48 protein-coding genes and 2 pseudogenes (1 of these 50 running past the window's edge) are annotated in these 57,671 nt (G+C 40.3%); 31 read left to right on the top strand and 19 right to left on the bottom strand.

The features are described 5' to 3' along the window. From RMY63_RS21655 to RMY63_RS21645, 3 genes are all read right to left on the bottom strand, one after another. A protein-coding gene (locus RMY63_RS21655) for a hypothetical protein (RefSeq protein ID WP_322730683.1) crosses the window boundary here: on the bottom strand, nt 1-788 show its 5' portion. It extends 412 nt beyond the left edge of the window; 788 of the gene's 1,200 nt are visible here — the first part of the coding sequence; it begins with the start codon at nt 786-788; its stop codon lies beyond the left edge, outside the window. A 133-nt stretch (nt 789-921) separates the two neighbouring features. After that, a complete protein-coding gene (locus RMY63_RS21650) occupies nt 922-2,925 on the bottom strand; it encodes a DMT family transporter (RefSeq protein ID WP_322730682.1) in 2,004 nt (667 codons plus the stop codon). Between the two features lie 157 nt (nt 2,926-3,082). Beyond that, a complete protein-coding gene (locus tag RMY63_RS21645; RefSeq protein ID WP_322730681.1) occupies nt 3,083-4,390 on the bottom strand; it encodes a mannosyltransferase family protein in 1,308 nt (435 codons plus the stop codon). Nucleotides 4,391-4,939: 549 nt separating this feature from the next. On the opposite strand from RMY63_RS21645, the gene dxr reads away from it, so the two are divergent. Next, entirely contained in the window at nt 4,940-6,136 is a 1,197-nt protein-coding gene (gene dxr, locus RMY63_RS21640) for a 1-deoxy-D-xylulose-5-phosphate reductoisomerase (RefSeq protein ID WP_322730680.1), read from the top strand. A 560-nt stretch (nt 6,137-6,696) separates the two neighbouring features. On the opposite strand, the gene RMY63_RS21635 is transcribed toward dxr, so the two are convergent. Both RMY63_RS21635 and RMY63_RS21630 read right to left on the bottom strand, forming a co-directional pair. Then, nucleotides 6,697-8,022, bottom strand: coding sequence for a TIGR03279 family radical SAM protein (locus tag RMY63_RS21635; RefSeq protein ID WP_322730679.1), 1,326 nt, complete (start codon nt 8,020-8,022; stop codon nt 6,697-6,699). Nucleotides 8,023-8,229: 207 nt separating this feature from the next. Next, the gene (locus RMY63_RS21630) at nt 8,230-9,054 is read right to left on the bottom strand and encodes an undecaprenyl-diphosphate phosphatase (RefSeq protein ID WP_322730678.1); all 825 of its coding nucleotides are present in this window, start codon (nt 9,052-9,054) and stop codon (nt 8,230-8,232) included. A gap of 597 nt (nt 9,055-9,651) precedes the next feature. Between RMY63_RS21630 and RMY63_RS21625 the strand changes: the two genes are divergently transcribed. The 3 genes from RMY63_RS21625 (at nt 9,652) to nadB (ending at nt 13,288) form a co-directional block, all read left to right on the top strand. Next, entirely contained in the window at nt 9,652-10,431 is a 780-nt protein-coding gene (locus RMY63_RS21625; RefSeq protein ID WP_322730677.1) for a DUF3120 domain-containing protein, read from the top strand. A 602-nt stretch (nt 10,432-11,033) separates the two neighbouring features. Further along, nucleotides 11,034-11,462 carry a photosystem II complex extrinsic protein PsbU gene (gene psbU, locus RMY63_RS21620; protein ID WP_322730676.1) on the top strand — a complete coding sequence of 143 codons (429 nt, stop codon included), beginning with the start codon at nt 11,034-11,036 and terminating at the stop codon, nt 11,460-11,462. 149 nt (nt 11,463-11,611) lie between these two features. Continuing rightward, nucleotides 11,612-13,288 carry an L-aspartate oxidase gene (gene nadB / locus RMY63_RS21615; protein ID WP_322730675.1) on the top strand — a complete coding sequence of 559 codons (1,677 nt, stop codon included), beginning with the start codon at nt 11,612-11,614 and terminating at the stop codon, nt 13,286-13,288. A 150-nt stretch (nt 13,289-13,438) separates the two neighbouring features. On the opposite strand, the gene RMY63_RS21610 is transcribed toward nadB, so the two are convergent. The 4 genes from RMY63_RS21610 to btpA form a co-directional block, all read right to left on the bottom strand. Further along, complete coding sequence (locus tag RMY63_RS21610; protein ID WP_292777396.1) at nt 13,439-13,645, bottom strand: hypothetical protein; 207 nt, start codon at nt 13,643-13,645, stop codon at nt 13,439-13,441. 772 nt (nt 13,646-14,417) lie between these two features. Further along, on the bottom strand, nt 14,418-16,622 hold the full coding sequence (locus RMY63_RS21605) for a CHASE2 domain-containing protein (protein WP_322730674.1): 2,205 nt from the start codon (nt 16,620-16,622) through the stop codon (nt 14,418-14,420). 627 nt (nt 16,623-17,249) lie between these two features. After that, the gene (locus tag RMY63_RS21600) at nt 17,250-18,233 is read right to left on the bottom strand and encodes a vitamin K epoxide reductase family protein (RefSeq protein WP_322730673.1); all 984 of its coding nucleotides are present in this window, start codon (nt 18,231-18,233) and stop codon (nt 17,250-17,252) included. A gap of 137 nt (nt 18,234-18,370) precedes the next feature. Beyond that, nucleotides 18,371-19,219, bottom strand: coding sequence for a photosystem I biogenesis protein BtpA (gene btpA / locus RMY63_RS21595; protein WP_322730672.1), 849 nt, complete (start codon nt 19,217-19,219; stop codon nt 18,371-18,373). A gap of 753 nt (nt 19,220-19,972) precedes the next feature. On the opposite strand from btpA, the gene rimO reads away from it, so the two are divergent. Both rimO and RMY63_RS21585 read left to right on the top strand, forming a co-directional pair. Then, a complete protein-coding gene (gene rimO, locus RMY63_RS21590) occupies nt 19,973-21,292 on the top strand; it encodes a 30S ribosomal protein S12 methylthiotransferase RimO (protein WP_322730671.1) in 1,320 nt (439 codons plus the stop codon). A 281-nt stretch (nt 21,293-21,573) separates the two neighbouring features. Beyond that, nucleotides 21,574-23,103, top strand: coding sequence for a DEAD/DEAH box helicase (locus RMY63_RS21585; RefSeq protein WP_322730670.1), 1,530 nt, complete (start codon nt 21,574-21,576; stop codon nt 23,101-23,103). Between the two features lie 311 nt (nt 23,104-23,414). Here the strand turns inward: RMY63_RS21585 and RMY63_RS21580 are convergent, their stop codons facing one another. The 6 genes and pseudogenes from RMY63_RS21580 to RMY63_RS21555 all read right to left on the bottom strand — a co-directional run bounded on the left by RMY63_RS21580 (nt 23,415) and on the right by RMY63_RS21555 (nt 26,785). After that, complete coding sequence (locus tag RMY63_RS21580; RefSeq protein ID WP_322730710.1) at nt 23,415-24,362, bottom strand: aldo/keto reductase; 948 nt, start codon at nt 24,360-24,362, stop codon at nt 23,415-23,417. 229 nt (nt 24,363-24,591) lie between these two features. After that, nucleotides 24,592-24,816: a hypothetical protein gene (locus RMY63_RS21575; RefSeq protein WP_322730669.1), complete on the bottom strand. Its 225-nt coding sequence runs from the start codon at nt 24,814-24,816 to the stop codon at nt 24,592-24,594. Between the two features lie 136 nt (nt 24,817-24,952). After that, nucleotides 24,953-25,174, bottom strand: a complete 222-nt coding sequence (locus tag RMY63_RS21570; protein ID WP_322730668.1) for a hypothetical protein — start codon at nt 25,172-25,174, stop codon at nt 24,953-24,955. A 183-nt stretch (nt 25,175-25,357) separates the two neighbouring features. Next, a complete protein-coding gene (locus RMY63_RS21565; protein WP_322730667.1) occupies nt 25,358-25,573 on the bottom strand; it encodes a hypothetical protein in 216 nt (71 codons plus the stop codon). A gap of 153 nt (nt 25,574-25,726) precedes the next feature. Continuing rightward, nucleotides 25,727-25,948, bottom strand: a pseudogene (locus tag RMY63_RS21560) (hypothetical protein); the annotation flags it as partial. Nucleotides 25,949-25,951: 3 nt separating this feature from the next. Further along, nucleotides 25,952-26,785: an Rpn family recombination-promoting nuclease/putative transposase gene (locus RMY63_RS21555; RefSeq protein ID WP_322730665.1), complete on the bottom strand. Its 834-nt coding sequence runs from the start codon at nt 26,783-26,785 to the stop codon at nt 25,952-25,954. Between the two features lie 51 nt (nt 26,786-26,836). On the opposite strand from RMY63_RS21555, the gene RMY63_RS41865 reads away from it, so the two are divergent. The 5 genes from RMY63_RS41865 to RMY63_RS21535 all read left to right on the top strand — a co-directional run bounded on the left by RMY63_RS41865 (nt 26,837) and on the right by RMY63_RS21535 (nt 31,288). Then, on the top strand, nt 26,837-26,908 hold the full coding sequence (locus RMY63_RS41865; RefSeq protein ID WP_416212539.1) for a tetratricopeptide repeat protein: 72 nt from the start codon (nt 26,837-26,839) through the stop codon (nt 26,906-26,908). 181 nt (nt 26,909-27,089) lie between these two features. Further along, entirely contained in the window at nt 27,090-28,574 is a 1,485-nt protein-coding gene (locus RMY63_RS21550) for a BCD family MFS transporter (protein WP_322730664.1), read from the top strand. 69 nt (nt 28,575-28,643) lie between these two features. Next, entirely contained in the window at nt 28,644-29,450 is an 807-nt protein-coding gene (locus tag RMY63_RS21545) for an inositol monophosphatase family protein (RefSeq protein ID WP_322730663.1), read from the top strand. A gap of 217 nt (nt 29,451-29,667) precedes the next feature. Further along, a complete protein-coding gene (locus RMY63_RS21540; RefSeq protein ID WP_322730662.1) occupies nt 29,668-30,240 on the top strand; it encodes a hypothetical protein in 573 nt (190 codons plus the stop codon). A 94-nt stretch (nt 30,241-30,334) separates the two neighbouring features. After that, nucleotides 30,335-31,288, top strand: a complete 954-nt coding sequence (locus RMY63_RS21535) for an MDR/zinc-dependent alcohol dehydrogenase-like family protein (RefSeq protein WP_322730661.1) — start codon at nt 30,335-30,337, stop codon at nt 31,286-31,288. 134 nt (nt 31,289-31,422) lie between these two features. Here RMY63_RS21535 and RMY63_RS21530 read toward each other — a convergent pair whose 3' ends face one another. From RMY63_RS21530 to RMY63_RS21515, 4 genes are all read right to left on the bottom strand, one after another. After that, entirely contained in the window at nt 31,423-31,710 is a 288-nt protein-coding gene (locus RMY63_RS21530; RefSeq protein ID WP_322730660.1) for a hypothetical protein, read from the bottom strand. An 83-nt stretch (nt 31,711-31,793) separates the two neighbouring features. Further along, nucleotides 31,794-32,840, bottom strand: coding sequence for a chlorophyll synthase ChlG (gene chlG, locus RMY63_RS21525; RefSeq protein WP_322730659.1), 1,047 nt, complete (start codon nt 32,838-32,840; stop codon nt 31,794-31,796). Nucleotides 32,841-33,098: 258 nt separating this feature from the next. Next, nucleotides 33,099-34,199: an ArsA family ATPase gene (locus RMY63_RS21520; protein ID WP_322730658.1), complete on the bottom strand. Its 1,101-nt coding sequence runs from the start codon at nt 34,197-34,199 to the stop codon at nt 33,099-33,101. Nucleotides 34,200-34,319: 120 nt separating this feature from the next. Continuing rightward, nucleotides 34,320-34,508 (bottom strand): DUF2862 domain-containing protein, encoded by a 189-nt coding sequence (locus tag RMY63_RS21515; RefSeq protein ID WP_322730657.1) that lies wholly within the window; start codon nt 34,506-34,508, stop codon nt 34,320-34,322. Nucleotides 34,509-35,180: 672 nt separating this feature from the next. Here RMY63_RS21515 and RMY63_RS21510 point away from each other — a divergent pair. The 20 genes and pseudogenes from RMY63_RS21510 to rfbC form a co-directional block, all read left to right on the top strand. Beyond that, nucleotides 35,181-35,540, top strand: a pseudogene (locus RMY63_RS21510) (reverse transcriptase N-terminal domain-containing protein); the annotation flags it as partial. 262 nt (nt 35,541-35,802) lie between these two features. Then, complete coding sequence (locus tag RMY63_RS21505) at nt 35,803-36,537, top strand: Uma2 family endonuclease (RefSeq protein WP_322730656.1); 735 nt, start codon at nt 35,803-35,805, stop codon at nt 36,535-36,537. Nucleotides 36,538-36,569: 32 nt separating this feature from the next. Continuing rightward, nucleotides 36,570-37,544 (top strand): GDP-mannose 4,6-dehydratase, encoded by a 975-nt coding sequence (locus tag RMY63_RS21500; protein ID WP_322730709.1) that lies wholly within the window; start codon nt 36,570-36,572, stop codon nt 37,542-37,544. 145 nt (nt 37,545-37,689) lie between these two features. Further along, nucleotides 37,690-38,496: an ABC transporter permease gene (locus RMY63_RS21495; RefSeq protein WP_322730655.1), complete on the top strand. Its 807-nt coding sequence runs from the start codon at nt 37,690-37,692 to the stop codon at nt 38,494-38,496. Nucleotides 38,497-38,498: 2 nt separating this feature from the next. Next, the gene (locus RMY63_RS21490) at nt 38,499-39,242 is read left to right on the top strand and encodes an ABC transporter ATP-binding protein (protein WP_322730708.1); all 744 of its coding nucleotides are present in this window, start codon (nt 38,499-38,501) and stop codon (nt 39,240-39,242) included. Nucleotides 39,243-39,309: 67 nt separating this feature from the next. Then, complete coding sequence (locus RMY63_RS21485) at nt 39,310-40,242, top strand: NAD-dependent epimerase/dehydratase (RefSeq protein WP_322730654.1); 933 nt, start codon at nt 39,310-39,312, stop codon at nt 40,240-40,242. Nucleotides 40,243-40,254: 12 nt separating this feature from the next. Continuing rightward, on the top strand, nt 40,255-40,995 hold the full coding sequence (locus tag RMY63_RS21480) for a sugar phosphate nucleotidyltransferase (protein WP_322730653.1): 741 nt from the start codon (nt 40,255-40,257) through the stop codon (nt 40,993-40,995). Between the two features lie 4 nt (nt 40,996-40,999). Beyond that, complete coding sequence (locus RMY63_RS21475; RefSeq protein ID WP_322730652.1) at nt 41,000-42,304, top strand: hypothetical protein; 1,305 nt, start codon at nt 41,000-41,002, stop codon at nt 42,302-42,304. Nucleotides 42,305-42,382: 78 nt separating this feature from the next. Beyond that, a complete protein-coding gene (locus RMY63_RS21470; RefSeq protein ID WP_322730651.1) occupies nt 42,383-43,363 on the top strand; it encodes a hypothetical protein in 981 nt (326 codons plus the stop codon). A gap of 12 nt (nt 43,364-43,375) precedes the next feature. After that, complete coding sequence (locus tag RMY63_RS21465) at nt 43,376-44,617, top strand: FkbM family methyltransferase (RefSeq protein WP_322730650.1); 1,242 nt, start codon at nt 43,376-43,378, stop codon at nt 44,615-44,617. Between the two features lie 83 nt (nt 44,618-44,700). Further along, nucleotides 44,701-48,951 (top strand): glycosyltransferase, encoded by a 4,251-nt coding sequence (locus RMY63_RS21460; RefSeq protein WP_322730649.1) that lies wholly within the window; start codon nt 44,701-44,703, stop codon nt 48,949-48,951. A 20-nt stretch (nt 48,952-48,971) separates the two neighbouring features. Next, a complete protein-coding gene (locus RMY63_RS21455; protein ID WP_322730648.1) occupies nt 48,972-50,174 on the top strand; it encodes a class I SAM-dependent methyltransferase in 1,203 nt (400 codons plus the stop codon). A gap of 2 nt (nt 50,175-50,176) precedes the next feature. Further along, entirely contained in the window at nt 50,177-51,106 is a 930-nt protein-coding gene (locus RMY63_RS21450; RefSeq protein ID WP_322730647.1) for an NAD-dependent epimerase/dehydratase family protein, read from the top strand. A 9-nt stretch (nt 51,107-51,115) separates the two neighbouring features. After that, nucleotides 51,116-51,688, top strand: coding sequence for a D-sedoheptulose 7-phosphate isomerase (gene gmhA, locus RMY63_RS21445; protein WP_322730646.1), 573 nt, complete (start codon nt 51,116-51,118; stop codon nt 51,686-51,688). Nucleotides 51,689-51,774: 86 nt separating this feature from the next. Beyond that, on the top strand, nt 51,775-52,323 hold the full coding sequence (locus RMY63_RS21440; RefSeq protein ID WP_322730645.1) for an HAD family hydrolase: 549 nt from the start codon (nt 51,775-51,777) through the stop codon (nt 52,321-52,323). A gap of 17 nt (nt 52,324-52,340) precedes the next feature. Continuing rightward, on the top strand, nt 52,341-53,522 hold the full coding sequence (locus RMY63_RS21435) for a hypothetical protein (RefSeq protein ID WP_322730644.1): 1,182 nt from the start codon (nt 52,341-52,343) through the stop codon (nt 53,520-53,522). A 38-nt stretch (nt 53,523-53,560) separates the two neighbouring features. Then, a complete protein-coding gene (locus RMY63_RS21430; RefSeq protein WP_322730643.1) occupies nt 53,561-54,718 on the top strand; it encodes a glycosyltransferase family 1 protein in 1,158 nt (385 codons plus the stop codon). Continuing rightward, the gene (locus RMY63_RS21425; protein ID WP_322730642.1) at nt 54,718-55,788 is read left to right on the top strand and encodes a glycosyltransferase family 1 protein; all 1,071 of its coding nucleotides are present in this window, start codon (nt 54,718-54,720) and stop codon (nt 55,786-55,788) included. Before RMY63_RS21430 ends, RMY63_RS21425 begins: the two co-directional genes overlap by 1 nt. A gap of 90 nt (nt 55,789-55,878) precedes the next feature. Continuing rightward, the gene (locus tag RMY63_RS21420; RefSeq protein WP_322730641.1) at nt 55,879-56,955 is read left to right on the top strand and encodes a glucose-1-phosphate thymidylyltransferase; all 1,077 of its coding nucleotides are present in this window, start codon (nt 55,879-55,881) and stop codon (nt 56,953-56,955) included. Between the two features lie 114 nt (nt 56,956-57,069). Beyond that, nucleotides 57,070-57,615 (top strand): dTDP-4-dehydrorhamnose 3,5-epimerase, encoded by a 546-nt coding sequence (gene rfbC / locus RMY63_RS21415; RefSeq protein WP_322730640.1) that lies wholly within the window; start codon nt 57,070-57,072, stop codon nt 57,613-57,615. Nucleotides 57,616-57,671 lie beyond the last annotated feature (56 nt).

Below are 57,671 nucleotides of genomic sequence, written 5' to 3'. Positions count from 1 at the left end.
CATTGAAAAATATTAGGCGCACCTTTCGCCAATTGTTTATATTTATTAGCTTGGTTAAAGTATACTAAGAGCAATTCTTGTATCGGTCTTCCCATCAACCACGATGGCAAAACTAAAATTATATATACCGTCGGGATTAATGGTAAATAATACCAATGAATTCTCTTTTTGACTAAAAAAATTAATAATAAAGGTGCTAAAAACATCGCTTGCAACTTAAAAGAAAGTGCCACACCAAAACTGAGTAAGGCAGGAATTTCTTTTTGAATAGATAAAAAGTAAATACAGGCAATCATCCCTGTTGTATAGATGCTGTCACATTGACCCCAGAGGGCACTATTATATATAACAGTCGGACTCAAAATAACTGCCAAAAAAGCAAAGATTGGTTTATTCCCCTCTGGGTATTTTAGTCTGATAATTTTGTAAGTTAAAAAACCACAAAGAAAATCAACAGTCATCGCAAAAAGCTTGATTGTGAAAATTTTGGGCAATCCAGAAAGCAGGGTGGCAGCAATTACAATCCAATAAAGGTAGGAAGGTGTGTAATCAGCAAAACTATATTTAAGAGCGCTCAACCCGCCATGAGATGCAATGAAATCATACCAACGCGCTAAAAAAAACTTGTAATCCACCGATTTATTTGGAACACAAAGCAATCGAATCACTACTGCTAATATAATGCCAATAAGCAAGTATCCACGAATCGGCAATGGGAGAGAGTTTAAGAACCTATTAAACGGAGATTTCACTAATCTTAATAATGTTTTTTCGGAAGCTTTTGTCATAAATTGTATCAGTCTCGTTGGCAGTGTCCAAATACTACAGCAGATTTTAAGTTGCTGAACCCTTACAAATGACCAAGGACAAATGACAAAGGACAACCCTCACTAGTTAGCTTTATTTGCGCGGACTTACTTACTATCCTTCGTTTGTTACTTGAACAATCGATTGACTAGATTGGGCTAGATAGATACCCGCTAAAACTACGGCAAAAGTAGCCCAGTCAAACAAACCTACTTGTTCTGAAAAGATGAACCAAGCAAAAATCGAAGCTAGAACTGGTTCTAGAAGAAGTGTGACGGCGACAACGCCTGAAGAGATTCTACTGAGGCTATAAGCTAAAAGTCCCTGACCCAGCACTTGACAGAAGAGAGCTTGGAAAATGATGAAAAACCAACCGGTCCAGGAATAGGGCAATAGTCTATCTTCAAGGAATGGCAGGACGGGTAGTAGAAACATTGTTGTCACTCCACAGCGCCACAACATGATAGTTGCAGTGCTAAATCTGGTTCGGAGTCTTTCTATTAGCAGCATACATGTAGCCATGAAAACCGCAGTTAGCAATGCTAATGCATCACCTAATATTTGATCGGTTGCAAATTGCACCTTATTGAGTTCAAATGCGATCGCTCCTGCCAAAGCGGTGACTAGACCAATCACGAATCTGTTGTCGAAACGTCGACCAAATAACAGATACCCAGCCAAAGCAACAAATAAGGAGTTCAAATTAGACAGTAAAGCCACGTTGGCAACACTAGTTTGACTCAGCGACCAGGCCCACAATAAAAGATAGGTTCCAGCAGAGGTTCCCATTGCCAACAATAGCCAGACTTCTTGACTTGTAAAAGGCTTCTGTTTTATGGATTGGTTATCAAGCAAGGCAGAAGTAATATTGCCCTCTGCCTCCTGCCCCCTGCCCCCTGCCTCCTGCCTCCTGCCTCCTTCAATAGATTGTTGGTAGCGGAAAGCCTCAAGTCCATTCCACAGCCCAAAGACAACTGTCGCAATCCAACTGCGATGAAATACTACAGCATTTGCACCAATTTCTTGTTGACACAATTTGGTCAAAGATGGTGCTAAAGATATGGGAATTAGAGCAAACAATAATGAGACAGTTCCTAATAAAGCTGGTGTTTCGGAGAATTGTTGCTTTAGTAATGACAGTTTGAGCGTCATACTTTGAACGAAAGTGTTAATTATATTTTTGACTGATTCTTGAAACGGCAAATTAACAGCCTCTTGGCTAGATACGGCTAAGTATAAACCTATTAAAACTACAGCGAAACCTACCCAATTTGAGAAAGTTAATGTTTCCGAAAAAATTACCAGAGCGAAAAGGCCGCTAAATACTGGCTCTAACAGATGTACCAAGGAGACAACCACAGAGGAAAACTTGGCAAGGCTATAGGTCAAAAGCCCATGACCTAAAACTTGGCAAATCAGCGCCAAAAAAATTACCCAAAGCCACCCACTGACTGTAGAAGGAAAAAGCTGATCTTGAGTAAACAAAAGTATAGGGAAAATCGCTAAAGCCGCGATCGCACAGACCCACAGCTGAATTGTGGCCAGAGAAAATTTGGTTCGTAATTTTTCTACGATCAGCAGGTATGCACTCAAGGAGATTGCCGAAACGATCGCAGCCAAGCTTCCTTGAACCTCATCTGTGGCAATTTGCAACTCCTCAAATTCAATAGCGATCGCTCCGCCAAGGGCGATGATCATCCCAATCAGGAATTGGTTCTCAAAACCCTGACGAAATAATAGCCACACCCCTAAGCTAGTAAATATGGGAGCGAGGTTATGTAACACACTAGAAATCGCAACGCTAGTTTGAGTCAACGACCAAGCCAACAAAACTAAAGTGGCAGCCCAAAGAATACCAGCACCTAGCAATAGCAAAAGATCCTGGTTGGTGTAGGACTGCTGTTCTACAGGTTTGTCTAAGGAAAATCGCTGCCGTATTGCCTTGTATCCATGCCAGAGCAAGAAGACCACACTAGCAAGCCAAAAGCGATTAAATACAGTGGCACTGGGGCTGAGTTCCATTTCGCTCAATTTCATAAAAATAGAGCCAAAAGATATGGCACCTACACCTAGAAATAATGAAGCGATCGCTATCTTCGTTTGATTGGATACATTCATTAGGAAATTTAAATTCAATTTTTTAGCAATAATGGATTGAACCCTCTAACCCAATACGGTTCAGATAAGGTTTTTTTCTCCCCCTGCTCCCCCTGCATCCCCTGCTCCCCCTGCCTGCCTCAACGGATAAATTTCCTTAACTCAACCGTATTGCCCTCTAACCAACCCAATGCTCTTGGGCAAATCCTACAGCTATTTTGGCTAGTAGTGTCACAAAAGCGCCCAATATTAAATATCCCTGACGAGGATGGCGAGATAGCAGCACACCAATTGCTATGTTTAAAGGCACAATACCGTAGGCGAGACGGCTTAATGAGATAGTGCCTCCAGAAGCTAGCAGCAAACCAATACCACAAAAGCCATAAATAACTGTAACTGGGGTCAGTTGTGTGTGTAAGCGCCACAACACACAGCCACCACCTAAGACCATGAACAAGTTGAGGAAGTTATTGATCCACTGTTCGCTTGCCAGAATCAACAAAAATAAGACTAAACCATAAAAGCCATAAAATAATTTTACAGAACTAAAACGTTGACGGAAATGCCATAAAAGATAGCCACTGACAACAATCGCGCCAAATAACAAGAGATACCAAGGGTCTTGAATCCCGCCAGAGGAGTTTTGCACCCAACCAAATTGCCAATTTTTACTGCCAACGGCAATTTGCATGAACATATTTAACCAACCCTGCCAATCAAACCCAAGGGAAGGTCGCCATCCCCGCTGTGCTTCGATAAAAGCTAAAGGGTCGCCAAAATAAATCGCACAATACAAACTGAATAAAAGTATGCCAATAGCAGTAGTGAAACTAGCTATATAGGCAATGGGTGGTCGGCGTTCTTTCCAGGTTGCGATCGCTAATGCTGGAATTAGTGCCATACCTGTAGGACGTGTTGCTGTCGCCATCGCGCCCCAAAAAGCAGTCCAGGCATACTGCTTTTGCTCGAACGCCCGCAAAGTCGCCGTACTCAAAAACAAATACAGCCCCTCTGTGTAAATCACTCCCGTAAACATCGAAGCTGGATACAAAGAAAGTACAGCAGTTACCCACTGCGCTGTATTGATGCCATAATGATCCTTGACCCAAAAGTACAAACAGTAAAGTGCTGCAAAAAATGCCAAGTTGTTGATGAATGTGCCTGCCAATTCAAACGGTAAGCCCAACTTCATCAAAACCCAGATGCTTAAGGGAAACAGAGGAAAGAAGGCCAGATTATGTTGCTTGCCGTCATTCACAAATTCATAACCAGAAGTTGCGATCGCTCGATAATGGATACTATCCCAGGCATCAAAAACCCCCCAGCTAAAACGCGGTAAAAATTCTTCTGCTGGTAATGGTAGTTTTGGCGCAATCACCAACATAGCTGTCCAGATGAATATTCGACTGGCAAGCCATATTGCTGCTGGAAACAGTAAATCATTTTTCCATAAAACTTTTTTTATAACTATTTGAACTTTGACCATAGGGTTGAGTGCTTCAACAAACTCCTTTGTGCATCCTTTTACCTATGGCTGTAACACAGCAATTTATGAGTAATATTTTGCATATTAAATCCTCCACCAACACAATTGACAAACTGGACAGATTAAAAATTACTTAAAAGTGTTCCATGCTTGGTTACTTTTGCCAATTTTTTCATAATTTATCTTTAGAAATATAGTATTTATAAATACAAATTTTGTCTAGTTATACGAAAATTTGTCATTTGTCATTTGTCAAGAGTCATTAGTCATTGGGCATTGGGGAAAAGGCAGGAAGCAGGTGGTAACAGAGCGTAGTCGTAAAGCCTGCGGCATAGCTACGCTTAGGGCGCAGCCTCTCGTAGAGAAGTGAGGCAGAAGGCAGAAGTTCTTTAATGCGTGAATTTTGAATTGATTTCTTCCTCATCTCCCTCATCCCCCTCATCTCCCCACTCCCTCTTTTGGCATCAGTGTATCGATTATGATGATTGCTGTGATTAAAGAGTCCCAAGCAATTTATAGTGAGAGTTGTCTGTAAATCCTTAAGCAATTGTGAAAGCGATTACTCTTGTTGGTTCCACTGGTTCTATTGGTACTCAGACTTTAGATATTGTCACTCAGTACCCAGATCAGTTTCGGATTGTGGGATTGGCATCTGGGAACAATGTAGAGATGTTGGCTGCTCAAATTCGGCAGTTTCGACCAGAAATAGCAGCCATTTGCTCAGAAGATAAATTACCAGCGCTCAAAGAAGCTATCATTGACCTCGATCCTCAACCGATTCTACTGGCAGGTGACGCCGGAGTGATAGAAGTAGCCCGTTACGGTGATTCCCAAACCGTTGTCACTGGGATCGTTGGTTGTGCTGGTTTGCTACCCACGATCGCAGCTATTGAAGCTGGTAAAGATATTGCCTTAGCGAATAAAGAAACCCTGATTGCTGGGGCCCCTGTGGTTCTACCCCTAGTTGAAAAACACGGTGTAAAATTACTCCCAGCTGATTCCGAACATTCCGCAATCTTTCAATGCCTCCAAGGTGTGCCCAAGGGAGGCTTGCGGAAAATTTTGCTCACTGCATCTGGTGGAGCTTTCCGCGACTGGGATGTAGAAAAGTTAGCAGATGTAACCGTTGCTGATGCTCTCAAGCATCCTAATTGGTCAATGGGACGGAAAATCACAGTAGACTCTGCTACCTTGATGAATAAAGGACTGGAAGTAATTGAGGCTCACTTTCTGTTTGGCTTGGATTATGACGATATCGAAATTGTCATTCATCCCCAGAGCATTATTCACTCGCTGATTGAACTGCAAGATACTTCAGTTTTAGCCCAACTCGGTTGGCCAGATATGCGCTTACCTTTACTGTATGCCTTATCTTGGCCCGATCGCATCTACACTAACTGGGAACGACTAGATTTAGTCAAAGCTGGAAATTTCACCTTCCGTGAACCAGATCACCAGAAGTATCCTTGTATGCAGTTGGCTTATGCTGTGGGTAAAGCTGGTGGTTCAATGCCAGCAGTGTTGAATGCCGCCAATGAGCAAGCTGTAGCTTTATTTTTAGATGAAAAAATTCGGTTTTTAGATATTCCTCGGTGTATCGAATGGGTGTGCGATCGCCATCAAAATGATAACCGTGCAAATCCCTCTTTAGATGACATTTTGGCAGCAGATAAATGGGCAAGACAAGAAGTTTTAACAGCGACTGAAAAGTTAGAAACTCACTCGCGGATAATTTCTCTGCGATAAAAACCTTCAGTTCAGATTGGACTGAGGATTAGAAATTGATGCCTAGTCCCCAATCTCTAATCCCCAGCCTCTAATCTAATTAATATGGAAATCATTTCACTTGATGGCAACAAAAAAGTTAACAAATATGATAGATAACCCCACACTCAAACCCTTTTATTGCTAAGAAGACGGGTTGGGGGTGAATCAATTTTGGATTTTGGATTTTGGATTTTGGATTTTGGATTGATCCCATGCACGCCACATGCTCTACTTGGGGAGACTCCTTCTCTACGAGACACTCCGCGTTCGCGTAGCGTTCCGAAGGAAAGGCGCTAGCCTCTCCCTTTGGGAGAAGACTGCAGTGGCTCATGAATGCTTTTTCTTCAATTAAAAATTTTCGATTTTGGATTTTGGATTTATTCTCGCGTTTAAATTCGGGGGCTTCAAACTAATTTAAATTCTAAATTTTGAATTTTTAATCCAAAATTTAAAATTTAAAATCTAAAATTCGGTGAGGTTTTGATATTTACTTCATCCATTTGGGAACTGGTATAGACTAAAGAGCTAATAAAAACAGCTTAAAGAATACAGGTATTGATTAAATCTTCAACTCCTCCTACTGGTAAAACTTTTGTCTCTAATTTACAAGCTAATTCTTCAATCCTCATATCATCTAAAAATACTAATTCACCATGTTTGAGCATTACATTTGGCAGTAAAATTCCGTCTCCCAAATCTTGCCCTTGTAAGTTCAACAGCAAATCATGACCCGTTAGTAATCCCGTGACCGTGATACTCTGTCCCCAATAATCACTACATAAAGCACGCATATTTACTTTTAATCCTTCAACAGAATTTAACCGTTTCAAGATAGGTTCAAAGGCGTTTTCTACTGCGTTGCCTACTACCCAAGTTAATTTTCTCTGAGGATAAACTTTTGGCGGTAGTAATTCTGTTGCAGCGGCTGCAAATTGCTTGATAAACAACTGAATTGAACCAACACCATTATCAATTTGGGGATACTCTTCATATTCAGATTCGCTCGGTAATTCCTCACCTGCAATCAAAAACCACTCATCAGCTAACCAAGCGACGCTAGAGGAAAACTTTTGGCGAAATTGTTGCGAGAGTATTCGCACTTGAGAAATCACTTCTTTTGCTTTTTCTCTGGTTACGGGTGTAAGTTCGTCTTCTGAAGGACGAAACCGTGTCAACCCAACTGGCACAACTGCCACCGATGCCACCGTAGGCACTTCACCAGTATGAAAGGATGCTAAGTCTTTTAGGGTTTGCTCCAAGTGTTCGCCATCATTTATACCAGGACAAACAACTACTTGAGCATGAATTTGTAGCCGTCTTTTTTGAAACCACTTGAGTTGTTGCAAGATTTGTCCCGCACGGGGATTTTTCAACAGTCTAATTCTAACTTCCGGCTCCGTGGCATGAACAGAAACATACAACGGAGACAAGCGCATTTGTTCAATTCGCTGCCATTCTCTTTCTGGCAAATTGGTCAGGGTAAGATAAGAGCCGTACAAAAAGCTTAAGCGGTAATCGTCGTCTTTAAAGTACAAGCTGGTACGCTTACCTGGTGGCTGTTGGTCGATAAAGCAAAATGGACAGCGATTATTGCACTGAATTAAGCCATCAAATAGGGCAGTTTCAAATTCTAGCCCCAAGTCTTGGTCGTAATCTTTTTCGATTTCCAGGCTATGAGTTTTACCAGCAGCGTCTAAAACTTCTAATTCCAAGACTTCATCAGCACACAAAAATTGATAATCAATTAAATCGCGGGGACGTATACCATTGATTGCAACGATCGCATCCCCAGCTTCAAAGCCAATCTCTGCGGCTATTGAGTCTGGAAGAACCTTGGTAATTCGAGCAGGATGAATGGTAGTCATGGGGAAGGTGGGGCCCCTGAAGGGGATAAGGGGTAATGGGGCATTGGGCATTGGGCATTATAGCGTTTCTTAGTTGAGTCTAATACAGACTTAACCCCCACCCATAACGATCACTCTTCTCTAGTCTAAAGTCCAGTCGTAAGACATCGCTATAGTCATTTTCTTTGGACAAAGGACAAATGACTAATAACAAATGACTAATGACTATTATCCTTTCCAACCTGCTGCGATCGCTAGTAAAATCGCACTACCAAATGCTAATCTATACCATACAAAAATCAAAGTGTTTTTGGTTGCTAAGTATTTGATCAAAAATGCAATTGATAGGTAGGAAAAAATAAAGGTTGAAATAATTCCTACAATTAACAGCGCAACAATGTTATCTGGCAACTGGTGAGCTTGAAACAACTTGAATATTTTCAAGCTTTTATACAGCGTCGCAATGGTAAGAGTTGGAAACCCTAACAAAAATGAGAATTTCGCTGCTGTAGAGCGTTCTAATCCTAAAAATAAGGCAGTCGTTAAAGTCGAGCCAGAACGAGAAACACCCGGAATCAAAGCAAGTGTTTGTCCCAATCCAACCAAAATACCATCCCGAATCTGCAATGACTCAAAACCTCGCTTACGAGTGCCAATTTTTTCTGCCAGAGCTAGTAAAAGTGCCATGATAATTGACATGATGCCAATAATTAATGCACTCTCAGGTAAAATATCTTTTAAAAGGAAGCCGAAAATTAAAGCTGGCAGTGTTCCAACTACAATACCTACAAGAATCTTCCATTCTTCGCGTTGCCAGTCTTTGGCTTTTAGTGCTTCGATTCCACCTTTGACAATACTATAAATCAGCGACCAAAAATACCCCACAATTGCGATAACACTGCCAAATTGAATCGCATCAACAAAATCTTTAGAACCTAGTTCTTTCCAACCAAACACTTTTGTCACAATCAGAAGATGTGCAGTGCTGCTGATTGGCAAAAATTCTGTAATACCTTGAACAATACCTAAAATAAAAGCTTGAATAAACTCCATCTGCAATTAATACCTTTTTCGTGTTTGAGACATTATTCTTAGGATGATGATGTTGTTTTATATACTCTTTATTGCACCTAATTTTGTAGAAAATTCAATTTTACCGATCAATAAAATCATCGAAGACGCTGACTATGTTCTTACACCCACCTCAATAAGTCAACGGAATTTTGTCAATTCATCAAACTTTAATATTTAGCAGACTGATGTCAGTTCACTTTTAACTGTTAAATTTTACCTCTCACTTCTTTGTAGTCCCCTATTTACAATGAACTACAGAGCAGTTATGTACATAATGCAACTTTAACAAAGTGTAGGGTTTAAGTCCCCGGCTTCTATCAAGCCGCAAGTGTTGGGCTGCTTGTCTTTATCCCCGTTACAACACGTAATTGCGAATTGCGTTAGCGCAGCGTTAGCGAGTCCGCAAGCGTCATTGCGAATTGCGAATCGGTTTAATGGATTCCTTTGGCAGAAAATGTTTTGTTTGGTTTGCGCCAAGGCTCCTGAAAATTTCAGTATAATTACAATGCCCCAGGGGGGGATTTCAAAGTGTGATATATTAAATAAGATAAAGTTTAGTAACAAATATTAAAAACTTTGATTAATAATACACTATCCTCCTACAGCGTTTCTACCCCTTCTATTGATACCGAGTTGGATTTAGCTGATACTGGGCTGAAGGGTATCAGGCAATTGGAATCTACATTCTCCTTTTCTCCCTCTCTTCCCTTATCTATTTCTGCCCGACAAAGTTGGTTAGTGTTTGCAGCGGCGGTGTTTTTGGTATCAGTGCCAGTATTTGTAGAAGCGCCAATAGTGCGATCGCTACCAAGTCTGAGTTTAGCCCTGACAGGATTTTGGGTGTGGCTAAGTTTTACCTTAATGTCACGTCCTGCAACTTATGTCTGGGGGGATTTGCTCTTAGGATTTAGCTGGAGTTGGTTAGCAGGAGCGATTTACTGGGGCTGGTTACGTTGGGAACCTTTATGGCATCTGCCAGTGGAGTTTATCGGTTTACCGTTTGCTTGTTGGTGTCTAGCGAAGAATTGGGGCAAGGTAGGTAACTGGTTTTATTTAGGTTCTTTACTCGGTACAGTTTTAACAGATGTATATTTTTATATTGTGGATTTAATGCCCTATTGGCGGCAAATCATGAACGCAGATGCAGACAGCACGTCAAAAATTTTACAAAACGCTTTAATACAAGTACAAACACCTTGGGGACAAGCTTGGGCAATAATTCTCGCTCTAGTGCTGTTAACAGTGGGAATTTTATCCTTAGGTCGAACCCAAAAACACTGGTATGCCTTTGGTGGCGCAGTTTTAAGCACAATTTTGGTAGACAGCCTATTTTTGTTAGCTGCGATCGCAGCGTGAAGAAGGCAGGAGACACTATATGTTGCAATGAGCGTGTAGGCTTCTGTTTTTGAAACTTTTCCCAGCCCAATCTACGACACATCAAAAATGATGCTGTAGATGATTAATTAGTTAAGAAATATTACATAAAATCCATCAGCATCAACTCTCTTTTGGTAAAGTTTTCGATCTTAGAAATCATGCAGTTTGGTGTCTGCTTGAGAGGTAGAATCAGCCACCCCGAAAAGATTTCGTCTAGCTGGAAATGCTGCTGGGATGTCGATGCAACGCTATCGCAGCTATGCAAGCACTCTTTCCCCGATGAAAATTTTTGGCAAAAGTATAGTCAAACCCAGTAACAGTAAATATTGTGGATATTAATACGCTGTATATTAGTTTCTGATGACTGCTGTGTTGACTAAGCTATCAGCTTTTGTCCTTTGTCCTTTGTCCTTCGTCCCTTGTCAGTTGTCAGTTGTCCTTTGTCCCTTGTCAGTTGTCCTTTACAAATGACCAATGACCAATGACTAATGACCAATGACCAATGACCAATGACTAATGACTAATAACTGTTGTTAGCTTAAAACTTTTATTTCTGTTTGATGGAAAGAGGTAGAAAAATCGTGAAAGGATTGGCGCGTTTATTAACAGTGTTTAGCTTGTTACTTAGTTGCTGGGGATGGTTGGGAACAACTCAGATAGCCCAAGCTGCTAGTTTCAACAGTTTTGCTTTTCCCCAAGTCCCAGTTCTGGCAATTGAGCGGCAGAATCGGGCAGACGCTAAACTAGGAACGGAATTTGGTAAAAAAATTGATTTGAATAATACCAACGTCCGAGCTTTTCAACAGTTTCCAGGGCTTTATCCCACTTTGGCTAAAAAAATCATCACCAATGCTCCCTACCAAAATGTAGAGGATGTATTGGATCTTCCAGGATTAAGCGATCGCCAAAAACAAACCCTGCAAGCCAACCTCGAAAAATTTACCGTGACAGAACAAGAGCCTGCCTTTAATGAAGGAGACGATCGCTTTAACAACGGTATCTACAGATAACTGAATTGCAGTTAATGTAGCAAATAGCAGCCCACTCCTGATTCTAAGGAGTGGGAGATGATATGAGTTAGGAGTTATGAGTTATGAGTTAAAAATTCAAAACTCCTAACTTCTAACTTCTAACTCCTCACTTCCCCCTACCCATTACCTTGTCTCAGATAGATATTCCCAGCCAATTTGATGTCTTAGTAGTCGGCGCTGGTGCAGCTGGACTATACACAGCGCTGTGTCTGCCAGAATCCTTGCGAGTCGGCTTGATTACCAAAGAAACCGTTGCTTTGTCCGCCAGCGATTGGGCACAAGGTGGCATTGCCGCAGCGATCGCCCCAGAAGATTCTCCAACACTGCACATTGAAGATACGATCCAGGCGGGTGCAGGTTTATGCGATCGCACCTCTGTCGAATTTCTCGCCCAACACGCCCCTAGCTGCATTCAATCCCTAGTTAACTTGGGGGTCGCTTTTGACCGTCATGGTCAAGCCTTAGCTTTAACTTTGGAAGCCGCCCATTCTCGCCGCCGTGTTCTCCATGCTGCGGACACTACAGGGAGGGAAGTTACTACTACCCTGACAGCTCAAGTATTACGTCGCCAAAATATTCAAGTCATTCAGCAAGCTTTGGCTTTGAGTTTGTGGATTGAACCCGAAACTGCTTGCTGTCAGGGAATTAGCCTGTTTTATCAAGGTAAAATCACCTGGATAAGAGCTGGTGCTGTAGTACTAGCAACTGGCGGTGGTGGTCAGATATTTGCCCAAACCACTAACCCGGCTGTGAGTACGGGTGATGGGGTAGCGATCGCAGCTCGCGCTGGGGCTATCCTCCGCGATTTAGAATTTGTCCAATTTCACCCCACCGCCCTGACTAAACCTGGTGCCGATCGCTTCTTGATCAGCGAAGCTGTACGCGGCGAGGGGGCACATCTCATCGATAATGAAGGGCGACGTTTTGCCTTTGACTACCACCCTGCGGGTGAACTTGCACCTAGAGATGTGGTCAGTAGAGCAATTTTCAGCCATTTACAACGTACCGCCCTTGATTTGGCTACTGCTCATGTGTGGTTGGATATGCGCCCCATCCCTGCTGACAAGATTCGTCACCGGTTTCCTAATATCATCAAAGTTTGTCAGCATTGGGGCGTTGATGTCTTCCACGAACCAATTCCTGTAGCGCCAGCTGCCCATTACTGGATGGGTGGAATTGTTGCGGATCTGATGAATCGCACAAATATCCCCGGTTTGTACGCAGTGGGTGAAACCGCTAGTACTGGTGTGCATGGGGCCAATCGCCTTGCTAGTAATTCCCTGTTGGAATGTATTGTGTTTGGGGCCCAGATGGCTAATATTAAGTTAGAAAATATCGGGCTGCCCTCAGAAACACCAGTGCTACCATTACGGAAATTTAATGCTGATGCTAGTGAGTGGCACATCCAACAAGCACAGCTAGAAGCACTCAGGGAGAAGTTACCGCGTCTAGTCTGGGAAAGTGCTGGTATTTGTCGGGAGCAATCAAGGCTGGAAAGTGCGATCGCTACTATTGAATCTTGGCAGCAAGATTTCGCTGCTTTGCCTTTAAGTCAATTCTTGCTTGCTTTACGTCCAGTAGAACCCGTTAGTTTTGACCTACCAGATGTTGAACGGCAATTGGGACTTTGGGCAGAAACCCGCAATTTATTAGATGTAGCTGATTTAATTCTCAAAAGTGCTGCTTTTAGAACCGAAAGCCGAGGCGGACACTTCCGTTTAGATTATCCTCAACCAGACTCAAATTGGCAAGTCCACACACTTATACAAACAAATCATTGGTGGAAATCTCCACTATTGGCTTGAATAAACTACCTTAAAGAGCCTGACGGTTTTCGCAACCCTAAGCACAACATCTTGCAATGAGCCGCCAAGTAAAAGATGTGGTGTACAAGACGGTAGCAAACTCATTGCGCTACTCGACCACAATCTAAAATCTAAAATTCAAAATTGCTATCAGCGGGTGCCGCTACCATTATGACTGTCGGGACCACCATAATTTGGTGGAATGTATATGTCTTGTAAATTTTGAGAATTGACCTTGCGGGCGATTAAGGTGTTACTGCTAGTAGGGCCAAAAGAATTAGCACTTGCAGTACTAAATATACCTGTGCAAGCAGCAATTTTTGGGATCAGTATATAAGCACCTATGCAGAATATCATAAACTTTGTGATTCGGAAGTTAGTCTTCATGTCTTTCAGTAAATTTACTATTTTTTTATTCCCAAGTGGATTTTTTTAGTTACTACCGTATATTTACTGTAGTTTTTGAAAAAAGCTTTTTAACTTTATGAAATCATTGCTAGTAGTGTACAAATCATTGTGGTATTCGCTTGTCGATTAACCTTAATTTGCCGATATCAAATAGTCTTTATACTTAAGTCGTATTCTTAACAAGCGGTTTTTACATCAGTCTCAGGTTAGATATGTCAATAATTTATTGCGAACATTTTGTTTACTTCATTATTTATTAATAATATCTTAACACTTTTAAGTATAAACACTATGTTTACTAAATCAGGAGTTCAAAAAAATATGAAATAATACTGATTTAATTGTATAGTTTAGATTTGATGAGTAAGTATCTGTAAAGATAAAACAACATATTTATCCTATTAAAAGGATTTTTAAACTTATAAAACAGCGTCAGAAGCGAGTAAATACAAGTATACTTTTAGAAGTAAATAAAATTACATACAATTTTATTTTCCTAATTATCTCTGATGACTAATGCTTTCTGACATCAGTTATGAGATTTAGTATTAAAGCCAAAAATCCTTGCTAGGTCTACATCTTGGCGAAAAATTTACCTCGCAGAAGATCCGCTGTATTTTTTCAAGACAGTGCCTTAGACGTATCTCCAGTCTAAATTCCTCATTTAGAGGTAAAAATTGTAACTAGAGTGAGAAAACCTGGAGACTTGACTCTTGACTAATTAAGCAAACTCGTAGCGATTTTTACCCAGGCGCTTTGCATGGTACATTGCTGTATCAGCTTGTTTCATCAAAGTTTCACTATCTTGACTGTTGTACGGGTAAACACTAATGCCAATACTGGCAGAGACTCGGATTGTATAGCCGTCCAAAACAATTGGCTTGGTAATACTGCTTAAAATTTTTTCGGCGACTTTAGCAGCTATTTGGACATCAGGAATTGCCCGTAAAATCACAGTAAATTCATCGCCACCCAAACGAGAAACTGTATCACTAGCGCGTAAAGAGTTGCTGAGTCTTTCAGCAATAGTCATTAGCAAGCGATCGCCCGTCTCATGTCCCAAAGTATCATTGACTTGCTTAAACCCATCTAGATCAATAAATAGCAGTCCCAGCAACAAGTTATTGTGTTGTGCCCAATCTAAAGACTCGTAAAGTTGTTCGGCAAAAAATTTGCGATTGGATAAACCGGTGAGGGGGTCGTGATACGCTAAATAACGTAAGTGGTCTTCTTTGAGTTTTAATTCATTGTTAGAGCGGAATAGTTCAGCAGCAGTACGCTTGAGCTGTTCTTCCATCTGCTTGCGCTGAGTAATATCTCGGATGACTCCAACTAAAAAGAAATTGCCAGCTGAATCTTTGTGAAGCGATCGCTTAGTAGCAATTTGATGAGTCTGGCCAGCGGCATTTGTAAATTCTTCTTCATGTTCTTGGGGTTGCTGAGTCCGAAAAACAAGATCGTCCTGTCGTCGAAACACATCAGCTTCATGTTTTGGGAAAAAGTCATAGTCTGACTTTTCAATTAAAAACTTATTTGGATAACCGATAAATCGACAATACGCCTCATTTAAAACAATCCACTGATGTTGTTCATTTTTGACAAAAATTGGATCGGGGATCGTGTTGATAACGTGATGCAAAAATTCTTTGGAACGTTTCCACTCTCCCTGCATGTGAGCAATATGACTAGTCATCCAAATAGCTGAAGTGCCAAAGCAAACCAGTGAAGGAATGAGTGGTATCCACCAACCGTACAAGAAAGCCAGGTATGCACTCACGGTCAATACAAAGCAAGAAGCTAGGATACAGTAGAGACTCTTAGTTGCGTGTCGTATCCGCCATATCGTCACGGCTCCTAGATAAGACCAGATGAAAATCCACAAGTATTCCACCAAGTCAGGCCAAACTTTCAGTAATGGTCTTCCATCAATAGCAGCAGAGATTAATTCACTAATAAAATAAGCCTGCAATTGAATACCAGGTACAGGCTTTGCTATACCCATTACACTGCTAGAGTAGGGAATAAATACAAAATCTTGGAGGCTAGGTGCAGTGGAGCCAATAAGTATAATCCGATCTTTGATTAAGTTTGCTTTGACTTTATCTGCCAGTACATCTCTTATCGATACCTGGCGAAAACTACAAAATTCTCCAGACGAACTTTGACATTTGGGTTTGGGAAAATTGCTTAAAATTTGGTAGCCTCTATCATCAGCTCCCACATAAGCACCATCATTAGCCTCAAAACGAGTAAATGTTGCCTTACCCAATTGCAAATATTCAGGGTTGCTTTTTGCTTTGGTCGGAGTAATCTCCTTTGACTTTAAATACAATAAAGCCAACTTCAAGGCAAAACTTTCATGTACTTCACTTTTAACGTGCCAATACAACAAACTGCGACGCACTTTACCATCAAGATCGTACAGCACGTTATTAAAGCCCACTTGATCCTGATTTAGTCCCAATGGAGGCGAAACACTAAAGTTTTTGTTTTTGTCATTTGCTAGTAGTTCAATACCAATTAAGTTGGGTATTGACTTATAAGTATTACGCAATTCTTGATTACCAGGTTCTACTGGTAAATTTCTGTAGAAATCTAAGCCAATAGCACGGGGTTTATGGACATTTAATTTTTGCAACAACAAGGCAATCTTCGCATCTGGAATTGGCCACGAACGTACTTCGTTTAAATATGTCTCATCAATCACTACGATCGTAATCCGGTCTTCTGTCGGTTCATTTGGACGTAAGCGAAAAAATTGATCCAAAGCTGCCAACTCCAAAGATTGCAATAATCCAATGGAGTGCAAAAGCAGGACGCAGACTGCAACGCTGGCCGCAGTAATCAATTCTCTGTGTCCTCGACTAAGCGATTGTTTCAGTCCAAAGATTAACTTCACAAAACGCTTGCCTAGCTGCTGATTCATTTCCATTACCTAGTAGGCAGAAATATTCTCTATTTCCTATAGCTATTAACTATCGGACTAAACATAGCTCAAGTAGGAGCTAAATAGAGTTTCTAAAAATTTTTTCAACTCAGCAAGGTTCTTTAAGACATCGTGGTATTTGTCATGTATTACCATATATTCAGGCCAATTATCTGACCAAAGGGCAACTGGGACTCCTGTGGCTATCAGTACAGATTAATAAATATTGTTGAAAGTGAGTTCAGTAAATTTAACTCTCAAAGCCTTCTCTAGTAGAGCTTACTCAATTAAATTCACATTTGCGATCGATTAGGTATTTTACTGAGAATTACGTTTACTTTCAACAGATACACCTCTCGGTTCGAGCCTGACATGATTACATCCCAAGGTGGCTCTCAAGTGTTAGAAAAAGAAATTAAAATATACATTAATTTCAAGTAAATGTACTTAGCTAATTTCCTTGAGCTTAAGTATTTGCAGATAAAAGCCGCAGGAAAATTGGTAATTGGGCATTGGATAAGACCTATTATCTGTTACCAAAAACAAAAAAGCCAACTGGAAACAGATTTTACTGTATTCATCCAGTTGACTATGGAGTGGGAACTACTGAAGGTCAGTATAGGTACTTTACTTAAAATACTTGAAGTTACGAGGCCCTGTGTAACCAGAAACTTTCGCTAGTTCCTCTAAGTTTTGGACTCCGCTATAGCTTTTACCATTAACGATCCAAGTGGGGAATCCTTCAATTTTTGCAGCTTTACACAGTTCTGGTTGAGCTTTGAGTCCATCGGGAGCGCATTCTACCTTAACATCATTGTTAATTACTTCCTCGGCCTGTTTACCAAAAAGCAGCTTTTGTTCATGACAGTGAGGACACCAGTAAGCGCTGTATTCCTTTGCACCTACCTTCGCCAGATGCCGTGCTAAGGCTATTTCTGCTTCACCAGAAGTAGTGGTAACTTCCCAACCGAACGCTGGGTTAGGGTCTTCCTTGGGAGTAAAGGTAATTTTTGTGGGTTGTCCAGGAGTTCCAGGTGTAACATCTGATTGATTCACGCCAGCATAGACGCCTAAAGTACCAATCAGCGTTACCATCCCGACAATCAACGCGGTAAACAAGATTTGTCCAATATCCTCCCAAGTCCGACCGATAATCGTTATTACCAAAAGACTGAGGGAAAACAAAGCTGAACCGATACAGTAAGGACAAATAGCTTTGATTTGAGATGTCAGCACATACATTAAGTAGCCGCTAAAGACAGACATAGCGATCGCACCTACCAGCAGCAACCACCACGTCCAATTTTCCAATTGTTTGCGGTTATTGTTTTCCCCTGAGTTGAATACTAAGGGAGCCAAAGCCAATATCACCATACTGGTGTATGCCAAAAACCCAAACAAAGCTAATGGCTGACCAAAAACCGTTGCCCAAGGACTGGAAAGCACATCATTACAGCCCTTAGCACCAGCCTGTGCCACACAAGCGGCACTGCCTCCGGTTAACTTTTCTATAGTTAGATAACCTGTTATCAGGGCACCACATCCAGCGATCGCGGCAATCAATGGACGTGACCATTTATGAATCCAAGGAGTAGAACGGCGGCGAATCATAAATATTAGGGAATGGGGAGTGGTAAAAGTTAGGAGTTAAGAGTGAGGAGTGAGGAGTTAAGAGTGAGGAGTTAGGAACAATTAATTTAAAACTCATAACTCATAACTCCTAACTCCTAACTATCTTTCCCCACTTTCTAAGAATGTAACTTCACTTGTTCTGCTGATTTACTTTCACCTTTGGAGTTCCAATTGCGACGGGCAGCTTCCACAAATTGACTGACGCGAATTGGGTCAATTGGTTGCTCTATGCGTCCATGACGTTTCAGGGAACTGGAAACTATTACACCATCTGCTGCTTGCATCAATGTATCAATATTTTCCCAATTAGCTCCACTCCCGATGAACACTGGCGTGCCAGCTGCTGCGCCACAAGCTAGTTCCAAATCTTCTAAGTTAGGAGGACTACCAGTAGCCCAACCAGATAAAATCACTCCGTCTGCTAAACCCCTTTCAATGGTATCTTTCACGGCGACTGTGAGATTTGGAGAACTCAAAGGACGGGCGTGTTTCACCAACACATCGGCCAGGATTTTAACATCACAACCCAACTCCCGTCGATAGCGGAGTAATTGATGGGCTTCTCCCTCAATTAATCCTTGGTCAGTTGCCATCACCCCTGTGAGGACGTTGACGCGGATAAATTGCGCCTGTACACAGCTAGCGATCGCTATTGCACTTTTGGCATCGTTTCGCAATACATTTAAGCCTATGGGTAAAGTCACCAAATTTTGTATCCGCTGCACCACAATGGTCATGGCACTCACAACCACTGGATCGACTTGGTTTTTGGTAAACGGCGCGTCGAAAAAATTCTCGACAATTAGACCGTCAACCCCTCCACTTGCCAGGGCTGCGGCTTCTTGTTCGGCACGGTCAATCACCGCTTTTAGGCTACCTCCCCAACGGGGTGAGGTAGGCAGTGGTAGCAGGTGAACCACGCCAATAATTGGTGAGCGAGTTTTAAATATCTGATATAAATCCACGTCTTTAATCCGCCTCGCACAGTCCAGAGTCCAGAATTTTTTGACTATTGAACGCCAGCTCAACCACTCCCCTGAAGGACAGGAACCTCTATATAAGGGTGGCTCTTCAACGGGGGAAACCCCGCACGTGACTGGCTCCTTTTCACCCTTGACTCTTGACTTTTCATTAACTAGTCAAATGTGTTTTATGATAGTCGGTTTATTGCCTCTTTCCTCAGATGGAAATTGGCGTCAAACCTCCCATAAGATATGTTAAGATAAAACCTGGCTACAAGAGGAGTTTGCCACTCACTAGACGCAAGGCAGCTTTCCGTGGTTTAGGCGTCTTGTCCGCGCACTGTCGTAGGACTTGCCAATCGCCAGGGTAGCATTACTGCTTTATAGGCGTAGTCGCTTTCGTCGATTTCCCTGAGGGTAGCGACTTCTCACAACAAGCCCTTTGGGCGGCTTCCCGATGGGTAGGTTAACAACGCATACGCTGTGGTAATGTAAAATACCAATAGGCTAATTGTTAAAAAACATTACAAGTGTCAAATGTACCCAAAGACACTTCAATTACCCTGGGGAACAGATTGATAAAAATATCATAACATGACCTCTATTTTTATTATTGATAGGGTCATAACTCTACGAACAGTTGCTGACAGTGAAAATCTGCCGTCGTACTGTTATTAGAAGGATAGCGATTTCAAACAAGCGAAATTAGCGCCAGAATGTTGACTACAAGAAAAAAAATGAAGATATTTTCAAAATATGGGTGACAAGCCAACGATTGCCATTTCTCACCTGGGCTGCGAGAAAAATCGAATTGATACAGAACACATGCTGGGAATGCTGGTAGAAGCAGGCTACGGTGTAGATACAAATGAAGAATTAGCAGATTACGTTATTGTTAATACTTGTAGTTTTATTGAAGCGGCCCGGCAAGAATCTGTCAGAACTTTAGTAGAACTGGCAGAGGCAAATAAAAAAATCGTAATCACTGGCTGTATGGCGCAACACTTCCAAGAACAACTTTTGGAGGAGTTGCCCGAAGCAGTAGCAGTGGTGGGTACAGGCGATTATCACAAAATTGTAAATGTAATTGAGCGTGTTGAACTTGGCGAACGGGTCAAACAGGTTAGTATTGAGCCAACCTACATTGCCGACGAAACTACACCGCGCTATCGCACTACAACGGAGGGCGTAGCTTATCTCCGGGTTGCGGAAGGATGTGATTATCGTTGTGCATTTTGTATCATTCCTCATCTTCGAGGGAACCAGCGATCGCGTACTATTGAATCTATCGTCGCCGAAGCGGAGCAATTAGTTAGTCAAGGGGTAAAGGAAATTATTTTAATTTCCCAAATCACCACTAATTACGGTCTAGATATTTACGGTCAGCCAAAATTAGCCGAATTACTTCGCGCTTTGGGGAAAGTAGATATACCGTGGATCAGAATGCATTACGCTTATCCCACGGGACTGACCCCAGATGTGATCGCGGCCATCCAAGAAACACCCAACGTCCTGCCTTATCTGGATTTGCCCTTGCAGCATTCTCATCCAGAGATTCTCCGCGCCATGAACCGCCCTTGGCAAGGGCGCGTAAATGATGGGATTATAGATCGCATCAAAACGGCGCTACCAACAGCCGTACTGCGGACAACATTTATTGTTGGTTTTCCAGGAGAAACAAGCGAGCATTTTGAGCATCTATTAGAGTTCGTCCAGCGGCATGAATTCGATCATGTTGGTGTGTTCACCTTTTCCTCTGAGGAAGGAACTCCAGCTTACAAGTTGCCAAATCAGTTGCCCCAATTGGAGATGGATGAGCGTCGATACCAACTGATGGAACTCCAGCAACCGATTTCTCAAAAGAAAAATCAACAGGAAGTAGGCAAAATAGTTGATGTCCTGATTGAGCAAGAAAATCCTGAAAGTGGTGAATTAATCGGTCGTTCAGGTAGATTTTCCCCAGAGGTTGATGGTCTGGTGTATGTCAAAGGCCAGGCAAAATTAGGAACCATCGTGCCAATAGCGATTCACCACGCTGATACATACGACCTCTATGGTCAAGTAGTCAATAACTAAATTGTCCTTTGTCTTTTGTCCTTTGTCTTTTGTTAAATGACCCTTACAGATTCACCCTTATCCCAAGATCAACGCTGCATTAATGGCAGTTTTCATGAGGGTTTACCTGAAATTCGGGGACTCACTCGTAGGCATAGCTTCTCCAAGATTTGAGGCTTTGCTATCGCCCTTGGCTGACTAACTAGCCAATAACTAATGACTAATGACTAATGACTAATGACTAATAACTAATGACTAAATGACTAATCCAAAAATCCTTACATAAAATTTAGGACGAATTAATGACTCTTTCATTTCAAGAATTAGGCATTTCTCAAGAACGTGTCGAACAACTAGAAAAAATTGGTTTTACCGAACCAACCAACATTCAAGTGCAAGCAATTCCCCAATTGCTAGCCGGTCGTGATGTGGTAGGTCAATCTCAAACTGGAACAGGCAAAACGGCGGCATTTTCACTGCCAATTTTAGAGCGGCTGGATATTAATCAGAAAGCCGTGCAAGCCATAGTTTTAACACCAACTCGTGAATTAGCAATGCAAGTTCACGATGCGATCGCCCAATTCATCGGTAATGAAGGATTGCGGGTGTTAGCAATCTACGGTGGTCAATCAATTGACCGTCAAATGTTACAACTCAAACGTGGTGTTCACATGGTTGTGGGCACTCCCGGACGGGTGATCGATTTGCTCGATCGCGGCTGTTTAAAGCTCGATCAAGTGAAGTGGTTTGTGTTAGATGAAGCTGATGAAATGTTGAGCATGGGCTTTATTGATGATGTGGTTAAAATCCTCTCGCAAGCGCCCGTAGAACGCCAAACAGCTTTATTCTCGGCAACAATGCCACCATCGATTCGGATGTTGGTGAACAAGTTCTTGCGATCGCCGGCGACTGTCACCGTTGAGCAACCAAAAGCCGCTCCCAATAAAATTAATCAAGTAGCTTACTTGATCCCCCGCCACTGGACAAAAGCCAAAGCATTACAGCCGATTCTGGAAATGGAAGATCCAGAAACAGCTTTAATCTTTGTTCGCACCAGACGCACAGCCGCAGAACTCACCAGTCAGTTGCAAGGAGCTGGTCACAGTGTCGATGAATACCACGGTGACTTGTCCCAACAAGCACGGGAGAGGTTATTGAGCCGATTCCGTAACCGTCAAGTCCGCTGGGTGGTAGCAACTGATATTGCAGCACGAGGATTAGATGTCGATCAACTCTCCCATGTGATCAACTACGACTTACCCGATAGCGTAGAAACTTATGTCCATCGCATTGGTCGTACTGGTCGTGCTGGTAAAGAAGGAACAGCAATTTCTTTAGTACAACCATTTGAGCGGCGCAAGCAGCAAACATTTGAACGTCATAACCGCCAAAGTTGGCAATTGTTGTCGATTCCGACACGTGCCCAGATTGAAGCGCGACACATCCTGAAATTGCAAGAACAGGTGCGAGAAGCTTTGACAGGTGAGCGTTTGGCTTCATTCTTACCGATTGTTAGCGAACTAATTGAAGAATACGATGCTCAAGCGATCGCCGCAGCTGCACTGCAAATCGCTTACGATCAAACTCGTCCCGCTTGGTTGAGTTCAGACGTAGAAATTCCCCAGGAGGAATCCTCAACTCCCAAACCAAGACTTGGTAAGCGTCGTGAATCTTCCAGCGACCGCCCCCGTTCTGCTTGGAAATCAGATAACAGCAATGGTGAAGAAGAAAGACATTCTTCTCCCAAGCCCAAACTGCGGACAAGTCGTGAGTCTTCTGCATCTCCTAGTAAAAAGCTAGGTTCACCTACAGCTAGGGAATCAGCTTCTTAGTCAAGAGTTAGAAGTTAATCGATTTTGGATTTTAGATTTTAGATTTTTTCTTCAATCCAAAATCCAAATCTAAAATTGGCAAAGTGAAAAGTTGAGAGTTAAGGTCAAGAGAGTTAAGATTTTGACTTTAGACTCTTGACTTTTTGGCTTTTTGGGTAACTTTTTCTACCAGTTTCTAGGAAGATAAATTAAAGATGCATTCTTCGTGGTCTTATGTTCACTATTCCAGACTTAGTACCAGGTTGGGAGCTAGTAGTGTCAGAACTCTGGCCCCCTGTGTTTTAGTAGAGAGATGTTTGATTGCAACGTCTCTACAGCCAAGAACGACTAACTTGTTCTAGCTCTCCAATTTCATCGTCGCTCAATTCCCAGCCTAAAGCGCCAGCATTTTGCCGCACTTGTTCGGCTGTCTTCACCCCAGCAATAGGAATAACGTTCCCCTGAGCAATTAACCAGTTAAGAGCAACTTGAGCAGGAGTGCGATCGTATTTTTCCCCGAAGTTGCGTAGCAAAGATATGACTGGGGCAATTTTTTGCAAACCTTCTTTCTTGAATCGTGGGTCTATTTTCCTCGCACCAGTGGGCGTTTGTGCACTATCAATAGTGTACTTGCCTGTAAGTAATCCCTGAGCTAAAGGACTATAAGCCAAAATAGTCACACCCAACTCACGTGCAGTTGCGATAATACCTTTGCTTTCAATTTGGCGACTGAGTAAAGAATAACGTACTTGGTTCACAGCCAAAGGCACTCCACGGGCCGCCAATATTTGATGTGCGTCTCGCATTTGCTCTGCTGAGTAATTACTCACACCAACTGCGGCAATCCTACCCCGCTTCACTTCATCTGCTAAGGCATTCATCAAACTTTCTTGACTTAAAAAGAAAGCAAAAGGCCAATGCACTTGGTACAGGGCGATTCGCTCTAATTGTAAGCGTTTGAGGCTGGCTGTTAAAGCATCAGAGACGGATTGGGCTGTAAATCGCCACGGTAGGGGGCCAAATTTTGTGGCGATTTGTACAGGCTGTTGTGTCTGTTGCAGAAATTGTCCCAAAAATTTCTCGCTCTTTCCCATTCCGTAGACTTCGGCAGTATCAAAGAAGGTAATACCGGCTTCTAAGGCTGCGGTAAAGGCTTCTTGTAACTGTTCTGGGCCATAGCGATCGCCATAATTCCAAAATAGTTTATCACCCCAAGCCCAAGTGCCTATGCACAAGGGTGTAACAACTGGGCCATTTTGCCCCAATGTGATGGTTTCCACCATTGCAAAATTTAATTTCTTTACATTTCTTTACTTTTATAGTGTATCGTTATAGACAAAATTGGGCATGGGGGTTGACGCAGTATTTTCAAAGTGCGTAGGCGTAGCCCGTCGTAGACATCGCAGCTTGCATAAAGATTTTTAAATTACACCTGAGAATCTACTATTCTCAAAATTAAGGGAGGCTAATAACCTCCCTTTTCTAATAATTGAGTGTATTTACTTGTATTTATGAATTAGATGATTTATCCTGCTTGGCTTTTTTGATTAATTCCATGTAGACATTAATCTCACTAATTTCGATATCATGCTCAACTCTGGTTACTTTCCATTTCTCCTTTTTTAAATAAACTTCTTCTCCTACTCTGGGAGTAAATTGGAGATCATAGAATTTTTTTAGAAAATCTCTTTGGTTTTCTTCCCATAATATGACTTTGACTGGTTCTTTACTCATTGCTTATGCCTTTTTGGTTACTAGATGAAGATAAGTAGTTTGATGACATACATAGGGCAAGTTTATCTTACTAATTCAATGGAATGGCGTAGTTAAAACCACATTTTCATAATGTTGAAACTTACCTGTGTAATGATCATAAAGACCACAATTCTAGACTTTTGAACCAACTAAAATCTCTGTAATCTAATGTCCAAACACTAGCGTCATAAAGTTGAGCTACCGCTACAACAGACGCATCCTCTAAAGTTCCTTGCCATTCTGGTATCTGGCGAACCATGCTATAAATCTCCTGAAACATTTCCATGCTCACTGGTACAATGATTGTGTTCTCACTAATGACGCTTAGTGCAGTCATTGCAGCACAGCTCGATTGTTCTCGCAGCACAAACTTGTAAACTTCAAACAAGCACTGGTAGAGGGGTTAGAACCTCACCAAACAACGTTGGTAACTTACTAAAACCCGCTTTGCATTCCTGATGGTAGTCATCTCGGACAGAAACCAAGGCAATCAGGGGGCCTGCATCCAAAACGAGACGCTTCATCCCTGTATCAAATAGTCTTCATTAACTGAAGCGTCTGTAGGAGCATTTTCCACGATTCCTGCCAGCGATAGTAGCCTTGAACCATTTTTGGTGCGTAACTTTTCCGCTAGTGCTGCCTGTACAATACTTGATGGGTTTTGCTCTGGGTGATCTTTTAAGTATTGGTCAAGTTGTGTCCACAACTCATCAGGAATATATAGTGTGCGTTTCATTTTATTAGCCTTTGGAGGTACAACACTAGTTGTACTCTGATTGTAGTTGCTGGAGTGCGATCGCTCTGAAAACCATAAAAAGGCAATTGAGGATTTTAATCAAGCTCCTGATTTTGCAAAAATATGACAACAGACAGACATGAAATGACCATTCTATGTGTTTTGCTGTGCGGCAAGCTGGACAGCTTCTATATCAACATTGAGGTGTTGAGCAATCTGCTCCACACTCATCCCTGTTTTTAGTAACAGAGGCACGGTAAGTTTCAACATTTCAGCTTCCCGTTCTTCTCGACCTTCTTCTCGACCCTCGGCTTTCGCTTCTTGATAAACCTTTGTTTGTTCCAAAGTTAGTCCCAGCATAGCTTCAACTTCCTCATTCTATGTGCTTGACTGTGCAGCAATCTGGACAGCTTCTATATCAACATTGAGGTGTTGAGCAATCTGCTCCACACTCATCCCTGTTTTTAGTAACAGAGGCACGGTAAGTTTCAACATTTCAGCTTCCCGTTCTTCTCGACCTTCTTCTCGACCTTCTTCTCGACCTTCTTCTCGACCCTCAGCTTTCGCTTCCTGATAAACCCTTGTTTGCTCCAAAGTCAGTCCCAGCATAGCTTCAACTTCCTCTCTACTCAACGAAGAAAACTTATAAACGGCGATTGTGGTTATGATGTCTAGTATTTCGTTTTTCGGCAGTGTGTCCGTTTCTTCTAATTTTACTCGCTCAATTAATTGCTTTGCTTGCTGTGCCATCACTTCATCCGATGCTAGAGTCAACTGCATCAAGTTGATACCTATTGGCTGCTGATTAGTCGCGCCTAACTCATCTAAATAGATTCGCTGTACTTGGTCGCTGTTGAGAAATATTCGATGAGTTTTTTGATCGCTTGGTTCCAGAGAGCGTGATGAAAAAATTACCACACAGAACCAGTCATCGTACTGAGAACGATTCCGGTACAGGTACATCATCGACTCGGTAAAGAACCGATGGTAAAGGGCTTCATCCTTTTGGAATTGAACTTCAGCAAAAAAGATCACCTTCGATGTTGCATCCTCTGGAGGTAAAAACACACCATCGATGCGAAAAACGGTTTCTTTAACTTCAACTGATTCAAATCGATAATTTTGCCCTTGAAAAAGGGGATTATCAACTAGTTCAAAGAGTAACCCAGGAAAGCGCTTAAAAATTTGATAGTAAATGGAATCTCGTTTCACTATTTCATCCTAAAATTCTCTCATTATGCGTAGGCGTAGCCCGTCGTAGACATCGCGGATTACGACCAAGCCATAAAGATTAATCCTAACTTGGCTGAAGTCTATGCTAATCGAGGTGTATAACTGCTTGCCAAATAAGTGTGATACCTTCTCTACGAGACGCTACACGTAGCTTGCTTCCCCATAGGGGTACGGTGAGCTACGCTAACGCAACTTTCACTTTTCCTTCGCTGATTTGCAGCGGGTAGGGTTTATCTTTATTTAAAGAGAGATTAAATCCTATAAACCATACGAAAAAGTAGCTATGGCCACCAGCGATGTTTCACCCAATCCTGAATCAAATAGTTCGGTACGTTTGGAATCATTGCCGAGAATTAATTTACTGACAATGTTCCGACTGGGTTTATTTCAGATGGGATTAGGCATCATGTCGCTTCTCACTTTGGGTGTGCTGAATCGAGTGATGATTGACGAGTTGAAAGTCTTGCCATTAATTACGGCTGCTGCTATTGCCATGCACCAATTTGTTAGCCCTGCACGAATTTGGTTTGGGCAGATGTCTGATGCCAAGCCATTGCTGGGCTATCATCGCACTAGCTATGTCTGGATTGGTGCAATATTATTTACAACTGTATCTTTCTTGGCTCTGCAAGTAGTCTGGCAACTAGGTAGTAGTTTGCAAACCACTGGCTGGAGTTTGCAAACCTATGGCTGGGCGGGAGTGCTGGGATTAACTTTTGCAGGTTATGGTTTAGCCTTGAGTGCTAGTTCCACACCTTTTACTGCTCTTTTGGTAGATGTTACTGATGAAGATAACCGCTCTAGATTGATTGGGATTGTCTGGTCAATGCTGATGATTGGCATTGTCATTGGAGCAGTAGTTAGCTCCAAGTTGCTAGAAAGACCAGAAATTTGTGGGACGGCTCTTTTAGCCTATAACCCTTCTCAGACAAACAAAGTCGTTGACATAGCCAAACTCCAATCTACAATCAACCCCGTTTTTATAATTATGCCTGCGATCGTCTTTGGACTATCAATGCTGGCAACTTTCGGCGTGGAAAAGAAGTATTCCCGTTACACTTCCCGTTCTTCTTTGGTAGGTAGAGAAGACCAAATAACTTTGGGTACAGCCTTACGAGTCCTGACTGCTAATCGCCAAACAGGAGTATTTTTTGGCTTCCTGTTGGTGTTGACTATTAGTATTTTTATGCAGGATGCAGTTTTAGAACCCTATGGTGGAGAAGTTTTCGGGATGTGTATTTCCCAAACCACTAGACTAAACATTCCTTTTGGGATTGGCACTCTCATAGGAATTAGCTCTACTGGTTTTTTGCTTTTGCCTTGGTTAGGGAAGAAACAGACTACTAAAATTGGGTGTATCAGCGCAGCCGTGAGCTTTAGCTTCATCATTATGTCAGGGTTTAGCGCCAACCCAGCTTTATTGATGGGTAGCCTGCTTTTTTTCGGTCTGTCATCTGGAGTCATTACAGCTGGTGCGACTAGTTTGATGTTGGATTTGACGGCTGCTGAAACGGCGGGTACATTTATTGGAGCTTGGGGATTATCTCAAGCAATGGCTAGGGGATTGGCTACAATACTTGGTGGAGCAGTATTAAATTTAGGTAAAATGCTGTTTCCGTTACCAGTGTTAGCATACAGCATGGTATTTGCGGTGCAAGCAATAGGGATGCTTGTTGCTGTTTGGTTACTGTGGCGGGTGAATGTCAAAGAATTTCAGATGAATGCCAAGACTGCGATCGCATCTATTTTGTCAAGGGAACTGGATTGAACTTCACACTCCCAAGCAAAGATGCCCAAAATCCTTTGCTTATTTGCACCTTTGCGCGAGAATTAACCAATGAATGATTTTTGGACAACAATTCTTGATTTTGCCCAAACTACCACTACCAGAGTGGGCAAGCAACTAATGCAAGATTTTGGGCAAGTACAGGCTTCTCAAAAAGCTGATGGTAGTTTGGTGACGCAAGCAGATAAATGGGCAGATCAGGAAATTCGGGATGCGATCGCTTCTAGTTTCCTTGGCTACGGCATTTTGAGCGAAGAGAGTGATAAGTCATTTCCTGGTACGGAGTGGTGCTGGGTAATTGACCCTCTAGATGGTACAACCAACTTTACACGCGGCATTCCCATCTGGACAATATCTCTGGGTTTACTGTATCGAGGTACACCCATTTTTGGTTATGTTTACGCACCAACCTTGAATCAAGCTTTTCATGGTTTCTGGGCAGGTTCATCTGGTTTAGCAACACCAACAGGAGCATTTCTCAACAACCACCCCATCCACGCTAGTATAGATAGTCCTAGCAACAATCACTTTTTTAACCTCTGTTCCCGCAGCACCGCAGTTATCCAGAACGGCTTTCCCTGCAAAATTCGCATGTTGGGTGTAGCTAGCTATAACTTTTTGACAGTTGCCACTGGGGCTACTCTCGGTGGTATTGAAGCGACACCAAAAGTTTGGGACTTAGCCGGGGCTTGGGTAATTGTCCAAGCTGCTGGTGGGGTCTGGGCATCGCTTAAATCAGAGCCGTTTCCCTTGTCACCCAAAGAAGATTATAGCGATCGCTCTTTTCCTACCCTTGTAGTTAGTCGTCACGAATTAGTTTCGGTATTTCAACCTTTTCTTGAAGGCATAAAAATTTAATTTGTGGGGAAAATACCTGAAAATAGTTATTTTGTCAATTAGCCCAGCGGACAATTCCATACCCAACATTAAACTTAACAAAACCCTAGTTAAACTAAAGAATTGAGTATAAATAAAGCTGGTTAGAATCCTGATTTAAGCGCCAGACCAGTGTAGTTATTAATTTAAGTAGTGTTGTGGCTTTCATCACACTGGTTAATTTAGTATAAAAAATTTTATGTTGTCTAATCTAGATTTAATTCGAGAGTTTGTGCAAAACTCTATCCAGAAAAAAGACATTTTGTTGTCAAATCCTGTTTTGACAGCGCAAACAGTATATAAAACCAACCAACTGACAGCAAAATCTGAAGGCGTAATTGCCACTGCTCAAATATCTCACACCTTATGTGAGTTCTCGATTTCTTCAAAATCAACCCAGTGGGAATTGATAAATCAGGCATTAGCAGAATATAGTTATATGCTCAAAGGAGAAGTAGATAGTCGGGGTTTCTATCAGTATCAATACTGCGAAGTTCCCAAAGGCTATCAAATGCACTGTACTAAATGTGTCATTCTATGGCGAGCTTGGTGGAAATATCGCAAGTATACTTCAAGACCAGGGATTCCGTTGGAACTTCTGATTAGAACACGAGATTCATGGTATCCAATTAGAGATTTAATTATCAGTGATGGACTTCTGTATATCAAAACCTTGGGAAGTGAGATTGCACTAGGTTCAGATGACTTAGTTACTTGGTTAAGCAAAGTTGATGTAACCAAAATTAAAGAAATACCTTCTACAGAGACATAAGTGTGGGCATGGAGGTACAGATGTATGCCTCTATATTTGTAAACATTTTTCAAAGTGGTATGACAACATAATTCGGTAAAGGATATGAAGAGAAATGAAAGGACTTTGGCTTGAAAACAACCAGTTGCAATTACGCACAGATATTCCCGTTCCTGAACCGCTACCAGGAGAAGCCTTAGTACGCGTCTTGCGTGCAGGTATCTGTAATACTGATCTAGAACTACTCAGAGGCTACTATCCCTACACTGGTATTTTGGGGCATGAATTTGTCGGCATTGTTGAACGAGGGCCAGAACACTTAGTTAACCAACGTGTAGTTGGAGAAATCAATGCTGTGTGTGGGCATTGTCGGTTTTGTCGTAGTGGACAACCAACTCACTGCGAAAATCGTACAGTTCTGGGTATTGTCAACCGCAACGGAGCCTTTGGTGAATATCTCTGTTTGCCGGTGGAGAACCTGCATCCCGTACCTGATAATGTGTCGACAGAAGTAGCAACATTTACTGAACCTTTAGCAGCAGCTTTGGAAATTCAGCAGCAAGTGCCATTACATCCAAACGATCGGGTGCTAGTGGTTGGAGATGGCAAACTAGGGCAGTTAGTAGCTCAGACACTAGCTTTAACTAGCTGTGAACTCGTAGCTGTGGGGCGTCATCGAGACAAACTGGCTAACTTAGAAGCACGGGGGATAAAAACGAGTCTAGCCGACACTGTTACAGATGGATATTTCGATATCTCAGTAGAATGTACTGGCAACCCAGAAGGATTTGCGATCGCCCGTCGCGCCCTACGTCCCCGTGGTACTCTTGTACTGAAAAGTACTTATGCTGGCAACCTCAGCCTAGATGCTTCTTCTTTAGTAGTGGATGAAATCACCCTCATTGGCTCCCGTTGTGGCCCCTTTACTCCAGCCCTCCAGCTACTAGCCACAGGAAAAGTTGACGTGCAACCCCTGATTCATGCCACCTACCCTCTGATTGAAGGGCTTGCAGCTTTTGAACATGCTCAGAGTCGGGGTGTTTTAAAGATATTATTAGAGATTAGTTAATTGTCATTTGTCATTTGTCATTTGTCATTTGTCATTTGTCATTGGGCATGGGTTATTCCTCTAATCTCTCTAGTCTCCCTCATCTCCACCAGTCCCCAGTCCCCACTCCCCACTCCCCACTCCCCACTCCCCAACTAATATAGATAAGGATTCGTCTTCGGTTGATAGTCACAACAATCGATCGCTTCTTCTGTATTGGCAATAGATGGGCGTACAGTACATTTAAGACGGTAATTGTCAGTAAAAAATTGGCAACCAGTACAGGGGATTTGATGCATTTGCTTGGCTGTAGTTACACTATCTCGTGCCGCTGCCCAGAGACTTAAAACAACGATAATAGTTAGAGTCCAAGCACCGATAAAACAAATCGGGATTAACAAAGATTGAATCCCATGAATGAGGAAAGATATCAATTTAAACACGTTATGTCCTGATACAAATTAGGAGTTAAAAGTATATTACCTCTTAACTCCTAATTCCTAACTTCTCACTATAGACGTATAAGTTAAACGCCAGCATGACCCAGTGCTAAACCTGTTACCAGCATTCCCAGAACCAGGAAAGGTTGGGCGCTGGCTTGGTACTTAACATCATTCTTCACAGGGTCGCGCAGGAAATACATATCCTGCAAGGTGATTTGTGGAATGATTAAGAGTATTAGTATTGTTGCATACAAATTCTCATGGATGCTGACGAGATAAGCTGCTATTAATCCCTGAAATACATCAATCGTTACTACACAAATCCATGCCGCAGTAGTGATGCCAAACATTACGGGTAATGAATTTAATCCTAACTGGCGATCGCCTTCTACACTCTTAAAATCATTGACAATAGCAATACCCAATCCAGCCAAGCTGTAAAACATTGTCAAAATCACAATTGTGGAATTCAGTTCCCCAAACAAAGCGTGTCCTGTAGACCAAGGTAGGGTAATGTAGCTTGCACCCAAGGCGTAGCTACCTAGCCAGCCGTTTTGCTTGAGTTTTAGGGGAGGTGCAGAATAAATGTAGGCGATGAAAGAACCGATAATCGCGATCGCTGTAATTGTTGGGAATTCATGACCAGACCACACATCCAGCACAAACGCTAAACCAATGCCAGCAATCAGTAATACCCAAATCTGAATAATTACCTGGGGTAGAGGAATTGCCCCAGAGGGAATCGGGCGATAAGGTTCATTGATGGCATCGATTTCGCGATCATAGTAATCATTGAGAATTTGGGTATAACCTGTCATCAATGGCCCAGCCAGTAACATACAGGCTGCTACCTTCAACACATTTTCCAGCGTCCAAGTATAGTTACCAGAAGAAGCCGCACCACAGACTACGCCCCAAATTAGGGGAATCCAGGTAATGGGCTTCATGAGCTGCAAACGAATTTTCCAAATTGAGGTTTCCCCAGACGCTGCACCTTTCATCCCCAACATCTGCCTAGTTTTTGCACTGCGATCGGCAGATGCGTTCGCTTGCTCATTGGCATTATTTGCCACTAAGTCTAGTGCTTCAGATGGGTTAGGGTCTGGGGGAATGGGAGTTGATTCTGACATAAGGCGTATTTTTTTAGAGTGAGGAGTTAGGAGTTAGAAGTTATGAATTATTAGTTAGGAGTTATGAATTACGTCTAATGTGAATTAAGTCTAGAAACCCTTGTAATTTCGTCGGTAGTCCCAAAACTACGATTTTGGGCGAGTCTAGAAACCCTTATGCGATAAGAGGCTTTTCTAATTCACATCAGGCGTGAATTATTATTTTTATTCCTAACTCCTCACTCTTAACTCCTAACTTTGTTCCTACTCCTAACTAAATTAAAACGAAATTATCAAATAATTATTCTGAAACTTTGCTCCAGCAACAGGTCTGCCACTCAGAGCCGGGGGTAAGGGAATATTGCGCCGCTGATCTCCTGCTTCTACCGTGACTTCTGGCCCATATTGGGTGAGCTTGACTTGCTTTTTGTCAAATCCCGGCAAGAATAAGCGTACTTGACGATTGTGGATGTCTATTTCAATAGGTTTGGGAGCCTGTAAAGCTTGTGCTTCAAAGTTGGGTAGAGCATCTATCAGTGGTTGCCAATCACCCGTAGGCGAGTCGGGAATGACGCTCACTCTTAGGGGTATAAATTCCTCTGACAGATTGACATTTGTCTCGGTAGACACAAGTAAAACACCACCGACAGTTAAACCGATTTGTTGAGCGCTACCCCATAAATAACGAGCATTTGCTACCTCAATCGGATCTCCCGTAGTCACTAAGAAAGCAGCGAGACGCTTGGGATCGGCAAGAGCGGCTCTCCCTTTTTCTAAGAAATTATTGACTTGGTTAGTGGGGCCTGCAAAGTTATCTGCTGTCCAGTTGATATTGAAAAAACTGCTAATCAGCGGTTGAATCAAGGGCGATTCAGTAATCGTCTTCCCCAAGTCTGAGTTGACAAATAATTGCCGAAATCGCCGGACATACCAACTCAGAGATTCTGGCAAACCCAACGTTCGCAGCGTTAAGGAGTCGCCCGTGCCATCATAGACGATCGCATCATATTTGCCACTGGCATCATATTCACGGATAGCATTCAGTGCCAGGGCGTTGTCCATCCCCGGCAATACTACCAGTTCTTGACCAAAAACGTCTTTGAAGATGGGCGTGCGGAGATATTGCGCCTCAAGTTTCTTCACTTCGTCCCAGTTGCGTTCTAGAAGTACAGATGCTTGAAACTGGACTGCTTGCAAATTGGGAGCGATTTCCTGGGGATTGGCAGTAACGGGAATACCCAGCAAGATTTGCAATGTTGGTTCTGCTTGTCCTGCTAAGAGTACGCGCTTGCCTTGACTTGCCAATAATTTGGCGGCGGCGATCGCAATTTTGGTACGAGCGGTGCCGCCTTTGCCCAAAAATGTCAAAATTAGAGCCATTAGTTGATTCCTATTTTCACCGCCGAGCTTTTCAACTCCAACTTAGCACTCAACAAAGACTCTGGGCCTGTGCTTTCAACTTCAGATACCAAGAAAAACTCGGATCAGAGTTCTTTTCTACTACACAGGTTTGATTTCATCTTCAAAAAACCAAGTGGAAGTATTGTCGTCAAACATTACCACTACACCGATCCCAGCATCAATGACTTTGTACCCTTGAATGATACCCACTTGTCCTAGTTTTTTCACAATTGGGGGAGAAACGCGATCGCGCAAACGAAAAACTTTAACCTTTTGTCCGATTTCCATGCCTGATTACAATTCAGATAAACCAAGTCTCAGTGTAGCGGAATCCGTGACTCTGCTCTCACAAATTCAGAGAGAAGTGAGGGGATGAGGGGGATGGGGAAGAAGAGGGGGGTGCGATTCGTTGATTAGTGAATCACGGCAATCAATCCGTAAATAACTAATCCAGCCCGACAGCAGATTACTGTCACTAAAGGCTGAACTCTCGGTCAGATGCAAGTGCAAGCCTTGCCATTCAGACTCAGAATTGACTCCTTATCTGCCCACACCGAACAAGCTCGGTTCTTGTAGAGTGAAGCTGGGAACAGGGCGCAATCAGACAGCCGTTGCGGGTTGACACTGGCGCTAACAGGGAGTTCCTACGGCGAAACCGGGTCTAGAAAAGCAACTTATTCTTGAGCAGGGCGTAACACAAAATCCCTGACTTCACTGGAGAAATAATTCCCGCCGCATATCGCCTTTAATAACGGTAAGAGTCAAGGGAATCCAGTAGTTGAATTGACCACGCCTAACGGAACTATCAATCTCTCCGAGGGAACGAATAAAAACGAGTTGTGGGTCTAGGGGCAGTCGAACCCCAAGTAGCCCAGACGAGCGGAGGAATCCCCACAATTCGGGTAGGACGAACCGTAATTGGTTCGAGGTGTTCAGAATACACAAACTCCAGAAGAGAAAATGATTAGACACAGTGTAAAAACTAGTGAATCTTGGAAAGCTTTACCGTGGAATAAATTCCGCCGAAATCTTTTCCGCCTTCAAAAGCGCGTGTATAAAGCGGTTCAAGTTGGAGACAAGCGGAAAGCTAGGTTACTCCAAAAGCTTATTCTCAAATCTACCTCGGCTCGATTTCTTGCAATAAGACAAGTATCTCAGCTAAACGCTGGTAAAAAGACGGCTGGTATTGATGGTAAGAAATCCCTCTCATTTGAAGAACGCTTCAAACTTGAAGAACTACTGAAAATGAACAGTGGAAATTGGAAGCATCAAGGATTACGGGAAATCCCCATCCCTAAGAAAGACGGGACTACCAGAATGGAAACCAAACAAACACGCTACTCTAGTAAAACGTTATTAGATAAAGCATTCCCATCAGTTCCTTACTCCGAAGGAAGTCACGTCATGGTTAAAGGAATAAAATCCCCCGATGACGGAGATACAGCCTACTGGAGCGAACGTAATAGTAAGCTCTATGACGGCACGACCTCTAAAGCTCTCAAAAAGCAAAGCCATAAATGAACATTTGCGATCGCTAGGAGTTAATCCAGATAGCTTGAGTTAAGCAACCAAGGTAGCAGTCATGTATCAAACAGATCCCCCCCGTCCACCACAAGAAACCATGCCTACGATGTATGATTTACCTAGTGAATTAATAGGGGAATCAGGTTTGCCAGATGAATTTCACTGCATTCAGGCGGATTTGCTTCGTGAGACTTGTCAACCTCTAACCTATCCATCTGAGGAAATTTTGCTTGCTAGCGATTTGAATCTTTACTACGACCCCCGCCATCCTCTGTGGTACAAGCGTCCTGATTGGTATGTGGTTTTAGGAGTACCTAGTGCTAGCCAACAGCAAGACCTACGCTTAAGTTACGTCATTTGGCAAGAGGGAGTTGTGCCGTTTTTAGTCGTGGAATTACTCTCACCTGGTACAGAACAAGAAGACTTAGGAAAAACACTGCATGAGGTGAACCAGCCCCCAACGAAATGGGAAGTATATGAACGCATTTTGCGGGTTCCCTACTACGTTACCTACGATCGCTATGAAAATCATTTGCGTATCTTTAAACTCATAGGCACTCGCTACGAGGCAATATCCTTACCAGAGAATCGCTTTTGGTTGGAAGAGTTAGAACTAGGATTGGGTCTTTGGCAAGGTTCTTATCAGCAGACAGCAGGTTTGTGGTTGCGCTGGTATAATTCAGCAGGTTGGGTGCCAACGCGAAAAGAGCAAGTTGAACAAGAACGCCAACGGGCTGATAAATTAGCAGAGTATTTGCGATCGCAGGGAGTTGATCCAGATAACTTGATTTAGTTTATAACTTTTATATTAATTAAGTAGAAAATATTGTTGTGAAAAAAGCTCTTATTACAGGACTAACTGGACAAGACGGTTCTTATCTTGCCGAACTGCTCATAGCCAAAGGATACCAAGTCTTTGGCTTAGTCCGTCGCTCTAGTTCTAGCAACCTAGATCGCATCAGCCACCTTTCAGGCAACGTCCAAATCCTTTCTGGCGATCTCCTAGATCAATCTTCGTTGATGGATGCGATCGCTCAATCACAACCTGACGAAATCTATAACCTTGCCTCTCAAAGCTACGTTCCCCTATCTTGGACACAACCAGCCCTAACAGCTGAATACACAGCCCTCGGTGTCTCTCGTCTTCTAGAATCAATTCGTCGCTGCAAACTGGATGCCAAATTCTATCAAGCCTCCAGCAGTGAAGTCTTTGGTCAACCCGACGAATCACCCCAAACTGAACTCACTGCCTTCCGTCCCCGTAACCCCTACGGCGCTGCCAAAGCTTATGCCCACTGGATGACTGTCAATTATCGGCAAAAATATAACCTCTACACTTGCTGCGGCATCACCTACACTCACGAATCCCCTAGACGTGGGACAGAATTTGTATTTCGCAAAATCACATCTACAGTTGCTCAAATCAAATTTGGTCTGGCTAATGAACTCAAATTAGGGAATTTAGATGCCCAACGTGACTGGTGCTACGCCAAAGATGCCGTTTATGCCATGTGGTTGATGTTGCAGCAAGAACAACCAGACGACTACATCATTGCCAGTGGTGAAACTCATTCTGTTAAAGAAGTTGTGGAATGTGCTTTCAATTACGTTGATTTAAACTGGCAAGATTATGTCTCAATTGACCCTGCCTTTTATCGCCCTGACGAATCCGTACAGTTGATTGGCTGCATCGATAAAATCAAGACCAGCATAAGCTGGCAGCCTCAGTACACCTTTAATCAATTAGTCGAGTTAATGGTTGATTACGATCTGAAAAAATTGAGTACTCAAATTCGCTAACTTTCTCATGAAAGTGATAGCTCATCATTGTTTTTATTTAACAGTGCTTTTTAAAATCAAGTATGGTTGGTTAATACGGCAAAGTGTACTGAAATAGTATAAAATTCGCGAATAAAGTGCCTGTGAGGTGTGGTAGTTTTTAAAGATGATAATTTTGCTTAAAGATAATTCAACTTGGTTGCAAGCGCGGCGCTATTGGGAATTGCTGCACGTTTTGGTAGCGCGAAATCTTAAAGTACGTTATCGAGGTTCATTCCTGGGGGTTTATTGGTCGCTATTGAACCCATTGATTATGACAGGTTTATACTCTGCAATTTTTGGCGCAACTTTTGCACCATATTATGACAACTCAATACTAAACTATGTCTTAGCAGCATTTACGGGGCTGGTGGTAATCAACTTTTTCTCAGCGTCCACATCTCAGGCGTTGAACAGTGTAGTCAGCAATGGCTCACTTTTAAATAAAATTCATCTGCCAGTCAGCGTTTTTCCGGTATCAATGATTGCCGCAAACGTATTTCAGCTTTTGTTGGGGACATTTCCCTTGCTGGCATTGATAACTCTGATAAATTCCAAAAGTTTAGTCAATGTGTTGGCATTAGTATTTCCATTTCTAGCCCTAGTTTTAGTTTCTACAGGAGTTGGTTTTTTAGTAAGTGGTTTATATGTATTTTTTAGAGACTTGCCTTACTTTTATGAGTTAATTGTATTTGTAATTTGGCTGAGTAGTCCTATATTTTATCCAGCAGCTATAGTTCCACAGCAGGTAAGGCAGTTTTTAGGTTTAAATCCATTAGCACCAATTATTGAAAGTCTGCGTCAAATTACATTATCAGGTTCTCTAGCAGATTTGGGCTTAATTTGGGGAGCTTTGCTCAGTGGGGTAATTATTTTAGCTCTGGGATGGACTTGTTTTCACTTGTGGCGACATCAATTTATGGATTTGCTGTAAATATGGAAGTAATTCGCCTAGATAATGTTTCCCTGTTGCGACGCACACAAGAAGAGTTTTCTTACGATCTGAAGAAAACAATGCTATCTATTTTAGAGGGTAAATATCGTCAGCCAATAAAAAAATTGGTACTAGATAAAATTAATTTCGTAGTTCAAGAAGGCGAAAAAATCGGTATTATTGGTGCGAATGGCTCCGGTAAATCCACTCTTCTAAAGGTCATTTCTGGAATTTTGCAACCTACCAGTGGAACAGTACGGGTACGAGGTAGAATTGCGCCTTTAATTGAATTAGGAGCGGGTTTTGACTCAGAAATTTCCGTAATGGATAATATTCTGCTGTATGGTGTACTGCTGGGGTATTCTAGATTAGAAATGCGAAATAGAGTACCTTCAATTTTGGAGTTTGCAGAATTGCAAGATTATGCTTTAGTTCCAGTGAAGGGTTTGTCTTCGGGTATGGCAGCACGGCTAGGATTTGCTATTGCTACCGATGTGCAGCCAGATATTTTGATATTAGATGAAGTTTTCTCTGTAGGAGATGAGAGGTTTAAAAATAAGAGTAGGCAAAGAATTGATAGTTTCTGGGATGGCAAGGCAACAATTTTGGTAGTTTCCCATGATTTGAAATTTATCAAACAATCCTGCAAACAAGCAATTTGGTTAAACAAAGGACAGGTGAAGTTTGCTGGTAAATCTGAAGAAACAGTGGATTTTTACCTGAAAGAAGTGCAGTTAAGTTCTTAGATAAGATTCTTACTAAAAACAAAATCTTGAACCTTAAAAATTAAGTCAGACAATTTGTGGAGTCTCAATGAAAATACTTTTGACTGGAGGAGCTGGTTATATCGGTTCGGTACTAACACCGACTCTATTAGCTAATGGTTATGAGGTGACTATATTAGATAACTTCATGTTTCACCAGAATAGTTTAGCTGATTGCTGTCAATATGATGGCTTTCAAGTTGTGAGAGGTGATTGCAGAGATGAAGAGACTGTTAAATATCTCCTCAAAGATGCTGATGTCATTATTCCCCTAGCCGCATTAGTAGGTGCACCTCTGTGCAAGAATGATAAAATTGCCACTCAAACTATTAACTTTGATGCCGTCAACATGCTCTGCCGTCTAGCTAGCAAAGAGCAGAAAATTCTCATGCCAGTAACAAATAGTGGTTATGGCATTGGTGAGTCTGGAAAGTTTTGCACTGAAGATACACCTCTGCGCCCAATTTCCCTCTATGGCGTCACAAAAGTAGAGGCTGAAAAGGCAGTATTAGCCAGAGAAAATAGCATTACCTTCAGGCTGGCAACGGTTTTTGGTATGTCTCCTCGGATGAGAGTTGATTTACTCGTCAATGACTTTGTTTACCGGGCTGTACACGACCGAGCCGTGGTAGTTTTTGAGGGTAATTTTAAAAGAAATTATATTCATATCCGTGACGTAGCCAAGGTTTTTCTGCATGGTATTAACAATTTTGAACAAATGAAGGGCAAGCCCTACAATGTGGGACTAGATGATGCTAATCTATCAAAATTAGAATTATGCGCTGAAATTAAACAGCACTTGCCTAATTTTGTCTATCTTGAAGCCCCCATTGGAGAAGATCCAGACAAACGTGACTATATAGTTTCTAATGCTCGAATTTTGAACACAGGTTTTGAGCCTGATTGGTCTCTCAGTCGCGGAATTAAAGAACTGATTAAGGGGTATACAATCTTGCGTAACAGCCTGTACTCTAACATCTAATTGAGGAAGCCAATGCCATCTACCCTGAATGATGTCGTAGCTGTAATTTTAGCTGGTGGCTATGGCACAAGAATTAAACACTTCCTGGATGGTGTGCCTAAACCTATGGCATCAGTTGCAGGTAAACCCTTTGTGGAATGGGTTGTACGTTATTTAAGAACACAAGGAATCACAAAAGCTATTCTTTCCACAGGTTATCTATCAGAGGTAGTGGAACAACATTTTCAAAATCATCCTGTTGATGGAATAGAGACTATTTGCTGCCAAGAAAAAAGTCCTTTGGGAACAGCTGGGGGTTTCTTAAATGCTGTGCATCAAACTAGAGAATCGCCATTCGCCTGGTTAGTAGTAAATGGTGATTCTTTAGTTTTTACCAACCTAGTCTCACTGACAACTCATTTATTAGACTCTACAGTTAGTGGCGTAATTGTTGGTTTATCAGTTAATGATACCTCACGATATGGTTCTCTAGTTTGTAATCAACTTCATAACCTAGAGAAATTTGCAGAAAAAAGCCCAGGAACTGGTATCATTAGCGCTGGAGTATACTTATTACGAAATTCTCTACTAAAAGAATTTTCTGCGAACTTGCCTTTGAGTTTTGAAAATGAAGTCTTCCCATCTTTACTTGCCAGGGATGTTTGCTTGCGAGTACATACTGTACAAGCACCTTTTCTGGATATTGGTACTCCTGATTCCTTTGTTCAGGCTGAAGGATTTATCTGGCAAAATTATGCTAAATTGATAGGCTAAATTTATGGCATATTCGGGTTTGAAACTATTACTTCCTCATTTTTTACGCACTTTCATACGGGATTTAGATAGTGCTTATCAGGAAAGACTGAAGGAAATTGATCTTAAAAATCAGCAGATTAAAGAATTACAAGATATATTACAAGAATCACAGAACCATTTAGTGAAGAAAATTGATCTTAAAAATCAGCAGATTAAAGAATTACAAGATACATTACAAGAATCACAGAACCATCTAGTGAAGGAAATTGATCTTAAAAATCAGCAGATTAAAGAATTACAAGATACATTACAAGAATCACAGAACCATCTAGTGAAGAAAATTGATCTTAAAAATCAGGAGTTTCTTGAATTAGAAAGCACTTATCAAAAAATCTTAAAAGGGCTGGAATCACAAAATCGCCGCCGCCGCATTCAAGAATCCAATATGTCTGATGAAGATTACGAAAAGCTGAGTAAAGCAGGACTTTTCATTATTGGTAGTGCCAGATCTGGAACATCTATATTATGTGATTGTTTAAATCTTTCCCCAGATGTATTTTTACTAGGGGAAGCCAATTTATACATACATCATAATCTGGATAATTTTGTCGAGTTTTTTAATAACCAGCATATACAATTTAACAACCGTAGGAGCAAAGGAACATTCGCTCCTCCTTCTAGGCTGTCAGAGAGCGGGGGGATTAATTTTTTATCAAGGATGAAAAAAAACTACAATTTTGTAGGTGAAAAAATAGCGTTTGGGCCTAATGGCAAAATTGATAATCAATCATTTCAAGAAGTGTTTTTTAATTTTAATGCAATATATTTCTATTTTTCAAATTACATACTTATTATACGTAGACCTGCTGAGGTAGTATTGTCGATGCTAAAAATTTTTCCCGAAACAAGCTTAGATTTAATTTTTGATTGTTGGTTGAGAACACTTCAGATTCAAATTGATGTTTTTCAGTCATTCCCTTACTCCTATGTAATATTTTTTGAAAATCTTAGCAATGAAACAGTTATGAATCTATGTTCGCTAATAGGCATTAATATTCATATACCTAAAGGTATCTTCAGAGAAGAAAACAAGTATTCTCTTTTAGCTGAAGATGAGATACCTGATGAATTGGAATTGTCAAAATACCAAAAAATTTGTCTATTTTGTGAAGAAGTTTATAAAAAAGTTAAAAATGAATTCGATCTAGAAACTTTTAAATTCAAAGAGACAACAGCTAATTATGGAGCTGCTCGTTACGGTTTTAGTTACAATATTCAGAAACAAATAGATGATATTATTCATGAACTAGCTAGTTTTCAAGCCTGAAAGTTAATTGTTGAATTGGGTGATACTTAAAACATTATTGTTTTAATTGCAGCAACTTTCTATAAAATAATAAATATTATGCTAATATCTCGCGCTCCTGTTCGTATTAGTTTTTTTGGCGGTGGAACTGACTATCCTGAATATTTTCTTGAACATGGAGGCGCTGTATTAGCTACAGCAATCGATAAATTCTCTTATGTTACAGTTAGTCCTTTTCTCAGCCATTTGTTTGACTATTCAATTCGAGTTTCTTACCGCCAGGTCGAATTAGTGAAAACAGTAGAAGAAATAGAACATAAAGTTTATCGAGAATGCCTGAAATTTTGTGAACTAGATAAAGATATTGAACTTCATAATGTAGCTGACTTGCCTGCATTTACAGGCTTAGGCTCTTCTTCAGCATTTACAGTATCTCTCTTGCACGCACTCCATAGTTTTAAGGGTGAGTTCCTCAAGCCACTTGAATTGGCCTACGAAGCTATTTATGTAGAACGACAGTTAGTCAAAGATAAAGTAGGATGTCAAGATCAAGTTTTAGCTGCGGTTGGTGGTTTTAATTTGGTTGAGTTTAGGACTGAAGATGATATTATAATCAATCGCTTACCTATTTCTCAACAACGTTTACAAGAGTTTGAGCAGCACCTTTTTATTGTGTTTACAGGTATTAGACGTAAGGCATCTGATGTTGTAGCAAAGCAGTTGCAAAAAGTTGCAGATAACACAGCCATATTGAAGGAGATGCGATATATGGTTGATGATGGTTGGGATATTTTAACTGGAAATAGACCCTTATTTGAATTTGGAGCTTTACTCCATCGTGCATGGTTAGCTAAACGGAGTCTTGACGGCGGTATTTCTAATTCTGAAATTGACAAAATTTATCAGATGGGTATGGAAGCAGGTGCTTGGGGTGGTAAGTTGTTGGGTGCAGGAGCAGGTGGATTTATGCTGTTTTTTGTTCCACCAGAACTTCGTATAAACCTTGAAAAAATATTCTTTAATCATCAAGTATTAAATGTAAAAATCAACGCATCTCCTTCACAAATAATATTTTCATAAAGGCATAAACTAATGATTTTACACTGGTTAAAAAATCTATTGCAAAATTATATTAAAACAGCCATTAAGAAAGAGGTTACTCGGATATTATCTGATGAAGTTACAATTGATGTAATTAAAAATGAAATAAATAAAACTCATTTAGAGAACCAAGAAAATATTAAAAGCTATATAAAAAAATTAGAAGACAAAGTTGATTTACAGTCACTATCAGCACCGTCAATTAATAATTGGTATGAGCCGATAATTTATGAACCATCTGTTAACCTAGCCCTGGAAGATATTTGCCAACCTAATGCTATTGTTTTTGATGTTGGCTCTCATGATGGTGCATTGACATTACTCATGTCTCGCTTAGTAGGCCCAAAAGGTATAGTTTGTGCATTTGAAGCCAATCCAGATATTCTTAATTTATGTACCCATAATTTAATACGCAATGGCTGCAATAACTTTTTTATTACTCATGCTGCTGTATGGGATAAATCTGATAAAGTTTTGAATCTGTATATTCCATCAGAGAATCTACAAGCAGCAAGCCTTTTATATCAATATCCAAATCCAAATAATCCTCCAACACCAGTAAAAACAGTCGCTCTTGACGATTTTATTCGTTACACAAAATTAGAGCCAGAAGTCATAAAGATGGACATTGAAGGAGCAGAATTTAATGCTCTTAAAGGAACTTGTGAATATATTAGTAAGAGCCATCCTCATTTGATACTAGAACAATCGACTACAGATAGACGTTGCATTGATTTTCTGAAAGATCAAGGATATGTTGCTATATATCTAAGTAACTACTGCTTTATTAATTCAATTAATGATTATCCTCCTGGCAGCATAATCCGAAATGTACTGTTTATACACAGAGATAAGATTCATCTTACTCCATATAGTTTGGATATGAATCTAAAATTTTTAGAGTATTGGAGTAAAGACGAGTTTGTCGCGGAAAATGATATTTTAATATTGAAAGAATGTATTAATCTGAGCAAAGGAAGGTATATGCTTTACACTGACTTTGAATCATATGGTAATCAAGATTGTATATCTTTATGTGTGTATGTCAACAATCAGGCAAGAGTTAATTATATAGGTTCTGCTCAATGGATTGAAAATTCCTATAGAGACTGCATTTTGCATATAGATGATACTTCTGATATAAAAGTCGAAATAAAACTTTGGAATCCTGAAGATTTAGACAAACAATTAAAAGTGAAGTTAAATGGAGTCAGTATTTATAAAATATGGTAGTAAACAACCACTTAGTTATTTACTACCATATTTTATAAGTTGTCTATCCAACTGTATTTGAATTTTAAAAATTGGTAAAAATCATGCCGAAGTTTATAATTATCGATCAATCTCTACAAAATTTACATGGTCATCATTATGAATATGATGTTTCTGTAGCTGAGGCGGCAGCACGTCTTGGATATGAGCCTATTATTGTTTCTAACAAAGAATTTCCCAAGCATCTGTATCCAGGCAATATTAGAGTAATGCCAGAATTTAGTAGAGATTGGTTTGGAATAAAACCTCCAAGTAAGAATAGGTTAATTAAGTTATTAAAGTCAATCAAAAATAGTCAGATTTTTAATATACAACCTAAAAAGACAATCCGTTTTGTATTGAAAGTTGCCTATGAATATTTATTTTTTACAGTTCCGTATTTCCGTTCACTATTACCTAAATTAAAAAATAGTATTTTTCAGGTTCAAAATGCTCTAGAATCAGATTTTTATAAATTATTTTTTCCCCTATATATAGCCTATCAAATATTCTTAAATAGTGAGAAGTTTTTGAGAAAAATCTTACCTCTGGAAACTTTTCTTTGGTTAATAAAATTATTCGTTAAGATATTAAAGAAAACACCTAAACTTATTAAAACAACAATAAAAAAGTTGCTAAACAAAATTTTGGGCGGACAAAAACTAGTTTTTGCTAATGAGCTAAAACTTCTTTTTAAAAAGCTCAATCTGACTTCAGAAGACCACATTTTTATCCATACTATAGGGGTTGATCAGCTAGAAGAATTACTTGGTTTTATAACTGCAAATGATCGTAATAGTAGTCCACACTACCACATTTTGTTGCGAAGGGACTGCAATGAACCAATAGTAACTTCTGCTAAAGGAATTGGCTTAAAGGCTTGCATTAATAGATTCTATGGTGCTGGGTTGTGGAATAAAACCGTGACATTTTATACGGATACCGATGAACTAACAAAACAACATAATGAGTTGAGTCCAATTTGTTTTGTAACAGCGCCTATACCTTTTCGACATGAAAATATCAAGGATTATACAACTGCTGATAGTTTAGAAGATCCAATCCATATCATATACCTTGGGGATGCAAGACCTGAAAAAGGTTATCAGTATTTACCTCAATTGATTGATATTTTGTGGTTCAGTTATATACAGCCAGGAAAAGTAAAGCTTACAATTCAGTCAAATTTTAACATACCAGGCGGTGAACCAGGAATACAAGAAGCACGTTTAAGACTAGATCAATACCCTTCTCACAAGGTTCGATTATTAAAAGAGCTACTTTCTACTGAAGATTATTACGAGTTACTTGCAAGTGCGGATATTGTTGTGATTCCATATCAGCCAGATTGCTATGCGGTAAGAAGTTCCGGAATACTAGTAGAGTCGCTTGCTGCTGGTAAGCCAGTTGTTGTACCAGCAAAAAGCTGGATGGCAAGCCAAATTAATGAATCACGAGCGAGTGTTTATGACTCGCCAAATCAGATAGCTGATGCAGTTGTCAAAATAGTAAAAAACTTCCAGCAGTTTTCCCAAGCCGCATTTGAATATCGGTCATTGTGGCGTGCAAAACATTCTCCTGATGCCTTAGTGAAGTGTTTAATAACACAAGATACCTTTGTAAAATATTCTCTAGATAAATCAGTGCCATCAATTATTTACATAATAGATGGTGATTCGATTGTTCAAAATACAGGTTCGGGACAAGTTGCTAGAAATCAGCTGGATTACCTGTCTCGCTGTGGCTATCGTGTCTATGGTGTATTCTTTTTCTACGATCTAAAACTAAACGATGAAGAATTTGCAGATAAAGTATCTCTGGCAAAGAAAACTCTAGAAGACTTTAATCTCGTTGAAAGTTGGTTTTTGAGATATAAGTTTCCATTAGTTGCACAATCTGGAAAAAATATAAATTACATTATATCCAAAGCAGAAAACAAAACAAGCCTAGAATTAGATATAATATCTCGTTCTTATGTTGAAATTCCCCAATCTTTAGCAGGGTTTGTAAAAACCCAAAAAATTGATGCAGTTTTACTAAATTATATTTCTAACTGGCCAATATTGCAAAAATTGGGATTAGATCAACATCCAGTAATCTGCGAAATGGTTGATATTCAATCCCATCAATATGCATTCTATAACAATCGAGAAGTAGATTCAAGAGAGTTTGATTTAGAATGTAAGCTTCTGGAAAAATGTGCTGTTGTCATAGCTAATAACCTTAAAGAGTTAGAAAAGATTCAGGAAGTTGTCCCAAAACTATCTTTATATCAAGTTCCATATATAGGACGATTATTGCCTCCAAAAATTAGTGACTTGGCTGGTTGTGTAGATTTAGCAGAAGTCTTTATTGCTGGAGGGACTAAAAATTATCAAGCTTTTGCAGAAAATTACCAATTAAAACAAAAAAAATCGATAGATATTCTCTACGTCAGTTCATACCATTTTCCTAATATTTACTCTCTGAAATGGTTTTTTTACAAAGTTTATTTGCCTTACTTAGCCGATAAAGGTGTTACCTTTGCGATCGCAGGTAATATCATGAATGGTGGCGATCTAGGTGAAATAAATCACCCTAATATTTTCGTTACTGGTTCACTAGAAACATTAAGACCACTATATGCAGCGACACGCCTAGTGATTCTGCCTATAAAAATGGGTGCAGGATTCAATATTAAGACAATTGAAGCCTTATCAATGGGAAAACCAGTTGTCAGTACTAGTATGGCATTGCGAGGACTGGAATTTGACCCGGAACTTTTCCCATGCTTTGATGATCCAGAAGATTATGCTGCCAGGATTATTCAATTACTAGAGAATCCAAAAAGCCGCATTGAGCAAGCGAAGAAAGGGTATCAAATGATTCAAGGAATCTATAACCAGGTACAATATGACAAATCTATGAACTTAGCGTTTGAGGATGCTTTAGGAGAATATTCTCTTACACCACCTCCTGTAGAAACTTCTTATTGGGAACCCTGTCTTGTAGAGTGGAATCAAGAGATTCAGATATTTAACCAAATTATCCGTCAATTCCTGAGTCAGGAAACAGTTTGTCTAGAAGACTGGAAAGTATTTAAGGCTGATAGTGATTGGCAGAATAATACTATTTTTCAAGAACTGTATGATGCTTGCGTGAAAAATTATGCAAATTATAGCAAAGTGAGTAGTTTAGAGTTACCTACATTTAACGAATTTATTGAAACACTTGAAGAGAAAACGGAAAACTTAAGCATTGCTAATTATTCTCTTACTACATCAAATAAGGGTTTGGTAAACATGAAAAGTTCAGAATTTAAATACAAGCATTCTTACTTAGATTATTACGATCTATTGACAAATTATGACTTGTTTGCTAATATTGTCGCCCGGATATTAAAACAGTGTCTCTCACAAAACGAGTTGCGGCTAGGTTTTGTAGGTAATGACCCAGCATTCTTGCATATTGTTTATAGTTTAAACGAATATGGTTATGTGATCTCTGGGTTATTTGCTGGTGAAAATAAAACTGAGCTACATCCACAACAGTCGATAGAAACAATAAAACCTAGTGAATTTGATATCATTTTTTTAGCTCAATCGCTAAAATTAGATGACAGAAATTATCTCAATAAAATTTGCCAAAATACACAAGTAAGAGTTATAGAACTGCCGCAAATTGTTGCTGGACATTTACAGGTTTTGATGTCAGTTGATCGAGCAAAATTTATATCCTGTTTAAATCCTAGAAAGCTATCTGTAATCTCACTATGTAATGCACTTGCTCCAAAGAAAGGTTGTTTTGTTGAATGTGGAGTTTACTTAGGTGGAACAACAATATACATTTCTAAGCATAATGACTATTTAGGAATCAACCGTAAACTTTTTGCCTTAGATACTTATGAGGGAATGCCAGAACCAGTGTTCAAGGATGGAGATACTCCTTTTAAAGCAGGATTATTCAATGATAATCAACTAGATCGAGTGGCAAGTTATTATAAGGCTCATAACGTTTCACATAATATTAAAATGGTGAAAGGGTTAGTTCAAAATACGTTACCTAATTTAGAATTAAATGAGCCTATTGCTCTAGCTTTCTTAGATATGGATCAATATGCTGGTACAAAAGCAGCACTTGATGAAATAATTCCCTGTTTGCATCCAGATGGAATAATTGTTCTTGATGATACAGAGTTGGATGGGGTTGATATAGCAGTCAAAGAAGCTTTAGCTGTTAATCAAAATATAGGCAGAATAAAGGTTGTACAAGGATTTGATATTTTGTACAATAAAAACTCACAAAAAAACTTTTCAAACACACTATATCAGCTATAAGCAAAGGTTGCGTTTAGTTAATGCACTGTCGCATTTGTGATTCTACTAACTTAGAACTTGCCATTGACCTTGGTTCTCAACCTTGGTGCAACCATTTCTTAAAACTAGAAGAAATTGGCAAAGAACCTTTTTATCCTCTCCATGTTCTTTACTGCCATAACTGCGGTACAGTGCAGCTAGATTACACTGTAAAAAAAGAGATTATGTTTGGAGATCACACTTATCTATCAGGTGTGACTCGCTCTTTGAGTGAACATTTCAAAAATGTGGCTGAGGAGGTAGACAACCGCTTTTTTAAAGACACTCAAGAAAAATCTGTTCTTGATATTGGGTCTAACGATGGAACTCAACTTAAGCATTTCCAAGCACTTGGCTATGATGTTCTTGGAGTTGAATCATCAAAAACTACTGCAAAGATAGCTAATGAAGCAGGGATAGTAACTCTCAATGATTTTTTCAACCTCGATATAGTTAAAAAGCTCGATCGCAAATTCCATATCATCAACGCGGCTGGTGTATTCTTCCACTTAGAAGAGCTACATTCTGTTACCGAAGGTATTCGTGAAGCTTTGCGCGATGATGGAGTTTTTGTTGTGCAGTTTCTCTACATGAAACGCATTGTAGAGAATTTAGCGTTTGACCAGATTTACCACGAGCACTTACTCTACTACAATCTCAACACTATTGAGGTACTCTTAAACAGACATGGTTTATCTATGTTTGATGCCTACCTCTCACCAATTCACGGCGGTTCTATTATTGCTTATGTTACACACAAAGAGAAGAAAGAACCAAGCGATCGCCTGCAAGCGATGCGTCAAGCAGAAGTAGATGAAAAAAGTAACGACTTATCAACATACCTAGAATTTGCTCGACGAATTCAACAGATGAAGAGTGAAAACCTTGTCTATTTGCAACAAGCGAAACAACAAGGTAAGCAAGTTTTTGGTTTTGGTGCGCCCGTCAAAGGCAATACAATGTTGAACTACTTTGGTGTGGGAACGGAGTATATTAATTGCCTAGTAGAAAAGAATGAACTGCGGCGTGGACTTTACTCGCCAGGAATGCATATTCCTATAGTTATCGAAGGTGAGCTACAGGAGTTGCCAGATATTTACTACGTGCTAGCCTGGAACTTTAAAAAAGAAATTTTGTCCAATAACCAACACTTAATTAAAAAAGGAGTAGAATTTTACTTTCCTGTCAATCCCAAGGACGCTTAACAATGAAAATCCTTGTCACTGGTGCTACAGGCTTTCTTGGCACAATCCTTTGTTCGCAGTTGCAAGCTCAAGGCCATGAACTAGTCCGCTTGAACTCCAAAAACTGCGATCTCACTCAGCAAGATTCCCTGTTGCCATTTAAGCAGGAAGCCTACGATCGCATATATCATCTAGCTGCTTGGACTCAAGCTGGTGACTTCTGCTTGTATCATCCTGGTGAGCAGTGGATTATCAATCAGCAGATTAATACAAACGTACTAACTTGGTGGCAAAAGTATCAACCTCAAGCAAGGTTGATTAGTATGGGTACTAGTTGCGCTTACGCCCCCGATTTAGAACTAGTAGAAGAAAACTATCTGACGGGAATACCTATAGATAGCCTGTTTACTTACGCGATGACTAAGCGGATGCTGTATGCAGGACATCTGGCATTAAATAAACAATTTGGCTTAAAATACCTTTGCTTAGTTCCCTCAACATTATACGGCCCAGGCTATCACACAGATGGGCGGCAGATGCATTTTATCTTTGACCTGATCCGCAAGATTATTCGCGCTAAACTTTATGGTGAAACCGTAATCCTTTGGGGAGATGGGTATCAATCTAGAGAACTCGTTTTTGTTGATGATTTTGTCAACATTATGATTCAACTATCAGCCAGCGTGGATAACCAATTAATAAACATCGGTGCGGGTGAAGAATTCACTATTAGACACTTTGCCAAGCTGATTTGTGAGAAAGTAGATTATGACTTTAACGCAATTAAATTTGACACTGGGCGCTATGTTGGTGCTAAATCTAAGTGTTTAGCTGTCGGTAAACTTCAACAATATATTCCTGATTTAACTTTGACGTCTCTAGAAGTTGGACTGACAAAAACAATTGAATGGTTTGGAACGCAAAAAGAAAAACTGTTACCAGACAATAAGTGAGGAAAAACTTTGGATTACTGGGTTCAAGATAAACTTAAAGGTTTAAAAACCGCTTTTACACCAGAGTATTGCAAAGCAATAGATATAATAGTTAGTTTAATTGTAGAACGGTTTCAACAAGGGCAAACCTTGTTAATCTGTGGGAATGGAGGTTCGGCATCTGACGCACAACATATAGCTGCTGAGTTTATCGGACGCTTCCTGATCAATCGTAAAGGTTTACGAGCGATCGCTCTTGTGAGCAATCCGGCTATCATCACAGCTTGGACAAACGATCATGAATTTGAAACCGTCTTCTCCCGACAAGTAGAATCTTTAGGTAAACCGGGAGATATGCTTTGGGGAATTTCCACCTCTGGCAAATCCAAAAATGTGATTCGCGCTTTAGAGACAGCTAAAAACTTGGGAATTAGCACTATAGGAATGGCAGGTAATAGTGGGGGAATGACAAAACCTATTGTGGACTATCCTTTATTTGTTGACGAACAACACACACCACTAATACAAGAAATCCATGTAATTACATACCATCGGATCTGCGAACAAGTGGAATTGCAGTTGTTTGCAAAAACAGGTTGCTAAAATTTGTTTGATTTGACCAAGCCGATTTTAAAATAATTTTTTGTCTAAGTGGTAAATTGCAGTTAATGACAGGCAATAATTATTATTTGACTCATAAACCGAACAAAGCTCTATTTCTAGATAGAGATGGTGTTTTAATAGAATATGTTCCATATCTAAGCCATCCCAATCAGATAAAAATTCCTATAGGTGCTGGCGAGACTTTCAAAAAGTGGCAGGATGCAGGATATTTACTGATTGTAATCACAAATCAGTCTGGTGTTGGTAGAGGCTACTTTTCTATAAGCGATGTTGAAACAGTCCATACTCAGATGCGTCAAGAATATGAACGCTTTAGTGTGAAATTTCAAGACATTTTTATGTGTCCTCACCAACCGTCTGACAACTGCAAATGTCGTAAGCCATCACCGCAGATGATATTTGAAGCTTCAGAAAAGCACTTAGTAGAAATCTCTCATTCATTTTTTATTGGGGATGCCTTTAGTGATATGGAGTGTGCTGTTAATGCTGGTTGTAATCCCATACTTTTACTAACAAGCAGAACAGAGACTCAAACTAAAACTCTATCTCATCACCAAGCTGCAATTCATATAGTTAATGAAGTAAAAGAAACAGTCCGGCTAATTCCAGTTTAATGAATTTTTGAGCAAGCATGAATCAAAATGACACTAGTCAATCAATACCAATTTTGATTTCCATCATTCCCAATCTGATGGAAGGAGAAGGTCATATAATTCCATATCATGCTTCTGTAACTAAAGCTGCCAACCTACTTGCCTGGAAGCATGTAGTGGCTGTAGCATCAGAATCAAAAATCGCTGATTTGCCTACTAACTGGCAGGCTTGTCTAAGTAGTGAAAATTTAGAATTAACAATGAATCCCATAATCAGGATATTTAAGTATAACGATATTTATAAGTTGGGATTTTCTATTGCAAAATACTTAAAAAAAGAGATATTACCTAACTCAAAACATAACATAATTTTTATAGAAAGATTTATTCATGTGCAACTTCTAGGATTGCTAATTGCTTTATGTATAATACCTAAAGAAAATTTATCTGTTTGGCTACTTTACCGTAGAGACACTCATAAAGATAAAACTCGGAGTATTTACAAGCTATTAAACAAATTAATCAAAGGAATTTTAGAATCTGGGAAATTTCACGTCCTTACAGATAGTGAAAGTTTAAGCAAGTCACTATCCAATTACTTTAACGAACCAGTGACTGTAATGCCCATACCTCACACAGATTTTATCGATGTTGAAACTATTCCTGAGTTAACTAATGAAGTAATCTGTTGGTGGCCGGGAGCGCCACGAACAGAGAAGGGATGGAATATCATAAAATCTTTGATGGTTTGTGTGTCTGAAGAAGCAAAAAAAATATGTGTAGTAGCTGCTGAAAGCTCTGAACTTTCACCTCTTTTTAATGGTGTTAAAGTTGAACTAATTCCCCATAGGTTATCAAAATCAGATTATTTGAAATGGCTAAAAACTAGCAATATTATATTACTACCATACGATGCCGATGCATATAGTGAACGTACATCGGGTATCTTTACTGAATGTATTATGGCAGGTAAGATTCCTGTTGTTACAAAAGGGACTTGGATGGCTAGAGAGCTTGCTAAATATGGTATGGAAGAATTAATTATAGAATGGAGTCAGCCCGATCTAATTGTGAGTAAAATTATCAATTTATCAAAATCTTTAACAGTAAAAAATAAAATCAAGGAAATCCAGAAAGCCTATCAAAATTTCCATACTGTGGAAAGTTATGCCCATCAAATGCAAATATTATTTGAACAGGGAGCAGGGAATAGGGAATAGGGGATAGCGAACAGGTAACATAAAAAAAAATTAAACTAATGTTAACTATAGCAATTGATGCTACATCTTTAACCAGCCGACCAAGTGGCATTGGATTATACGTTTATAATTTAATTCATGCGCTACATGCACTGCAAAATTCAGAAAATTTTCAGCTGCGAGTTGTATATCAACCTAGACTGAAAAATTGGTTAACGGGGAGATTAATTGCACCAAACTTGATAAATTTAGATACTCAAGTTTATGCATTACCGATTCCAGTCAGTATTACTAATATTTTAGCTAAATTTCCTAACCCAATTATTCCTTATTATGAAAGTTATTTAGGATTTCCAGATATATTACACGGCACAGATTATGTAGTTTATCCTTGTGCTAAAAGCTTGAATGTAATGACAATTTATGATATGACTTTTATGAAATATCCTAGTTTTGTTGACTGGATAGTGAGATCCTACAGCGATCGTGTTAAACAATGCCTGAAATGGACAGATTTGGTGATCACTATTTCAGAAAGCTCTAAAAAAGATATAGTTCAGTATTTAAAAGTAGACCCGGAAAAAGTCTATGTAACTCCTCTAGCTAGTCGTTACCATGCTGATTATTTATTTGCTGAAAATATTCTGAATATAGAAAAGCAAGTTAAGTATGACTTTTCCAAACCATATCTACTTTTTGTTAGCACTATAGAACCGAGAAAAAACATCAATGCTGTCATTTTAGCTTTTAATTTTCTCAAGACAAAATATAAAATTGAGCATCAATTAGTATTGATTGGCAAGAAGGGATGGAAGTACGAACCAATATTCACAGCTATTGAGAATTCCCATTGGAAAAACCAAATTCATCATCTTGACTATTTATCTGATGAATTAGTAGCATTATTTTATTCAAGAGCCGATGTTTTCGTTTATCCTTCTCACTATGAAGGGTTTGGTTTGCCTGTATTGGAAGCAATGACGCTGGGTGCACCTGTAGTCACCTCTAATACTTCATCAATACCAGAGGTTACAGGAAATGCAGCTATACTAATTGATTCTAACGACCCCATACAACTAGCTGAGGCTATCTTGAAAGTAATTAGTGATTCTCAATTACGACAAGATTTAATTGAAAAAGGTAAAGCTAGGGCAAAATTATTTTCCTGGGAAAGAACAGCAAAGGAAACGTTAAAGGCTTATAGAAGTATTATTTAATGAAGAGATTAATTATAAATTTATCCATTCTTTTTTCTCGACCAACAGGCATAAGTAAGTATGCAAAAAGTATTTTTCCTTATTTAAAAACTCTTAACCCTACTCTATTAACTGCCGAAAGCTACCCCGAATTTAACTGTTACCAAGTTCCAGATAATCTGACTCCTGCTCAAGGTACAAAAGGTCATATTCGCCGCTTGTTTTGGACGCAATTTCAATTACCGCAAATCTATAAAAATCTTAAATCTAACCTTTTATTTTCCCCACTTCCAGAAGCACCTCTGTACAGCAACTGTCGTTTTGTGGTGATGGTTCACGATTTTATCCCGTTGCGTTTTCCCAAACGATTCTCACCTTTGACACCATATCATCGCTACTACATTCCCCAAGTCATCACCCAAGCTGAACACGTTATCTCCAACTCCTTGTCCACTGCTAAGGACATTACAGATTTTTTCCACATTCCGGCTAGCAAAATTACTCCCATCCCACTGGCTTACGATCGCACTCACTTCCTTCCTCTCAATCTACCTACCTGCAACTACTTTCTCTACATTGGACGCCAAGATCCTTACAAAAACATCCAGCGACTCATCAGTGCTTTTGCGGCGTTACCTAACTGCAAAGACTATGAACTATGGTTAGTAGGGCCAATTGATTTGCGTTACACCCCGACTTTAAAAGTGCAAGTTGCAGAATTGGGTGTAACTAATCAGGTAAAGTTTCTTGACTATGTACCTTACAGCGAATTGCCAAAAATCATCAATCAAGCGATCGCTCTTGTTTTCCCTAGTCTATGGGAAGGTTTTGGTTTACCTGTCCTGGAAGCAATGGCTTGTGGTACTCCTGTCATTACCTCTAATCTCTCCTCCTTACCTGAAGTGGCTGGCGATGCGGCGATTTTAATCGATCCCTGCAACACCGGAGAAATTACAGAGGCAATGCAGGCTGTTGCAACTAATTCAGAATTGCGATCGCACCTTTCTAGCCAAGGTATCACTCACTCTCAAAAATTCAGTTGGGAAAAAACAGGAAAAGCAACCGCCGAAGTGTTATCCCGTTACATATAAACTAACACCAGAATTTAAATGCAATGATTTGGGATTTTGCAAGATTTCAGATTATCTTGACTAATGACTTGTAATTAATCCTAAATCCTGATGAAAGCACTAATTCTTTCTGGCGGTAAAGGTACACGCCTACGTCCCCTTACCTATAGCGGGGCAAAACAACTTGTACCAGTTGCTAACAAACCTGTTTTGTGGTATGGCATTGAAGAAATGGTCGCGGCTGGTATTACTGATATTGGCATCATCATCAGTCCAGAAACCGGGGCAGAAGTCCAAGCGAAAACCGGAAATGGAGAAAACTTTGGAGCAAACATCACTTACATCATCCAAAACCAGCCACTTGGACTCGCTCACGCCGTCCAAATCGCCCGTCCTTTTTTAAGAGATTCTCCCTTTGTCATGTACTTGGGCGATAACCTGATTCAACTAGGTGAGTTACGTTACTTTCTGCAACAATTTAGCCAACAACAGCCAGATGCTTTGATTCTCTTACGTTCAGTTGCTAACCCTAGTGCCTTTGGTGTGGCTCAGGTGGATGAAACAGGACGGGTATTACAGTTAATTGAAAAACCCAAAGTTCCTCCTTCAAATCTGGCATTAGTAGGGGTTTATTTCTTTTCTCACCTCATTTATGATGCGATCGCAAATATCCAACCTTCCACCAGAGGCGAGTTGGAAATCACTGATGCCATTCAATACCTCATTAATCAACAAAAGCAGGTCGTAGCCCACAATCTTCAAGGCTGGTGGTTAGATACTGGTAAAAAAGATGATTTATTAGAAGCTAATAGATTGATTCTCGATACCTATCTGACAGCATCAGTTGTGGGCGAAATTGATACCCAAAGTCAGATTATTGGACGAGTCCAAATCGGGGTAAAATCTAAAGTAATTAACTGCACAATTCGGGGGCCAGTAGTCATTGGTAGGAATTGTCATTTAGAAAACTGCTTTATTGGCCCTTATAGTAGCATCGCTAACAATGTCACACTCATTGATACTGATTTAGAACACAGCGTTATTTTAGAAGGTGCTAAAATTGCCGGAATTCATCAGCGCATTATTGATAGTGTAATTGGACAAAGGGCACAATTGAGTCTTGCACCTCGTCGCCCTAAAGCCTTGCGATTTATGATTGGCGATGACTGTCAAATTGAACTAACGTGATTTACTTATTCACAACAAAAAAACCACAGGCAAAATCTTAATTCTAATACCTGTAAAATACAAGTATTAAATTACTCTCATAATTAAGACTGTGGCACATTACTTATAATATTAATGAGCATTGTACATACCAAAATTCCCGAAGTTATCCAACTCGAACCCCAAGTATTTGGAGACGATCGCGGTTTCTTTTTTGAAGCTTACAACCAGCAAAGATTTGCTCAAGAGATAGGGATTGTTACGAACTTCGTCCAAGATAACCACTCTTGCTCTAAACAAAACGTCCTACGTGGATTGCACTATCAAATTCAACAACCCCAAGGTAAACTCATTCGTGCTATTGTTGGCACTATTTTCGACGTAGCTGTAGACATTAGAAAAAGTTCGCCTACCTTCGGTAAATGGGTAGGTTATGAACTCAGTGCTAAAAACAAACGCCTACTGTGGATACCACCAGGGTTTGCTCACGGTTTTCTTGCAGTTTCAGAAATAGCCGAAGTTCTCTACAAAACTACAGATTACTACGCACCCCGAAGCGATCGCACAATTCTATGGAACGATCCAGATTTAGCGATAGATTGGCCCCTGAGTGGGCCACCGATTTTATCAGCTAAAGACCAAGCTGGTAAATCTTTGAGAACTGCTGAAGTATTTGATTAAGTAGTCATTGGTCATTGGTCATTGGTCATTGGTCATTGGTCATTGGTCATTGGTCA

This window comes from Nostoc sp. ChiQUE01b (assembly GCF_034531255.1).
Lineage (GTDB): Bacteria > Cyanobacteriota > Cyanobacteriia > Cyanobacteriales > Nostocaceae > Nostoc.
This window is presented reverse-complemented; position numbering and strand designations above follow the sequence as displayed.

Coding starts and splice junctions, on each gene's coding strand:
- RMY63_RS21650 (WP_322730682.1), bottom strand. CDS start 2,925: ATGAATGTATCCAATCAAACGAAGATAGCGATCGCTTCATTATTTCTA.
- RMY63_RS21645 (WP_322730681.1), bottom strand. CDS start 4,390: ATGGTCAAAGTTCAAATAGTTATAAAAAAAGTTTTATGGAAAAATGAT.
- RMY63_RS21635 (WP_322730679.1), bottom strand. CDS start 8,022: ATGACTACCATTCATCCTGCTCGAATTACCAAGGTTCTTCCAGACTCA.
- RMY63_RS21630 (WP_322730678.1), bottom strand. CDS start 9,054: ATGGAGTTTATTCAAGCTTTTATTTTAGGTATTGTTCAAGGTATTACA.
- RMY63_RS21610 (WP_292777396.1), bottom strand. CDS start 13,645: ATGATATTCTGCATAGGTGCTTATATACTGATCCCAAAAATTGCTGCT.
- RMY63_RS21605 (WP_322730674.1), bottom strand. CDS start 16,622: ATGAATCAGCAGCTAGGCAAGCGTTTTGTGAAGTTAATCTTTGGACTG.
- RMY63_RS21600 (WP_322730673.1), bottom strand. CDS start 18,233: ATGATTCGCCGCCGTTCTACTCCTTGGATTCATAAATGGTCACGTCCA.
- rimO (WP_322730671.1), top strand. CDS start 19,973: ATGGGTGACAAGCCAACGATTGCCATTTCTCACCTGGGCTGCGAGAAA.
- RMY63_RS21585 (WP_322730670.1), top strand. CDS start 21,574: ATGACTCTTTCATTTCAAGAATTAGGCATTTCTCAAGAACGTGTCGAA.
- RMY63_RS21575 (WP_322730669.1), bottom strand. CDS start 24,816: ATGAGTAAAGAACCAGTCAAAGTCATATTATGGGAAGAAAACCAAAGA.
- RMY63_RS21570 (WP_322730668.1), bottom strand. CDS start 25,174: ATGACTGCACTAAGCGTCATTAGTGAGAACACAATCATTGTACCAGTG.
- RMY63_RS21565 (WP_322730667.1), bottom strand. CDS start 25,573: ATGAAACGCACACTATATATTCCTGATGAGTTGTGGACACAACTTGAC.
- RMY63_RS21550 (WP_322730664.1), top strand. CDS start 27,090: ATGGCCACCAGCGATGTTTCACCCAATCCTGAATCAAATAGTTCGGTA.
- RMY63_RS21545 (WP_322730663.1), top strand. CDS start 28,644: ATGAATGATTTTTGGACAACAATTCTTGATTTTGCCCAAACTACCACT.
- RMY63_RS21540 (WP_322730662.1), top strand. CDS start 29,668: ATGTTGTCTAATCTAGATTTAATTCGAGAGTTTGTGCAAAACTCTATC.
- RMY63_RS21535 (WP_322730661.1), top strand. CDS start 30,335: ATGAAAGGACTTTGGCTTGAAAACAACCAGTTGCAATTACGCACAGAT.
- chlG (WP_322730659.1), bottom strand. CDS start 32,840: ATGTCAGAATCAACTCCCATTCCCCCAGACCCTAACCCATCTGAAGCA.
- RMY63_RS21520 (WP_322730658.1), bottom strand. CDS start 34,199: ATGGCTCTAATTTTGACATTTTTGGGCAAAGGCGGCACCGCTCGTACC.
- RMY63_RS21515 (WP_322730657.1), bottom strand. CDS start 34,508: ATGGAAATCGGACAAAAGGTTAAAGTTTTTCGTTTGCGCGATCGCGTT.
- RMY63_RS21505 (WP_322730656.1), top strand. CDS start 35,803: ATGTATCAAACAGATCCCCCCCGTCCACCACAAGAAACCATGCCTACG.
- RMY63_RS21495 (WP_322730655.1), top strand. CDS start 37,690: ATGATAATTTTGCTTAAAGATAATTCAACTTGGTTGCAAGCGCGGCGC.
- RMY63_RS21490 (WP_322730708.1), top strand. CDS start 38,499: ATGGAAGTAATTCGCCTAGATAATGTTTCCCTGTTGCGACGCACACAA.
- RMY63_RS21485 (WP_322730654.1), top strand. CDS start 39,310: ATGAAAATACTTTTGACTGGAGGAGCTGGTTATATCGGTTCGGTACTA.
- RMY63_RS21480 (WP_322730653.1), top strand. CDS start 40,255: ATGCCATCTACCCTGAATGATGTCGTAGCTGTAATTTTAGCTGGTGGC.
- RMY63_RS21475 (WP_322730652.1), top strand. CDS start 41,000: ATGGCATATTCGGGTTTGAAACTATTACTTCCTCATTTTTTACGCACT.
- RMY63_RS21470 (WP_322730651.1), top strand. CDS start 42,383: ATGCTAATATCTCGCGCTCCTGTTCGTATTAGTTTTTTTGGCGGTGGA.
- RMY63_RS21465 (WP_322730650.1), top strand. CDS start 43,376: ATGATTTTACACTGGTTAAAAAATCTATTGCAAAATTATATTAAAACA.
- RMY63_RS21460 (WP_322730649.1), top strand. CDS start 44,701: ATGCCGAAGTTTATAATTATCGATCAATCTCTACAAAATTTACATGGT.
- RMY63_RS21455 (WP_322730648.1), top strand. CDS start 48,972: ATGCACTGTCGCATTTGTGATTCTACTAACTTAGAACTTGCCATTGAC.
- RMY63_RS21450 (WP_322730647.1), top strand. CDS start 50,177: ATGAAAATCCTTGTCACTGGTGCTACAGGCTTTCTTGGCACAATCCTT.
- RMY63_RS21435 (WP_322730644.1), top strand. CDS start 52,341: ATGAATCAAAATGACACTAGTCAATCAATACCAATTTTGATTTCCATC.
- RMY63_RS21430 (WP_322730643.1), top strand. CDS start 53,561: ATGTTAACTATAGCAATTGATGCTACATCTTTAACCAGCCGACCAAGT.
- RMY63_RS21425 (WP_322730642.1), top strand. CDS start 54,718: ATGAAGAGATTAATTATAAATTTATCCATTCTTTTTTCTCGACCAACA.
- RMY63_RS21420 (WP_322730641.1), top strand. CDS start 55,879: ATGAAAGCACTAATTCTTTCTGGCGGTAAAGGTACACGCCTACGTCCC.
- rfbC (WP_322730640.1), top strand. CDS start 57,070: ATGAGCATTGTACATACCAAAATTCCCGAAGTTATCCAACTCGAACCC.